Consider the following 57,671-nt stretch of genomic DNA (forward strand, 5'->3'; position numbering starts at 1 on the left):
CCCCTCACATGGGAAGATCCAGACAACATGTATAAACCTATCCCCCGTAAACCAGAAATTGAAGAAAAAAACGCATTAACTGTAGCGAAATCCCTTGAAATCATTCGGAATAATATGACAAAATCTTTGTACTAAACGAAAAGGAGGCTCGTTTTTGAATAGCCTCCTTTTATTTATTGTCGGTTTCTGTCGGTAAGTCGATATATTTTAATAATCGCTGATATATTTCGAAATGCGCCGATATATTTTCATTTCATAACAGCCTGGCCCAACTTTTATGAGAAAAGGTAGTGATATTATGTGGAAACGACAAATGATCCACACGAAACGTGGTACATTTGAACTCTTTACAAAAGGAGATGGCGAATCGCTTTGTATTACACATCACTATTCACAATTTAATGAAACTGGTGATTACTTTGCGGATGTTTTTACTGCTACGCATCGTGTATTTCTCATTAATTTACGAGACGCTGGTAACTCGTTAAAAGCCAATTCAGAAAAAGAATTAAGCATGATTGAAACAATCCACGACTTGGAAGCCATACGAGAAGCATTACAACTTCCAACATGGCATTTCGCTGGCCATTCAACAGGTGGTATGCTTGGACTTTTATATGCCATTACATATCCACATTCCTTACAATCATTAGTCGTAGCAGGAGCTGCAGCAAGTAACTATACCGAAACACCATTCTGCATTTATCACCCAGCACATCCACAGTTTCATTATATGCAAAGACTCATCGAAAACTTAAAAAGCCCTCACCTTACAAATGAAGAACGGAAAGAACTATCTACTAAGAGAACAAAATTATCATTGTATAAACCAGAAAACTACAACTCTTATTTTTGTAAACCAATCAATAAAACAATGTCCATTAGCCGGATGAATGCTTTCGCCAATGAATATCCTTCATTTGATTTAAGAGAGAATTTACCTTCCATCCAAACAAAGACACTTATTATATGCGGAAGATATGATGTACAGTGCCCAATTCAATATTCTATCGAGATACATGATGGGATACGTAATTCTATCTTCATTCCATTCGAAAACAGCAACCATTATCCTTTTTTAGAAGAAGCTGCTCAGTTTACTTCTACTACTCAAACATTTTATAAATCGTTATTACCATTATTATTAAGAAAAACTAAACACTGACAAAAAGCTCATAGCCTCTATACGACTATGAGCTTTTTTCAAATGAAATATTTCACACTAAAAACAACTAAAAAAACAAAAGAAATAACAACTAAACCCACATCAAGTAATACCGACTTTTTATCTCTATCTTTTAAACTTACCTTAGAGCTAGAAATGCTTTTAATTACCCAAAAGACCGCAAAAAAGAACCAACCGAAATGATCATTCGTAGAATCTTCATCATAAAACATTTGTATTGCACCAATAATCAATAAGATAAGTACGATATTAGTTCCAATCTTTAAAGTCTTATTTGATTTATTATCTTTTAATATATCCCCCAACATATAGCTCACTCCTCATGCTCTCCTCTGTTTTGTTTCTCTTTACATTTTAACATAAATTACCTATTCCTTCCTTTTCATTCGAATAACATACAAAAAACCTGCCAATTACTCGGCAGGTTCCCTACACATTAAAACGATAGCCAGCTCCCCATACTGTTTCAATATATTGCGGGTGAGCAGGATCTCTTTCAATTTTTTCACGTAGTTTTCTAATGTGAACAACAACAGTAGCTAAATCACCAGCTGAGTCTAGTCCCCAAATGCGTTCAAATAACTGTTCTTTATTTAATACTTGGTTTGGATGTGTTACAAAGAATGTTAATAAATCAAATTCCTTCGTTGTAAATGCCACTTCTTCATTGTTTATAAAAACTTTTCTCGCTCGTTGATCGATAGAAATTCCGTGAATATATAACGTATCACGTTGCTTACTTACATTTCCTAATAATCTTTCATAACGGGCAATATGCGCTTTTACTCTTGCGACTAATTCACTCGGACTAAACGGTTTCGTTATATAATCATCCGCTCCTAATCCGAGTCCGCGAATTTTATCTATATCTTCTTTTTTTGCTGAAACAAGTAGAATCGGAATATCTTTTACAGCACGTATTTGTTTACAAATTTCGAATCCGTTCATTTTCGGAAGCATAATATCTAAAATAATTAAATCATAGTCTTCTTGCAAGGCTGTTTGTAAACCTATTTCTCCTGAATGCTCTACATCAACTTGGAAATCATTAATTTCTAAATAATCTCGCTGTAATTCTGCAATACTTACTTCATCTTCTATTAGTAAAATTCTTTTCAATTTACTCACCACATTCCTCTACTTTTTCCAATGAGAAGAAAATGCTTGTGCCTTTACCAAGCTCGCTTTCCGCCCAAATTTTCCCGCCATGTTCTTCAACAATTTGCTTCGCTATTGCTAAACCAAGTCCACTTCCACCTGTGCTAGAATTCCGCGATTGTTCTGCACGATAAAAACGTTCAAAGATATAAGGTAGCGTATCAGATTCTATACCTGATCCATTGTCCATCACTTTCACAATAACTTTATTATTATCACTCGATACTATTACAGTAATTTTCTTCTCTTCTTTATCCATGTATTTCACACTATTATGAATTAAATTTGATATAACTCTATTGATTTTTTCGCAATCAGCCGTTACATATATTGGTGATGCATGTAATTGTAAGTTAACTTCTATACCTTCTTTACTTAAATCCATTTGCATCTCTTCGATTAACTCTTGCATAAACGTATTCAATTCAACCGTTTTAAACTGAAAGGGAACTCGATTCAAATCGAGCTTTGAGAATAAAAATAATTCATCAATAAGTGTATCCATATGTCTTGCTTTCGTATGGATAGTTGTTAAATACTTATCCATTTTTTCTGGCGTATTTGCTACCCCGTCCTTTATTCCTTCTACATATCCGATAATTGATGTAATCGGTGTTTTTAAGTCATGAGAGATGTTTGAAATAAGCTCTTTTCTATTTTCTTCATACTGTGTTTGCATCTCTATCGATTCTTTTAATCTCTTCCTCATTTCCTCAAATCCTTGATTTAATTGCCCTATTTCATCGTGTGATGTAACTGGTATTTGAAAATCTAAATTTCCTTCTTTAATTTTCTCCGTTGCGCCTTTCAATACAAAAATTGGTTTTATTACACTTCTTGAAACGAGGTAACTTAATAATCCAATGAGTAAAATGGCTAGTAGTAAGAGAGATACAAATAAGATTGGAAATAATTTTTGTGTAAGATCTACAAATGAACTTTGCTTTTTTAATACAAATATACTTCCCTCTTCTTCCTGAGGAAAATAAAAATCAAACTTTACATATCGATAAAATGTATCGCCTAGTTCCGTTGTACCACGACTATTAATATTTGCTGATTCAAATTTCGGAAGGGCTTCTTTTAAAGATACACTTTCAAATACGTTTGAAGCATATGAAAGTGTTTCTCCTTTTCTTACTACTATTTTCACACCCTCTTTTTCTATTGCTGAGACAAACGACTCATCTAACAATTGAGATTGATGCTGTTTAGCTGCTGACTTCAACTCAAGATAGGCATTCTCTTCTTCTGGTGTAAGCGGCTTTTGAATATAAGAACTTTTATAGAAATTTTTCACTGCTTCCAAGTCACCTGTTATCGAAAAAACGATTAAAAATCCCGCGACTAATATAAGCGTAATGGAAACGAGGATAACAGCAATATAAGAAAATAAAAACCTTGTTTTAATAGACATATCTTAAATCCTCACTTTATCAAACCTTATTATTTATAAGCATAAAAATATATGTTCAATTACTCAAGCGATTTTATAGTAATTTTAGCGTCAGTTTATAAAAATTTAATGTTCCTATTTTACAGTTGAAATTAGGAGGTTGAAATTCCATGTTCAAAAAAACATTCAGTATGATATGTTGCGTAATTTTTTTACAAGGATGCTCGCAAGAACAAGAAGTAAAAAAGGAGATGGCAAACATGGAGACTGCACTACTAGCAGCTACTGAAAAAAATGAAACGAATACTGTTATATCTTTACTAAAACAAGGCGCAAATATAAATGCGACGGATAGTCAAGGACGCACTCCGCTTATGATTGCTACATACAAAAATGATGTAAAAACCGCAAAGGCGCTTATCAAAGCCGGTGCTGACGTAAATATTCAAGATGACATGAAAAATAATCCCTTTCTATACGCCGGTGCGGAAGGTTACTTAGACATTTTAAAACTAACAATTGATGCTGGTGCAGATCCTACGATTACAAATCGTTACGGCGGAACAGCTCTTATCCCAGCTTCAGAACATGGCTATATTGACGTCATAAAAGAACTCCTCACTCGAACAAATATTGATGTAAATCATGTAAATAACCTGGGATGGACAGCTTTAATGGAAGCCATCGTACTAAGTAACGGAAACGAAACACAGCAACAAGTCATTCGCCTTCTTATTGAGCACGGTGCAGATGTAAATATTCCAGACAATGATGGTGTTACCCCGCTAGAGCATGCTCGCGCTCATCACTTTGAGGAGATAGAGAAGATTTTGTTAGAAGGCCGTAAGTAAAAAGCTAATTTTTGCCTTCCTCCCCCACCCTATGCTACATTTAAGCCGTTACATTAATATTAATAGGGTGGGAATAAACATGAACAAACCTAAAATTGGGATGATTGGACTTGGAAGTATTGCGCAAAAGGCCTATCTTCCAACACTTACAAAAGAAACTGATTGGAATTTTGTAGGGGCGTTTACACCTAACGCAGAGAAAAGAAAACAAGTTTGCCAGCAATACCGAATTCAAGACTTTCATTCTATTGAAATGTTAGCTTCGGAATGCGATGCAATCTTCGTTCATAGTTCAACTGCATCGCATTATGAAATCGTTTCTGAACTTCTAAAAAAAGGGATCGACGTTTATGTTGATAAACCGCTAGCAGCTACAGTGGAACAAACTGAGCAACTAGTCGAGTTAAGCGAGAAGTATAACCGAAAATTAATGGTCGGATTTAATCGCAGATTCGTTCCTATGTATGTCGCTGCCAAAGAACAGGCTAATGATATTTCATGGATTCGAATTGAAAAGCATCGTACAAATAAAGTCGGGCCATATACGTACGACTTCACTATGTTAGATGATTATTTACACATTGTAGATACCGCTCGCTGGTTAGCTAATGATGACCTTAACGCCGTTCACAATATGATGCAAATCAATGAAAAGAATGAACTTCTTTACGGACATCATACATATACAACTCCAAGTGGACTGTTACTTTCTACTGCAATGCATCGCCATGCCGGTACAAATTTAGAACAAATTGAACTTGTAACGCCAGGGAAAATCATTCGCGTAAAAAATATGAATACATTTGAAATTGAACAGGAAAACTCAGTTTCACAAAGTGGTTCCCCATCATGGGATACGACGTTAAAACAACGTGGTTTTGAAGATGCTGTTCATCATTTTATTGAGTGTGTACAAGGCGATACAAAGCCTGTTGTAGATGGATTAGAAGGATTAAAAACGCAGCAAATGCTACAATCTTTACTAGATGATGTAAACAAAAATTAAAACGGATACATTTTTCAGAATTTACTTTCATTCCCATTCCCTCTTTATTTCTCTCGTAAATTTCTATAGAATATGTTGATAGGAATTATAAATTTCATAATGAATCGTGGAAAGGATGGGATTAACACATGTGGAACGAGTTTAAAAAATTCGCTTTCAAAGGGAATGTCGTTGATTTAGCTGTCGGGGTTGTAATCGGTGCTGCATTCGGTAAAATCGTTAGTTCTTTAGTAAAAGATATCATCACACCATTACTTGGTATGGTATTAGGTGGCGTTGACTTTACAAGTTTACACTTTGGATACGGTAAATCTGCTGTTATGTATGGTAACTTCATCCAAACAATTTTTGACTTCTTAATTATCGCAGCTTCTATCTTTATGTTTGTTAAAGTTTTCAACAAACTAACATCTAAAAAAGAAGAAGAAAAAGAGGAAGAAATTCCAGAACCAACAAAAGAAGAAGAACTTCTTGGCGAAATTCGCGACTTACTAAAACAGCAAAACTCTTCTAAAGATAGAGCATAATTGAACGGATAAAAAGGCATGTCCCCTCGGGACATGCCTTTTCTATATGCTATAACGTTTCCGAATTCATATGAATAAATAAAATAATACCAGCAACCATAAGTACCATAATGCTACCTGCAAATAGTGTAATACCAATAAACATTAAACTTGTGCTCATATCTACTGATACACTTTCAATAAAAATAGAAATTACATACGTGATAAGGGCAATTCCTGCAAGAATACTTCCTGGAACAAATCGCTTTAAACCATTTTGTTTTAACGTCATATATGCAAAAATAGCAGTCATACAAAGCGTAATTATCCAAAGAACGATCATCTCTTTTCCCCCCTCACAAGCCTTTTCTTTCTATTATACATGACATTGCCCTATAATAGTTAAATTTGCACTTATGTGACATATAACAAGGAATAGCCCCATCTATAGCGAAGGCATTATAACATACACTTATACAATAAGGAGGCTTTCATTTGGAATATACTACTACATATAAATTAGAGCTATCCGAACGATTCGATTATGTTACGATTGACTTAGACAAACAGTTTTTTTACATCGAAGTTGTAAATTTACAAAGTAATATAACTGTACTAAAAATATCAATTAACTTGCAAAAAGACGAAACGATGGTAGAGGGAAATATAATTCATTATGATACTTTTCACGTAGATGCATTATTACAAGGATTGAAATATGTTGCTCGAACATGTATTGATCACAATTTAAAAAACCAAAAGGAACTGTTTGCATTTTTAGAAGAAAATTAGCTCCAACAAAAAAATGGTTATTTTTTCTTTTTATTGATATAATTGTTATATAGAAATATTCTTTATAAGGGAGTGTTCATAATGATTTGGATTTCACTAATCGTATTAGCTTATTTCATCATTCTCGTCCCAATACAGTACAACTACATTAAAATGCTCAAAGAAAAACAGAAAAAAATGAGTGTCTCACAAAACGAACTATATGACAACATGTCTTATGAAGAATCCCAAGTACATTACCATTATCAAAGTAACGTATTTACAATACCTGCTTCGCTTGTCGCAAGTATTATTTATAAAGTGAACCATGCAGCATAATATGTACGCTGTAAAATTATTGTTTGAGTCTGTTCATTCTAGTGAGCCTGATTCTACGAAAATTGATGAGTATTATGAAGAGAATCACGATACACTTTTTGAAGAAAGTATTATTCTTGTTAAAGCAAACAGTTTGGAAGAAGCTCATGCACTAGGCGAACAAATCGCTATACAGTCTGAGCATACGTACGATAATAAGTACGGCCAGCAAATAACATGGACGTTTCGAAAACTATTGCATGTGTTTGAATTAGACGATACCCCATTTGAAACTGGAAAAGAATTGTATGCAAGATTTTTACACGTTAAGAAAGACGAAATGGTAAATGCAGTCGTACAAAAATACTATCCTGAATACGAATAAAAGCTCACAGCAATCGCTGTGAGCTTTTTTATACTTACTTCGTTGAATCTCTAAATTGGATACGGTGAGGTAAGATAACAGTGTGATCTTCCACTTTTTCTTTGTTCATATACTTTGTTAATAGACGCATTGCTACTGCACCGATATCATACATCGGTTGAACAACTGTTGAAAGCTGCGGACGAACCATTAATGCAAGGCGTGTATTATCGAAACCAAGTACTTCTACGTCAGTTGGTACGTTTAATCCAGCGTCTTGTGCTGCATGGATTACACCTAGTGCCATTTCATCAGAAGATACGAAGATTGCTGTTGGCTTTTCATCATTGCTCCAAAGCTTTTCGAATGCTTCGATACCTGAGTCATATGTGTAATCTCCATCGATTACAAGATTTTCATCATATGAAATACCTGCTTCTTCTAAAGCTTTTTTATAACCTTGTAACTTCTTCGCGCTTCCCGCTTTATCAATGAAAGGACCAGAGACGAAACCGATACGTTTATGTCCTTGCTCGATAAAGTGCTTCATTGCATCATAAGCTGCTTGTGTATAATCAATATTTACTGATGGCGTTTCATTTTGCTCATCAAATGATGCTGCTAATACAATTGGTACTGGAGATTTTTTAAATTCTTCAATGTGAATGTCTGTAATATCTTCACCCATGAAAACAATTCCGTCCACTTGTTTTCCAAGCATCGTATTTAATAAATGGAACTCTTTCTCTTTGTTTTGGTCAGAGTTACTTAAAATGATGTTATATTTGTACATTGTTGCGATATCTTCAATTCCACGAGCTAGTTCTGCATAAAACGTATTTGAGATATCAGGAATAATAACACCTACTGTAGTTGTCTTCTTACTTGCTAGTCCACGTGCTACCGCATTTGGGCGGTATCCTAAACGATCAATTGCTTCTAATACTTTCTTTCTTGTTGTAGGCTTTACATTTGGGTTACCGTTCACAACGCGTGATACGGTAGCCATTGAAACGTTCGCTTCACGCGCTACATCATATATTGTTACGTTCATCTCATCGCACACTCCTTCTATTTTTGTTATCTATTTTTATGTATCGGTTACTTGAATGAAAAAAAGACATCAACTCTATTTGCAGATGCCACCAATCGTCCCGAGTTCTTCCTTTTACTAATGATACGATAAAAACGCAGGCTCATACAATATTTTCCCGCAAAAGTTTCGAAAAAATTCGCTTCTTTTCTCGTATTTTCGTATTTTTTATGAAAAAAGGGCATTTTTTGTAAAAAAATAGATGTTTCCTTAGTAGAAATCTTATTTTAAGCAGTACGATAGTAAATGAAATTTATATCGGCGATTTTTCGAATATATCGACTGTAACTCGAAATATATCAGCGATTTTCCAAATATATCGACCGCAACTCTAATTATATCAGCGATTTTTTAAATATATCAACTTACCAACAAAAATCGACAATGACAGTCGCTATACAATAGGAGAAAGCTGTTCCAAAATGCCTTTTTGGAACAGCTCATTAAAAGTTTTTATAATTTACTTCCAAATGATTTTAATTCATTCATAAAATCATTGAACTGCGGTATATTCATTTGTTGCGCTGCATCAGATAAAGCTACAGCTGGATCGGGATGTACTTCAGCCATAATTGCGTCTGCACCAATTGCCATCGCTGCTTTTGCAGTTGGTAAGAGAAGGTCACGTCGCCCTGTAGAATGCGTTACATCGACAACGACAGGTAAATGTGTTTCTTTCTTTAAAATCGGCACAGCGGAAATATCAAGCGTATTACGCGTCGCTCTTTCATACGTGCGAATACCTCGTTCACATAAAATAATGTTCCCATTTCCCTTTGCCATAATATATTCTGCCGCATTAATGAATTCTTCAATCGTTGCTGATAGACCACGTTTTAATAATACTGGTTTATTCACAGCACCAGCTGCCCTTAGCAAATCAAAGTTTTGCATATTGCGAGCGCCAATTTGAATAACATCAACGTAATCTAATGACATCTCAATATCATTCGGATTTAAAATTTCACTAATAACAGCCAAATCATATTCATCTGCTACCTGGCGCAAAATTTGTAATCCCTCTAATCCAAGACCTTGAAAATCATACGGTGAAGTACGTGGTTTAAACGCACCACCACGCATTAATTTCAGACCTTGCCCTTTCATTGCTTCAGCAACTTGACGTACTTGTTCATAACTTTCCACTGCACACGGTCCCATAATAAAATGCTGATTTCCGTCACCAATTTTTTCACCATTAATTTCAACAATCGTATCTTCTGTTTTTTTCTTACGAGAAACAAGTAATGCTTTACGATGATCGTCTTCTTGTAATTCTAAACCAGCTTGAAAAATTTGTTTGAAAATATGTTGTAAAGTCGAAGTTTCAAATGGACCATTATTATTCTCTGCAATTAAATCCAGCATATTTCTTTCACGTACAGGATCAAAACGTTTCACACCTTGTACTTCTTTTAAATTACCAACTTCTTGTACGAGACGACCTCTTTCGTTTAGTAACTCTAATATTTGTAAATTAAGTTGATCAATTTCAGAACGTAAACGACCTAATTGTTGTGATGCCATAAGAAAGCCACCTCTTTCAAATTCCTATATGTTACTTTTTTAAGATAATTTATTATAGCTGATACATATACGATTGTCACACGATATACAGCAAGGAATTACTATCAAAAAACATTATATATTTTCATTTAAAATAAAAAAAAGACAGTTTACATACTGTCTTTTTTTACAAGAAGGAAACAAACGGTTTATCACTGTTTTTCTCTTTTATAATAACGGCCTCAATTTTACTCTCGGACTTGATCTGTAATTGTACTTTCGCATCTTTAGGCAATTTGTCTAACATGCCTTGAGCAGCCAATTGGGTAAGAGCCATTAATTCTGTTTTACCGTTATATTTAATAACAATATTCATATTTAATGTATCCATTTGATCTTTCTTATAAGAAACTTTAGCGTTGACTGGAATAAAATCTCCATTAGAAAAACCTTTTATTTCCTTAGCAAAGTTATTTATTTTTGTATTATCTTCTCCATGTGCTTGTGTAAATTCATCAGAAGGATATGAATACGACTTTTCATCGATCGTACTCCAATTTCCAAGGTTCGTATCATTCTTTTGAACAGTAGCACTAGCAATATACGTACCATTTTTTAAAGAACTTGTACTTTCTTGCTTAAAGATAGCAAACGTAATTGGAGATTTGTTATATTTATCATTTTTGTTAATAGCTTCAATAAGTTGTTTAGCAACTTCAGTCCCTTTAGACATAGCCTCTTCATTCGATACACTTGAAGACATAGCTAAGCCAATCATAACACCAGATAAACTTAATTCATTTGAATTCTGTTTTCCGAAATAATCTTGTTCTATAATATTTGTCAAAACTGGCGCTTCTACTTTCGCAACTAGTTCATCAATTAGTTTCTCTGGAATATACTGGTTTAATTGCAGTACGTGACTCTCTGTATCAAATTGCTGCGTTGCAATATTTATTAAACCATTTTCATACTCTGCTAAATCTAATTTAGAATTTGTTTTTATATTAGCTGTATTAATAACCTTTTGTTCTTTTAAAGGAATAACAGTTCTATAATAATCTTTAGAAACAGCAGTTCTCGGAATCATACTTTTTTCTTTTGTATCTTTTTGTATAACTTCATCCTTCTTACTAATCGTATTACTATTGTTACTACAAGCTCCCAGTAATAAACTTACGACTGCGAAGGATAATGCCATTTTCTTCATTACTTAAAACCTACTTTCAACAATCTAGTTATTTAGTTTGAACTATTAATAGTGTACCACTAAATATATTTCAACAAAAACAAAAAAAAGAAGCAAGCACCTTTAGCTTGCTTCTTTTTACTTTATATTCTCTTCTAAAGCATCTTTTTTAATATTCCAATGAGATGTATTCCATACTACCATCCCATCTTTTATGTATAACACTTGCGGTGATTCATGTCTAATACTGTATTGTTCTGCAACACGATTTGACACATCTCTCGCATCTTGTACGTATAAGTAATACGCTGGTACTTCTCTTTCTTCGCTGCAATACGCTTGAAATTCTGTGTATGCACCGTGACTAATTGGGCATGTCGTACTGTGTTTAAAAAGAACATACGGCTCGTTCTTTTCTACTAAGACTTCAAGCTCTTCAATTGTTTCAAGTTTTGTCATATTCATCACGATTCACCTCTCATACGAAATCTAGAGCGTTTCTCTTTCTTTTCAGCTTTTTTCTCAATTCTTTCTAATTTACGCTCTTCTTTTTCAACCTTCTTCTCTTGTCTCGACGCACGGTAATGATTGTATACTTCAATCGCCGCACTGCTCCACTGTACAACTTGCGCTACTTTATCAGCGTTATTTTCAATTTCGTCCGTTACAGAGTCTGATACATTACGAAGCTTCGTATTTAAAGATTGGATTGTCGTTCCAATCCCATCTACACCCGCTACCACTTTATTTAATGACTGTGACTTCTGTTGAATATCATCAGCTAACGCATTCGTTTTATGTAATAATTGCTCTGTCTCTACGCTAATTCCTTGCATTTGTTTTTCTAAACCTTCTAACGTGCTTGCAACGTTTTCTAACGTCTTCTGAACCGATAACAACGTTCTACATACATACACTACTAATACTGCGAAAGCAACCGCGATAATAGCCGCACTTACATATAAAAGAACTTGCATTTCATCACTTCCTTTATCTTTTTCATACTTTCCCCTATTATACAATCATTTTCCGTTTCATTCTAATCCCTATCTCATCATTAGAATTTTCATACTTATTCGTTAACTGTAACATAAATCATTCAACAAATTCCACTAAGTAGGTTACAATAGGAGAGGATACATAATTAGTAGGGAGGCTTTACATATGAAAGATCCACGTATTGAAAAGTTAGCATACAATTTAATTAACTACTCTATCCGCTTACAAAAAGGTGAAAAAGTATTAATTGAAAACTTTGGCTTACAAAAAGAACTTGTAACTGCACTTGTAAAAGAAGCATATGCAGCTGGTGGTTTCCCATTCGTCTCTTTAAAAGATCATCAAGTAGATCGCTCTTTATTAATGGGTGCTACTGAAGAACATTTCGAACAAATCGCTGCATATGAAGCAAGCGTAATGAAAGACATGGACGCTTATATCGGCCTTCGCTCTGGCGATAATATTAATGAACAAGCTGACGTTCCAAGTGAGCGTATGAAAGTTCATGGCCAAACAGTTGGTAAAAAAGTTCATAGAGACATTCGCGTTCCAAAAACACGCTGGGTTGTTCTTCGCTACCCAAATGCTTCTATGGCACAGCTTGCTAAAATGAGTACAGAAGCTTTCGAAGACTTCTACTTTGAAGTATGTAACTTAGACTACGGTAAAATGGATAAGGCGATGGACAGCCTTGTTACATTAATGAATAAAACAGATAAAGTTCGTTTAACTGGTCCTGGAACTGACTTAACATTCTCTATTAAAGACATTCCAGCAATTAAATGCTCCGGTCATTTAAACATTCCAGACGGTGAAGTATACTCTGCACCAGTTCGTGATTCTGTTAACGGTACAGTTTCTTACAACACACCATCTCCTTACAACGGTTATACATTTGAAAATGTACAACTTAAGTTCGAGAACGGCCAAATCGTTGAAGCAACTGCAAACGATTCAGAACGCATTAACAAAATCTTCGATACAGACGAAGGCGCACGCTACGTTGGTGAGTTCGCAATCGGCGTAAACCCATACATCTTACATCCAATGGGAGACATCCTATTCGATGAAAAAATCGATGGCAGCTTCCACTTCACTCCTGGACAAGCTTACGACGATGCATGGAACGGTAACAACTCGAACATTCACTGGGATTTAGTATGCATCCAACGCCCTGAATACGGCGGCGGCGAAATTTACTTCGACGACGTACTCATCCGTAAAGACGGACGCTTCGTTGTAGCTGAATTAGAAGCTTTAAATCCAGAGAACTTAAAATAATGAAAAACGCCCGGAATTATGTTAACGGGTTCGGTTTTGAGGTACAAAATCAGAAAAAGCAATGCAAAAAACAACTGATTTAGCTTGAATTTTGTACCTAAACTAATACATTTAATAGCATAGAAAAAAGCATCAATTTCAGATGCTTTTTTCTGTTTTCAAGACAACATAACAAGATGTCTTTTTAATCCTCTATACGTTTGTTTTTATCAGGTCCTTGAGAATAACAGTCGTCATTTTGTTCAAAACCTTCTGGTTCCCAATTCTCCTCTGGGTAGCCATTCTTTTCAAAAATATCTCTTAAATACCGTATAGCTTCTGCCCATTTCACGAACTCTTTATATTCGAAAGGAGGTTGTCCTTCATCATTCCATACTGCCCAATTTTTATTAGGTAATTGGGTTGCAAACCATTCTGCATCGGGAGGGATAATGAATATGTGAAAGGAATTGTCCATTAACTCATTCCAAGTAGAATATCCAAGACTTTGGCTAAACTTTTCCAAATCGCTAAAAAATAGTTTTTTTATTATTTTTTTCATTGTGTTCATCTCAATCCCCCTTCTTTTTGAAAGAAATGATTTTCTTAAATAGATAATATCATTTAACTCATATTTTTTTCTACTTATACGAAGCCTCTGAGCAGGTGTAGCAACAATATCGGAATCTATTTTAGCATGATTTCCAAACATATGATATTGGCTATTGTCAATACGTTAATTACCAATAAACCTTATTAAATCAACAAAAACAAAAGGTTCAAATCATATACGATTTGAACCTAAAATTATTACCCTATTTAAGTTATTGTACTCCTAATCCGAACCCGTTAGAATTATATCCGAGCGTTTTTTTATTATCCTCACTCTATATCGAGCTACTGTTCTTACTTTTTGTTTGCTGAAAATGAAAATAATATAAAAGTGCCACTGCGATAGTACCTATTAATATTGGTACATATAAAGGCAGGTTCCATTTCATATTTATCCTAGTGCAGATAGCAAACACCAGCATAATTTCCAAGCAAAAAAAAGGTTTTATATATTTCATTTCTTCCCTACCATTTCTATTTTCACATGTGGATTTTCTTTCTCTATAAGCGCCAAGAATTCATCCATATTTTGCGGCATCGCAACCATATGTACTTTATATGCATTCGTCGTAATTTCAAGAGACTTTCCGACCTGACGTATAATTCTCACATCTTTTAATACAATATCATCATTTAAAATACCGTACTTTAATACGCCATTTTCTACTTTATGTTTTTTAATAAATACTTCCCAAACGAGTGGTACATTTACAATGAAGCATAAACCCATCCCAATCAACGCTGACATCCAATGCGCTTTATTAGTGAAAAGCATGACAATTGGATATATAAACATAAAAACTAACGTAAGGCAAACGAAAATGACCACTGACTTACTTCTTTGAATTGGAAAGTTCATACCTACACCCCCCTAATCCAAATTATACCACTATTTCCATTTTAGTTCATAGAAAAAGGCCATTTCTAAATGACCTTTTACACAATGTACCTATAAAATTTCTTATCTACCTGTAGCACCGGAAAGTTTTTCGGCAACTCGTCTATACTCACACTTTGAAAACCATTCTTTTCATAAAAACGATGTGCCGCTAAAAATTTTACTGTTGTTCCTAAGTAAATATCTTTCAATTTTTTATCCTCAGCCCATGAAATTGCTGTTTGAAGCAACATATGTGATGCGCCCCATTCTTTTCCGCGAAACTCTTTTTGTACGAACATTTTTCTTAGCGCTACTTGATGATTCTCAATATCTAATAAAGCTACTGTTCCAACTACTTTACCATCATAAATTGCTACCCAAAAGTTTCCGTGATCCTTTTGATAGAATGTTTCTATTTCAAGTAAATCAGGTTGCTCTTCTTTCGTAATTGAAACATTATACTCTTTTTGCTGAATATGAACGATAAGATCTACTACTTCCTCTTGAAACGTACTTTCATATGGAACAATACGAATCTTCTCGTTCATCGAATCTCTTTCCATTCTGAAGCTAGTAAACTATATACAGCGATATCATGAAAATGATCATATAGCCATTCTTCATCTCGTAAAATACCATCTAACTTAAATCCTAAACGTTCTGGAATTGCGCGGCTTTTCGCATTTCCAACACCGCACCGAATTTCAATTTTATTCAGCTTTAAATTTTCAAATGCATAGTGAAGTACAGCCTTTACGCTACGCGTCATAATACCTTTCCCGCCAGCATCTTCTGCAAGATAATACCCAAGACTCGTCGCTTTCTTCCCCCAGCTCACTGGATGAATGCCTACCATCCCAACGAGCTTTCCTTTGTAACGTATACCACTTTCAAAACCGTCTCCCTCTGCAAACTTCTTTAACCACATCGGAAAAATTTCATCATAAGCATCAGCAGATTTTGTCCCATCTACCCAAGGGAGCCATTTCCGTAAATGATTACGGTTTTGATCTAATAATTGATATAATTCCTCTTTATGATGTTTTTCTAGTAATTGTAGTTCGATTTCGTCATCTACTCGGAGTGTGAACATGTTTTTTAGTCCCCTTTTTAGTTTTCTTATTATTCTAACATTTACATTTCAAAACGCGTACCAATATATCAACGATTTTTGAAATATATCGAACACAACTCCATATATATCGACGTTTCAACATTAATGCACAACCACGACAACACAAAAAAGACGCACAGCCAAGCTATGCGTCTTTTCTATTATTTCTCTGCAACTTGAACTTCTTTTACGTAAGCCGCTTCGAATTTTTGGATGTCACCTGCGCCCATGAAAATTAGAACGCCGTTTTTATGTTTCTTTAATACATCCGTTGTTGTATCTGTAATTAATTCTGCACCGTCAATACGCTTTTGCAGATCTTCGATTGTTAATTCACCTTTGTTTTCACGTGCTGATCCGAAAATATCACATAAGTATACTTGGTCAGCTTTGCTTAGGCTTTCTGCGAACTCATCTAAGAACTTTTCTGTACGTGAGAATGTATGTGGCTGGAATACAGCGACAATTTCACGCTCTGGATGTTTTTGACGAGCAGCTTCAATCGTTGCATTAATCTCTGTCGGATGGTGTGCGTAGTCATCGATGATTACTTGCTCTCCCATCGGCTTTTCATTAAAGCGACGTTTTACGCCTTCAAAAGTTGTTAATTGATGTTTTACTGCTTCTACATCAACATTTTCATAATGGCAAAGCGCGATTACTGCTAACGCATTTAATACGCTGTGATTGCCGTATCCTGTAATTTTGAACGTATCATAGTACGTGTTACGAACGAATACATCAAATATCGTACCATCTGTTCTCTTTTGAATGTTGCGTGCTTGGAAATCATTATCTTCTCCAAATCCATAGAAAATAACAGGTACTTTCGCTTGAATTTTTTGAAGTTCTTCATCATCTCCACATGCAATAATGCCTTTTTTCACTTGCAATGCCATCTCTTGGAATGCACTGAATACATCATTGATGTCTGCAAAATAATCTGGATGATCAAAATCAATATTCGTCATAATTGCATAGTCTGGATTATAAGACAAGAAATGACGACGATACTCACAAGCTTCAAATACAAAATACTTACTATTTTCTACCCCATGCCCTGTTCCATCTCCAATAAGATAAGATGTTGGGTGTGCACCTTGCATTACATGGGCTAACAAACCTGTTGTTGATGTTTTTCCGTGTGCACCAGTTACAGCAACACTTGTGTATTGGCTCATCAGGTCACCTAAGAAATGATGGTAACGATGGACTGGGATGTTTAATTCTTTTGCTGCTACGATTTCTTCATGCGTATCAGGAAATGCATTTCCTGCAATAATCACTTGTCCTTCTTCTACATTATTCTTATCAAAAGGAAGGATCGAGATACTACGCTTTTCCAACGCTGTTTGTGTAAAGAAACGCTTTTCATAATCAGACCCTTGAACAGTATGCTTCATATCATGAAGAATTTGCGCTAATGAACTCATTCCTGTTCCTTTAATTCCTACAAAATGGTAAACTGTCATCTTAAAGAACCTCCAACATTTCGAACTAATACAACGGCCTATCTATAAGACAGTATATGAATCTTTTCTTATTTTGGTAATCATCATACATTTTTGATGTAGTGAAGTTATTCTTTCCATTCACTTATCAGGATAAACTCGTACGTACTTCTTTATATGTCCATAATAAGTCCATTATAGCAAAAAAGAAGCCGCTATACTATGATAACAGAAAAACTGATAGGGTCAATCACCTATCAGTTTTTCTCTCTTTTACATCTCTTCTCTTTTTTCTAATTGAACACGCTCTAAACGTGGGTTTGGACGATATTTACGACCAGCTTTTGCTTCTGGTTTCCCATTTAGTTCTACATTATCACCAGTAAAGCCAATATTCATTTTTAATAAGCTACTTCCTACCCCGTATATGTCAACAGGTACGTTTTGAGCTTCAAATTCACGAATACGCTTCTCATCAAATCCACCAGTTACAACGATGTCTACATGCTGGAATCCTTCTTCATCAAGTGCTTTACGAAGTGCGAATACAAGCGATGGGTTTACACCACGTGGATCGAATGTTCCAAGTACTTCTGGGTGGCGAATAAAGTATTGATCAATCATCGTGCGGGACGTATCTACACGTACACCTTTTAATGTTGATCCAAATTCACGCGCTACACGAAGTGCATCTGTAATAACATCATTATTGTAATCAATTAGTACAACTAATTCATCTTCTGGGAATTTCTTATGATATGCTTTTGCCGCTTCCACAACATCACCATTAAACATTTGAATTAATGCGTGAGGCATCGTCCCCATACCACTTTTGCCCCACCATTCATTCATCGCATGCGTCGCTTGTGCGCTCATACCTCCGATGTATGCTGCATAACCGTCACCAGCTTGTTGTGTATAATGATCATCACGGTCTCCCATGAAAATAACTGGTTTTTCTTTATCTACGCTACGCGCAGCTTGGACAACGTTATATACGTTTGTCGCAACCGATGTACGACGAGCTAAAATCCCATCAATGACACCTTCTAAAAATCCGAAATTTTCATAAGGACCATGAATTGTTAACACTGTTTCAAATGGACTAATTTTATCGCCATCTTTTAAAGAGTTAATTTCAAGTTCCTCAGGATTTTTAGCGAATGTTTGTAGCAATGCAATTACTTCATCCGTTCCGCAAAGAACTGCATTTTCCTTTTGGAAAAATTGCATCGTTACAACACTTTTCGGGCGAAATTCTTCGATGATTTCTCTAGTTTTTAAAAAGTAAACGGCAGAGAACCAACCTTCTCCAACACGTTCGTCAAATTTAAATGTTTTATTTGTTAGTCTATTTATTTCACCTTTTAATTTTAATTCAATTTCTTTCATGTCGCTTTACTCCCTACTTTACTATCCAACATTTTCTCTTAGTATACAGCAAAACCGTTTACTATACATTTGTTTCCTGCATAGCGGCAAATTCATCCTCAGAAATAAGGACATCTCTCGGTTTCGTTCCTCTACCTTCAGAAATAATTCCTTGCGATTCCATCTCTTCAATGAGACGTGCCGCGCGATTATAACCGATGCGGAATTTTCGCTGTACAGAAGATGTGGACGCTCCCCCTTGTTCTACAACAAATTGACATGCATCAAGGAACAATTCGTCTTCCGACTCAGCTTGTTCTGTTTTCGCTAATAAATCCTCTTGCTTAAATAAGTAATTCGGCTTCATTTGCTTTTTCACATGATCAACTGTTTTTTCAATCTCATCATCCGATACGTATACACCTTGTACACGAACTGGTTTAGATGTACCGTTCCCTAAGAATAACATATCACCACGGCCAAGTAATTTCTCCGCGCCCCCAATATCAATAATCGTACGCGAATCAACTTGAGATGATACAGTAAACGCAATACGCGTTGGAATGTTTGACTTAATTAAACCTGTAATAACATCTACAGATGGACGCTGCGTCGCTACTAATAAATGAATACCACAAGCACGTGCTTTTTGCGCAATACGACAAATCGCTTCCTCAACATCACCAGGTGCTACCATCATTAAATCGGCTAACTCGTCAATGACAATAACGATATAAGGTAATGTCTCTCCTGGAATTTCTCGCTCACTTACAATCGTATTGTAGCGAGTTAAATCACGAGCACCAGCATGCGCAAACAATTCATAACGGCGTTCCATTTCCTCAACTGCCCATTTTAATGCAGCTGTAGCTGCTTTTACATCCGTAATAACAGGTGCTACAAGATGCGGAACAGAATTATATGGTGCAAGCTCAACCATCTTCGGATCAATTAACATTAACTTCACTTCATGTGGTTTCGCTTTATATAAAATACTCGTTAAAATGGCGTTAATACACACACTTTTACCTGAACCCGTTGCACCCGCAATAAGTCCGTGCGGCATTTTTCGAATATCCGTTACAATTGGATCCCCTGAAATATCAAGTCCAAGCGCAACAGTAAGCGGTGATTCACTCTTTGTGAATACAGGACTTCTTAAAATTTCGCGAAGAAATACTGGCTTGCTTTCTTTATTTGGAACTTCAATTCCAATTGCACTCTTCCCTGGAATCGGCGCTTCAATACGAATATCTTTCGCAGCTAAACTTAACTTAATATCATCACTTAAGTTTGTAATTTTATTTACTTTCACACCTGGGTCTGGCTGTACTTCAAAACGAGTTACCGCTGGCCCTTGCGATACATTAATAACATGTGCGCCAACGTGAAAATTATTAAACGTTGTATCTAATAATTCTTTCTGCTCCTCTAACCATTCTGTATTATCTAACGCTGATTGCTGTGGAATCGACAACAGCGCTAATGGTGGAACAGTATATGTCGGTGGTGTATGCAATACATTTCGCATATCGTTCTCTCTTTGATTTACAACATATGCTTTCTCTTGTACTTCCGTACTTGAAATTGGCTTTTGTACTTGCTCTACCACTACTTGCTGCATTGGTTGCTCTTCCACTTGTGGTTCTGCTACTACTTGCTGCACTGGGCGTTCTTCCACTTGTGGTTCTGCTACTTGCTGCACTGGGCGCTCTTCCACTTGTGGTTCTACTACCACCTGCTGCACTGGGCGCTCTTCCACTTGTGGTTCTACTACCACCTGCTGCACTGGACGTTCTTCCACTTGTGGTTCTACTACCACCTGCTGCATTGGGTTTTCTTCCACTTGTGGTTCTGCTACTACTTGCTGCACTGGGCGTTCTTCCACTTGTGGTTCTGCTACTACTTGCTGCACTGGGCGTTCTTCCACTTGTGGTTCTGCTACCTCTTGTTGTACTGGCTTATTCTCTACTCGTACATTAGCAGGAGGCTGCATTGCATTTGCTCTAGCTGCATGTCTTTCCATTAATCGTGTTCTATCTTGTTTCAACATAACAACATTAAATGGTACATGGCGCTTTTTCTCACGTTTTGGTTCTTCTTTTTGTACAACTGGTTGCTCTTCTGCGATTGGTGTTTCTTCTACAACTCGTTGCTCTTCTACGACTGGCGCTTCTTCTACAACTCGTTGCTCTTCTGCGACCTGTGCTTCTTCTACAACTCGTCTATTTTCCTCTGTTTCTGCAATTAAAACATTCGCAAAGCTTTGAACATCTTTCTTCGTTTGTTCATCAGCCTCAGCAACATGTATGAATTCACTCTTTTGTTCAATTGCTTCATCTTCTTGCTGAATTTCCTCAAGTGCTACAAATGTCTCTACTACAGACGCTTTTGTTTCTGCAATCACTTCTGTTTCTTCTGCTTCCGCAATTACTTCCACTTCTTCTAACTCTTCTGCTTCCGCAATTACTTCAGCTTCTTCTGACTCTTCTGCTTCCGCAATTACTTCCACTTCTTCTGACTCTTCTGCTTCCGCAATTACTTCCACTTCTTCTGACTCTTCTGTTTCTGTAATTACTTCAGCTTTTTCTGACTCTTCTGCTTCCGCAATTACTTCCACTTCTTCTGACTCTTCCGTTTCTGCAATTACTTCCACTTCTTCTGACTCTTTCGCTTCCGCAATTACTTCCACTTCTTCTGACTCTTCTGTTTCTGCAATCACTTCTACTTCTTCTGCTTCCGCAATTACTTCCACTTCTTCTAACTCTTCTGCTTTCGCAATTACTTCAGCTTCTTCTGACTCTTCTGCTTCCGCAATTACTTCCACTTCTTCTGACTCTTCTGTTTCTGCAATTACTTCAGCTTCTTCTGACTCTTCTGCTTCCGCAATTACTTCCACTTCTTCTGACTCTTCCGTTTCTGCAATTACTTCCACTTCTTCTAGCTCTTTTGCTTCCGCAATTACTTCCACTTCTTCAGGTGCCTCTGTTTCCATAACTACTTCTTCAAGCTCTTCCGTTTCTGCAATTACTTCTACTTTTGACACTTCTTCTGGTATTTCCACAATGATTGTTTCTTCAAGTTTTTCTTCTGCTTTGACAATCACTGATTCTTCTGGAGCTTGCTTTTCTACTTCAATAGTAGGTTGTTTTATTTCTGTGTTACGTTTAATTTCTTCTGATAATATTGTATCCTCGTGCTCTACTTTAGAAGCTACTAATTCTTCTTGTAGATTGTTTTCGTTTAACACCACTACATCTTTTTCTAGCTTAGCACTTTCCATCTGCTCAGCTACTGTTTTATGAAGTAATTCATCCGCTGAAACTTCCTGCGGTGTACTCATTTCTTGAATCACTTCTTTTTCTTCTACTAAAGGCACTTGGCGTTCGATTTCATAACCGTTTTTCTCTAGCCATTGATCAACTACTGACTTTTCTTCCTTTTTATTCTCTTCATATTGTTGCTCTCCTTGCTGGTTAGCAGCTCTATGACTAGAAGAAGTTGGTGCTTGTCCTTCTGAGAAATCAGATAATTTATATCCTTTTTTCTCTAACCATGCATCAACGACTGATTTACCCTCTACAGATATTTCAAGGTCTTCTCTTTCCTTTACTTCCTCCTGCTTTTCTTCCTTTTTCTCTACTGAAGGACGATTATATCCATAAATTGGCGAAATCATTTCTGTTGGACGAAATGGTCTACGGTTACTCTCTTGCGAAGGTGCAGATACCTTTTTAACGACAGACTCCCGCACCGGTTCATATTGCACTTCCGGCTCTTCATATGTAGAAACTACCTTTTCCACATACGGTCGTCTGCTTCTTTCCACCTTTATTCCTCTTTGGGCAGTAGGTTCTTCATATGTTACTCCTTGAACAGGTTGTTCTTCGAAGCGATTTACTTCGCTTTCATCCTCTTCATCGAACCCATTATCCGGTACTAAAGGAAAACGGCATTTACCTGCATTCCTACTTGCCATTTGTGCTTCTCTTGCTTCAGTGTAGTGGTTTACACGAGGAATTTTCGGCTGACTTTCAATTTGCTTTGGTACTTCTTTATTCATCGCTGTTTGTTCTTCCTCTTTGTTAAACAGCTTTTTCATCCAATCTAACATGCTTACCACTCTTTCTACTAAATAGTAACATCCTTTATTGTATCAGCATTCGGCAAAAAGTGCAGGTAAAATTAAGCATGTCATATTTATCCACAATATTCTAATTTACGAGTGTTTCATATGGAAAAACGCAGCCTTTCATGTAAGACTGCGCTTAAGCTTTACTCTTCCGATATGCATCTATACTATCCGTTACACTTTGCAATAAAGAATTTACATACTGCGGGTCAGATAATTTTTTATCTTCTTCATGGTTTGACATAAACCCAAGTTCTAATAACACACCAGGAACCTTTGCCCAATTAAATCCAGAAAGATCATCCCGAAATTTAATTCCATTTACTTTTACTTGCTGGTTCTCCCTCATTTTATTTATAATCATTTGAGAGATTTGAAGACTTTCCGCATAAATCTCTTTCGTATACGGACTTCCTTCTGCCGGCGTCAATACAGCAAATCCACTTTCGTTTGGATTTTCAGAACCATCTGCATGAAGACGTAAAAATAAATTCGCCTTATGATTATTTGCGAATGTCGCCCGTTCTTTATTACTTATATCAACGTCTTGTGATGTTCTCGTCATTAATACTTGTATCCCTTTTGCTTCAAGCTTTTCTTTTAATAAAAAAGCCATTTCTAATACAAGTACAGCCTCTCTCTTTTTCGTCACAACACCTGTTGTACCGTCTGTCACTTTATATTTTTGCGTTGTTGCCCCTGGTCCAATTGGCTCTAAATTTAAATTCGCTTTTTGTTGATGCCCTGGATCAATAACGACGAGAAACTTCTCTTGTTTTTCATTACTCCCTACTTTTTGTTCATTATTTTGCACTGGTTGCTCAGTTGGCTGTACTGGCGTAGTTTCTTCTTTCTTTTCCTCAGATGATACTTCCTCTTGCTTATGTTCTACTTGCTCATTCGTTTGAATTGCTTGCAATTCTTCGTTTATTTCTTGTTCTTGCTGTTTTTCTACCGGTGCGTCTTCTTTGGTATCTTTGTTTTTCTCTTGTATAGAAGATGTAGTTTCTTTTTTCGGCTGCTCTTGTGAACAACCGGCCATATATATTCCAATGAATGCAATCATGCTCATTATTTTTATATACTTCATACTTCTCTCCCATCACTTTGCACCGGATTCAAAGTTTTTCTTATAATTGCCCTATAATCTCATCCATATTTCCAATATAAACTGGCTGCCATTTTTCTGTACCACGTTCTGCAGTATAAACCGGATAAGCGTCATCATCTATATTTACGAAAACTGGATCGCCCATATCCGTTTCATATCCAATTGTAATCCATCCTTCTTGCCACTTTCCGTTTTCTTCACTTATTAATGAATTTTTATGTTTATCGTATCGGTAACCGATTTGTCCTTTTTCTAATTCACTTTCACTAAACACATATATTTCATAAGTACCTAGCTCAATATCTTGCTGTTTTGAAGTTTCAATTCGTTTTAGAAGTTCTGCGATTTTTATTTGTTGTTTCATACGTCTATCCCCTTCTATTTTTCTAAATTTTAACTAGTTTGTTTATAAAATACAATATAGATTTTAAGAAAAAAGGTGACATCCTTATAATATGAATGATTTTTTGAATATATCTGTCACAACTCTACATATATCAACGATTTTTCAAATATATCTATCGTAACTCTACATATATCAACGATTTTTTAAATATATCTATCACAATTCTCAATATATCAACGATTTTTCAAATATATCTATCGTAACTCTACATATATCAACGATTTTTTAAATATATCTATCACAATTCTCAATATATCAACGATTTTTCAAATATATCTATCGTAACTCTACATATATCAACGATTCGACACGGAATATCGACTTACCAACAAAAAATGACAAAACAAAAAGAGAGGCTGCCCAAAAGGACAACCTCTCTTTTCTTATATCAATTAAAATTTAAACTCTTGTCCAACTTCAAAGCTATCTTCTAATACAAGAATACCTTTTTCTTGTGGAGCATCTGGAAGCTCTAATTCACGTGCAGAGCAGATCATTCCAGAAGAAGGAACACCGCGAAGTTCTGCTGGTTTAATTAACATACCACTTGGCATTACAGCACCAATTTTTGCAACGACAACTTTTTGTCCTGCATCAACGTTTGGTGCGCCACATACGATTTGTAATGTTTCTGTACCGATTTCTACTTTACAGATGTTTAGCTTGTCAGCATTTGGATGCTTTTCTTTTTCAGCTACATAGCCTACAACAAATTTCGGAGAAAGATCTGCTTCTACTGTTTCTTCAAAGCCATTCTTCGCTAAAATTTCGTTGATTTTCTCTACAAGCTCTTTCGTTAATGTAAGGTTGCCTGTTTCTTTTACTTCTAAGTAAGAAGATGCATTAAAGATGTTGAATCCTGCTGTTACATTGCTTTCACGATCATATACGCGTGCAACATCTCCTTTGCGATCAAAAGTACGGTTCTCTAAAGTAATATCTTGTAAGGCAACAATTAAAGTGTCACCAATTCCTTCAAGGTTGTAAAAAACGTTCACTTCGTTCATCCTTTCTCTTTTCCATCTGTCTTCTTCCGATTTTTCGCTAAAATAAAGATTGGTTCAAATTCTCCATCTTCATATACGAATGAAAGTGATGTAATCGGAACATGCCCTTCGGCAAAAAATTTCATTGTCATTTGTGCAATAATATCATAACCGATTTCGTTGACGATATCAGCAATAATTAATACATCTTGGTGAGGAACAGCAACAACCATGTCACCAGAAATCTTTTCACGCATCGATTGTAGTAACGATTCGTTTAAAATACGAGTCGCGTCATACCCATCATTTGTGTTTAAAAAGTAGAATGTATTACCCGCTACTGTGTCTTGTTTAAATTCATAACCTAATGAGCGTGCGTTGAATAATGCCATTTCACGCACTTGCTGTTCTGTAAGTTCTAATTTTTGTAATAGACGCTCATCAATTAGTCGATACGTTTTATTCGAATCTAGCGCGTAGTAAATACGTGTTTCCGCCGTATGATCCGTCATAATAAACGGATTTCCTTCTTCTGCTTGTTTCGGGAAAGAAGTAGAGCGAATAACAGGTAAAATTTTCGCTCCGCTATTTTCTTCTTTATGCATCGCAATTAGCGCTTCTTGTACGTAATAAGCAACTTCTTCAATTGCCTTTTCCTTGTTCACTTCCCATTTTGCCACAACTCCTGGAAGCGATACGTTAATACCTTTTTTGGAGTCTTTTTGTTCAATACGTAAAACTTCTTTCTCACTATCATACTGAAAGTCCCATTCTGGGCGAGATAATTTCTTTATTAACTCATCTTTCATCTTTTTACTTGTCATCTTCATCTCTTTTTTCCTCCCTTCCAAAAAAATAACCTCCCCCGCGAAGGTAGAGGTTGTTTTACAATTCAATTGGCAAATTGCCTTATTTTAAACCTTCAATGAACTCTTCGATTTGTTCTTGTGTTTTACGATCTTTGTTTACATAGCGACCAGTTTCTTCACCTTTATTGTACGCTACAAAGCTCGGAATGCCAAATACGTCTAATTTTACACATAGATCCATAAACTCATCACGATCTACATAGTAAAATGAGAAATCACTATATTTCTCTTCTACTTCTGGCATAAATGGATCTACAAAGCGGCAGTCTGGGCACCATTCTGCTGAGAACATAAAGACTACATTCTCTTCATTTTTTAACTGTTGGAATTGCTCCATGCTTTCTAATGACTTCATCTATATTTCCTCCTCTAACGGGTGCATTTTTCATGTTATAATCTTTCTTTTATACTACCATACATCGCGCACGGTGCAAGGTTTATGCTTGCTTTTTGTCATACTTATATTGCCCAACTAACAACTTAACAACGTGTACAAATAATTCCGTGCGGTCGACATAATCATCTGTAAAAATACCGATAGCACCTTCGTGACTACGAATATCTTTTCGCTGCACAAACTCTTCCATCACTTCGCTTAATTCCTTACCATCTTCAAGAGGTGCTAAAAAATCGTCTGGTAACGTAATACGCGCTCCTCCGGCCACAAATACTTTCCCATCCATTGTTGCTAGCGCGCCCCAGTTACACATAAATAAACCGTGCTCCGTTTTCATTACGCCGCCTTCTAGCCCAATACCAATTGGAGCTTCTCCTTCCTCTAGCGCTCGCTTCGCTCTATTAATCGCTCCTTGCATCGTCTCTTCATCTGAGAAAGGCTGAGCTGATACTCCTGACGGAACAGAAAGAGATGTAATTTCAGCATCTTTCCAAACCTTCTCCACAGCGCCAACCTTCGTTTTATTCTTTGATCCTACTACTACTTTCATTTCGTTCACCTCTATAAAAATTCATCATTCTATTCTAATATCCCTATCAGATACGAATTAAGCATCAACCACTACCACATATCACCAAGTCATCTATTCAGCCTAAAAAAGAAGGTTTTTTCTAGCAACATTACCGTCTTCAAAAACACAAACAGCCTTCCTCTCACTTCCTACTTGGGGTCTTCATACATCATTCGAACACCAATTAAGCACTGACCATTCCCACTCATGGATGGGTCATCTATTCAATCTAAAAAAAGAAGGTTTTTTCTAACAACATTACCGTCTTCAAAAACAAAAACAGCCTTCCTCTCACTTCCTACTTGGAGTCTTCATACATCATTCGAACACCAATTAAGCACTGACCGCTCCCACTCATCGCTGGGTCATCTATTTAATCTAAAAAAGAAAGTTTTTTCTAACAACATTACCGTCTTCAAAAACAAAAACAGCCTTCCTCTCTTTTCCTATCCAGGGTCTTAATACACCATTCGAGCACCAATCAGGCACTAACCGCTCCCACTCATCGCTGGGTCATCTATTCAAGCAAAAAAAAGAAAGGCCTCTTCAGCCCTTCTTCCTCTCTACGCGTTATTCTTAATTGTCTCTAACGTCGTTTTATCTGTTGTTCTCACAAGCTTCGTAATTAATTCTTTCGCCGCTGCATAATCATCAACATGTAAAATTGAAGCATGTGTATGAACGTAGCGCGCACAAACACCAATTACTGCTGATGGGATACCAGAGTTACTTGTATGTACACGGCCCGCATCTGTACCACCTTGTGAAATAAAGTATTGGTACGGAATGTTGTTTGTTTCTGCTGTATCTAAAATGAATTCGCGTATTCCTCTATGTGTTACCATCGTGCGATCGTAAATACGAAGAAGAGCACCTTTTCCTAATTGACCGAACTGTGTTTTGTCACCAGATGCATCGTTTGCTGGACTTGCATCAAGCGCATAGAAAATGTCTGGTTGAATCATATTTGCAGCGGTTTGCGCTCCGCGAAGACCTACTTCTTCTTGTACAGTAGCACCAGAATATAATGTATTTGGTAATGTTTCGTCTTTTAATTCTTTTAACAATTCGATTGCAAGACCACATCCGTAACGGTTGTCCCAAGCTTTCGCCATAATTTTCTTCTCATTTGCCATCGGTGTAAACGGGCAGATCGGCACGATTTGTTGTCCTGGTTTTACACCAATTTCAATCGCATCTTCATAACTATCTGCACCTATATCAATTAACATATTTTTTATATCCATCGGTTTTGCACGTTGCGCGTCACTTAATAAATGAGGAGGAATAGAACCAACAACCCCAATAACAGGACCATTCTTCGTCATAACTTGTACACGCTGTGCTAATAAAACTTGGCTCCACCAGCCGCCTAACGTTTGAAAACGAAGCATTCCGTTTTTCGTAATTTGCGTAACCATGAAACCTACTTCATCCATATGACCTGCTACAAGAACACGTGGGCCAGTTTCGTCCCCTTTTTTCAGACCAAATACGCTACCTAAACCGTCTTGTACAATTTCATCCGCATATTTGCTTAATTCTTGTTTCATAAAACGGCGTACATCATGTTCAAAACCTGATGCACCTTGTAATTCTGTTAACGTACGAAATAATTGTAATGTCTCTTTATTCACGAAGTCCCCTTCTTTCAAACCTTAGTAGAATACCTCTTTTATTGTAACGAAATTTTCGAAATGTTTCTAGTTTCTTCTTTTTTAGCTGTATTTGCTTTATAATTATTATCGGTACACTATTTTTATTTTATAGAATTGAGGTGAATATATGAGCTGGAAAGGTTTAGTAGCAGGTCTTGGCGTTGGGTTCGCAGCTGGTTATCTCGTTGCAAACAAAGTACAAGAACAATCCCATATTTCTTCAGAAAAAGCATTGAAAATGGTGAAACAAGCATTAAGTCATAAAGGTGAAATTACTGGCTCTTGGGTACATATGGTTCCAGAGACATTTGAAAAATATGATGTCGCATATGAAGTTTATCGCGGCGGTCTTACAACGATGTTAAATGATATACAAGAACGATTTGAATTTTTAGTTGATGCTAAAACAGGTACTGTTTTAGAGGTTATAGCAGCATAAAACGGAGGGTTCCCATTAGGTGAACCTCTTATTTTTTTGAAATTGCGGGTATTGATTAAAAGTATATCAGCGATTTTTTAAATATATCAACTTACCGACAAAACCCGACAATAAAAAAGAAGCTGCTCCAATAAATATGATGGAACAACCTCCTATTTTTATGCTTCTATACTCGTTTTCCGTTCTATTTTTTCTACGATATGACCTTCCTCATTCCACTTCACAGCTCGATAATATGCGTCATGGTAAAACGTAAACCATGCCTCTTTTTCAGCACCATACTTCATCCACTTTTGCTTATTTTCAATCGAGGTCATCGGATAATCATCGTATGCCATTACCCATAATACATTTTGATGCGCGTGCGTCGGCAAGAGATCTGCTAAATGTAGCATCGTTTCCCCTTGACTCTCCAAAATGATGACTGCATGTCCATCACTATGCCCACCCGTATGTGCCATCTTGATTTCATCTGTAATTTCTATTTCTTGCTGGAACGTAACAACTTGATCTACAATTGGCTCCCAATTTTCCTTCCAATATGTATTACGTGATCTAATGTTTGGATTCCTCATTTCATTCCATTCTGTTTCACTTACGTAAACTTTCGCATTTGGAAATGCCGGTACAAGGTGATCATCTTCCCATTTTGTTAGACCAGATGCATGATCAAAATGAAGATGTGTCATCAAGACGTAGTCGATATCTTCAGGCTTTAATCCTAATTTTTCTAATGATTCATAAACCGATGATTCTTCTGTTACACCTTGATTGCGTTTCATCTTCTCATTCAACTTACCGTTTCCTATCCCGGAATCAATGAGCATATTTCCATCTTTTGTTTGCAAAAGTAACGGATCTGTTCGTAAATAAATATGATTTGTATCATTATGTTTATATTTACGTGACCAAAGTACTTTCGGCACGACTCCAAACATTGCTCCTCCATCTAAATGTGTATTCCCGCCTTTTAACCACGTTACTTTTATATCTCCAATTTGTAACTGTTCCATTACACATCCCCCTTTTTAATTAATCTTAACATAAAATTCTGATTATTTTAGGTGTAAAAAAACCTACGCATTACTGCATAGGCTCTGTACGATATTTTGCTTCAACTCGGTAAATACGATGACCTTTACTAGAGAATTTCTCTTCGTATTCAGTCATGATGTTACCTTCAAAGTCGCTGTTATGAAGATCTAAGCTTAAGTACGTTAGTAACATACCATACTCAGCCATACTCATAAGAGAATATTCAAATAAACCTTGGTTATCTGTTTTGAAATGAATTTCTCCACCTTCTACTAACACTTCTTCGTAATTACGTAAAAATGTTTTATACGTTAAACGACGCTTCGTATGACGTTTCTTTGGCCATGGATCTGAGAAGTTTAAATAAACGCGATCAATTTCACCTTTCGCAAAGAAAACTGTTAAATCTTCAGCATCTTTATTAATTAACTTTAAGTTTGGTAATTCTTCTTCAATTAATTTATCAAGTGCATCTACAACAACACTTGTGAATTTTTCAATTCCAATATAATTAATATGTGGATTCGCTTTCGCCATATCATACATGAAGCGGCCACGACCTGTACCTACTTCAATGTGAATTGGTTGTTCGTTTCCAAATACTTCTTTCCAGCTACCAGCGCGCTCCTCTGGGTTTCCGATTACGATATGTGAATATTCATTAATTCGATCCATTGCATACGGTTTATGTCTTAAACGCATAGATGTTTCCCTCTCTTTACATAGCTATTTTAAAGGAATAATTCCTTCTTTCTTTTTTAATCAATCTACCAAACAAAAAACCAAGTACGTACGAGCACTCGGTCCGTTTCTTTCAAGTATAAGATGTACCATTTTGATAAAAACTACATACAGCATTAAACATTCCATGACGAAACAGCTTTTTCTCTTACATTTGAAGAGAAAAACAATCGAAAGGATGATCCGTTCATGCCAATTAATCAACAACATCAATTAGAAGTGCTGAAAGATATTTTAGTCAACCACCAAAGTGATTGCTGCGGGACAGTTTCAGAATGCGAGCAATTAGAGCGCCTCATTCAATCGTTACTCGCAAACGATAATATAAGTAGTGACGCTAAAACAATGCTAAACGATGTATATTCTTATAGTCAATCGGGTAAATCTTCCTCTAATTTGGACAACCATATTTCCAATAATCAAGAACAACTTACTCAGTGGATTGCTGGAATGGACAATTTTTCTTAAGTATCATTCTGAAGCAAGTAGTTGCTGTAAATATTGATGCCAATATTCAGCTTCTGCTTGCTGTTTTTTTGTTGTATGCCATTGAATAGACAAAATCGTTTGTGCTATCACATACCATCTCATACGCCTAAGCAGCGATTCATCCATTTCAATATCATAGTAACCGAGCCACTCACTCCATTCCTGGCGCGGAATGTACCAATATAATAACATACCGAGGTCTAGAGCTGGGTCAGCAATTACAGCTCCATCCCAATCAATTAAAAACAATTCATCTTCATCCGACAATAGCCAGTTGTTATGATTTACATCACAATGGCATACAACGAATTCATTGTATTCAATAGCTTTTAATGAATCCATTAAATATTGAAGGCCTTGCTGAATTGTTTCATCATCCCTTATATCTCCTCTTAAAACGAGTTGCAGTTGTTGTAATAACTCTTGTGCGTGAAGCGGCTGCTTCCCAAGTCTTTGAATCATCTGTACAAGCGCTTTAGAGGAGTGTATTTTCTTCAACAGTTTCGCAACACGTTCTAGTTTCATATCCTCTGGCTCTAGCTTCTGTCCCGGAAGCCATTTTTGAGCAGAAATTACATCACCATTCGTTACCCTTCTTGTCCAAAGTAATTTTGGAACAATTCCTTCTGCTGACAATACCGCTAAAAAGGGCGATGTATTCCGCTTTAAAAATAACTTCTGTTGTCCGTTTTGCGCAATATATGCATCGCCCGTTACTCCACCAGCCGGTACAAGACTCCACTCTTTTCCTAATAATTGTTCCAACCATTCCATATTCATTACCCGTTAACAAATCCTTATCTTTTATAGTTATGAAAAGAAAAACCGCAACATTTCTACACATGTTGTGGATTCATATATTTTACTGTAAATGAAAAGAAAAATTAGCCTAAGCCAAAAATCCTCTATTTTATTTTACAAAACCTGTCATAGAATGACAACTTATCAAAATCGTCACCTTTGTCAATTCTACATTTATTACATTCTCATCGTCAAGTAGCGATTTGTCACATTATCGTCAATATATACGTGCTAATTGGAGCGAGCTTAAGTTCCTTTCCTCTAAATGAAGAAATTGGCTCTATTTTCGCTTCGTTTTCGTTTACTAACACATGCCACGTTGCTTCTTTCGGAAGTTGCACAGTTTTAGCTTCTAAACCGCTATTAAATAAGATGATAATCTCTTTCCATGGCCCAAACGTTTCTGCATGCTCTAGGTGATATGCAAGTACTTCTGTAGATGTTTGTAAAAAAGTCATATGTTTTTTTATAAGGTCTGCGCTTTGTAATCGGAATGCCCCATGCTCTTTACGAATCGCAATTAAACCTTTTATATAGTTAACGGTCTCTATCTCTTTCTCTTTTTGATCCCAATCTAATTGATTGATCTCATCATTTGCATTATAACTATTTTCATTTCCTTTCTTCGTACGATAAAACTCTTGCCCTGCGTGTAAGAAAGGGATGCCTTGTGAAAGAATAACCATTGCGCTCGCTAACAGGTGACGTTTTTTCAAAATCGTTTCTGATTCTTCATTACTGCGCACTAGTTTATCCCACATCGTCATATTATCATGACATTCTACATAGTTAATGCTTTGCGCTGGCTCTAGAAACAGCCCTGTTTCTTTCATACTTAAAAGACTTCCTGCTGCAATATACTGCAAATGATTACAGTCTACATGCCCACCAAATGCAAAACCACGCTTATTTATATGAAATGTACTCCCTTTTATCCCATCACGAAATTGATCATTAAACTGCGCGATATGTGGCATTTTCTTCGCATTATTTAACGTTGCTTTTTCTTTGGCAGGAAGCGGTGTTTGTAAATCCCATCCTTCTCCTAATAACAAAGCATCTCGTTTTATGTTTCGCACTTCTTTTTCTATCATATTCATTGTATCAACATCTAAAATTCCCATTAAGTCGAATCGGAATCCATCGACATTGTATTCAGTAAGCCAATATAAAATAGACTCTACAATGAATTTCCTCATCATTTTCCGTTCAGACGCTATATCATTTCCGACTCCCGTCCCATTAGAAGGCATACCATCTTCACCATGACGAAAATAGTATCCTGGAACAAGCTTTTCAAATGATGATAGCTCTCTTTCATAAACATGATTATAGACAACATCTATAATCACCCTAATACCTTGTTCATGAAATGTTTCAATTAGTTGTTTGCACTCAACTATCCTGTTATACGGATCAGAGGGGTTTGTAGCATAATATCCTGTTGGTGCATTGTAATATAATGGATTATATCCCCAATTATAGGCGGACGAAGGATTCGCCTCATCTACACCACCGAAACAATATAAAGGTAATAGTTCAACATGTGTAACACCTAAATCTTTTATATGGGACAACCCTGTTAATGTCCCATTCCGTCCTGTTGTTCCCTCTTCCATCAATCCTTTATATGTTCCCTTTTGAATTACTCCACTATTTGGATGTATAGTCGCATCACGAATATGCAGTTCATACAATATGGCATCTGTCATTGATTGTAATGTTGGTAATCCCTCTCGTCTTGTTACATTCGTTTTTTCTAAATTGATAACAACACCATGTTTTCCATTTACCGTCACCGACTTTGCATAAGGATCCACAGCTTCGTTCCATATTAAATTAATACAAACAAGAAATGTATAGCGTGCTCCGTCTAAATCACCTTGTAATGTTTGAATCCAAACTCCGTTTTCTCCCCTGTACATTTCATGATCGGTATATTCTTTATCGCTCTTATAAATTCTTACTTTCGCAAGCCTTGCAGTTGGGGCCCATACTTTAAATGTCGTTTCTTCTTTTTGATAAACAGCACCTAAATCTGTACCTTCGTAATAATACTTTTCATCGAAACTTTTTGTTCGAATAACAGCACCTATTTGTAAATCAGTTTCTTCATTCCGTTCATCTCGTACTGTATAATACTTCCCCACATCTAGCGGCTCTTCTATAAAGCACTCATACTTCGTTGCATCTGGAAGCGCAATCGTATGAGCAATCGGTAAATCTTTCACATTACTTCCTTCTTGCAAACGAAATGTCCGACTTGTTCCATACGCATGTGGAAGCAAAATTGTAATTTTATTCATTTCATCTAAATAGGCATCAAATGGACGTTTTACTTTCAACATAAAAAAATCACCATCATTCTCAAAGTTAAAATAAAGTGAAACTTTAATGAGCGAGAAAATTTCTCCATCCTCACTTATTATTAGCCTTCACCAATTAGGCGAGATAAAATGAGCTGCAAATGATAAGGCTTTTCTTATCAACAAGACTCTATACAGTAACTCCATTCTTCTCTATAGTATATTCACCTGCATAAAAAACGTTTTCAACATTCTATTTTTGTAATTTTATTTCAGCAATCGATTTATACTTCGGAGTTTCTTTCACGTGGGATTCGTATAAAGTAATTGTATCTGCTTGAAATGATATTTCAGGCACTTCTTTTATACTTTCTAAACGAAACTTTTCTTCTCCTATCCATTTACGAGCAACGGTAATATGCGGGTGATATGGGCGTGTTTCTAGAGAAAATCCATTTTCTTCACAAATGGCATGTATTTGCTTTTGCAACTGAAACAAATCGTGATTCTCACTTACCTTCGCCCAAAAAATACGAGGCTGATCTTCCCTACCAAACGTTGAAAAACCTTGTAATGTGAACGATAGTTCTTTTGTTTCTGCAATTGTTTGTAATCCATTCTTTATTCCCTCTAATTGTTCCCCCGTTGCACTCCCTAAAAATGAAAGGGTAATATGATAGTCTTCTTTATGTACCCATGAACGAAATTGTAATTCCTCTTGCATATCCTCTTTATAGTTAGACAGCATTTCTTTTATATGATTCGGTAACGTAATTGCGACAAAATAATGCAGTTCCATGTACATCTTCTCCTTCTTTTCTATTGTTGCTTTTCTTTCTTATCTCATTCAGGTAAAAAGAAGCCGCTCTCCAAAATAGAGAGCGGACATTATTTATATATCCATTACTTCGCTAATTCATGAATTGCTTGCGCGTAAATTGCTGTTGCTTTCAATAAGTCTTCAATTTCGATATACTCATCTTTTTGATGCGCAAGTTCTTCTTTTCCAGGGAATAGCGGGCCAAATGCCACACCAGCTTTTAATGAACGAGCATAAGTACCGCCGCCGATTGCTAATAGTTCTGCTTTTTCACCTGTTTGTTCTTCATACACACGTTGTAACGTACGGATTAATACGTGATCTTTATCGACGTGATGTGGGCGAGAATTAGAATAGTCAGCCACTTCAAAACCATGCGTACCAACATATTCTTTCAACTTCACAATTGTTTCTTCAAAGTTAGTTGTAACTGGGTAACGTACGTTTAGCCCTAAGTTACCACCGTTTTCTTTCGTATAAGAAATGCGACCGACATTCACTGTTAACGGACCGCTAATTTCATCTTTGTAAGCAATAGTAGCTTTTTCACCAAAAATATCACCAGTAAATGTTTCTGTTGCAAATGTCGCAAATGCAGTTGCTTTTCCATCAAGTGAAACTGTAGTTAAGAAGTTTGCTAATAATAAACCTGCATTTTCTCCTTTTTCAGGAGTAGATCCGTGCGCTGAAATTCCTTCTATTTGCAACGTCACTGTATTTCCTTCTATAGTCGATTTCCCTATTTTTTTAGCAGTTTGTAAATACTCTTCATATGCTACTGTAAGTGCATTTACATCTTCTCCTGTGATAACTGCTTCTGCAAAATCAGGAACCATATTTAAACGGCGCCCTGAATCAAATGAAACAAGTTCATATGTACCTTTTTTCTCTTCACTACCATTTTGCACAACTTGTATATCAGAAATTCCTTTTTCTGCATTAATAATTGGAAAGTCTGCATCCGGTGCAAAACCAATTGTTGGCATTTCTTCATTTTTAAAGTAGTGATCTACACATTTCCAATTGCTTTCCTCATCTGTTCCTATAATCATACGAACACGTTTTGAAAGAGGTAAGCCTAATTCTTTCACAATTTTCATTGCATAATATGCTGCCATCGTTGGGCCTTTATCGTCAATTGCACCACGTGCAAAAATCTTTCCATCGCGAATATTCGCACTATATGCGGGAGTCGTCCAGCCATCTCCTTCTGGTACAACGTCAACGTGACAAAGAATACCTACTAATTCTTCTCCTTGTCCCATTTCAAGATGACCTGCATATCCTTCTAAATTTTTAGAAGCAAAACCTTCAGCTTCTCCTTTATGTAACATGAAAGATAGAGCTTTTTCTACACCTTCACCGAATGGTGCGCCCTCTTTCGCAGATTCTTCTTCCCATACACTTTTAATTTGTAAAAATTGTTGTGTATCACGAATTAAATCATCTTTTCGTTTTGCAACTTCTTCTGTCCAATTAATCGCTGACATCACGCATCCATCCTTCACTATATTGTTTCTTTCATCATAACAAACAGAAATCTCTTATGCCATACACGAAAACTAAATACCGAACAATTGTAATATTTCAGATATTTCTTATTAGTTTTTCTTTTGTTTTTCCAAAAAAATTTGCAGGAATTTGGCGTTTTACGTAGAATTTTATGTGTTAGTTGACTGACCATATATACAATGTCAACTACCAATATTTTTCTATATGAATATTTGTTAAATTTCTGTAAAATTTAAGTAGATTAAAGCATGAATTTTATCATGTAGAGTACAATGGTAGTAACGACCTTCTTTCCTGAATGGGGTCAAAAAAACTAGTAGAGGAGTGGTTTTCTCTTGAAACCTACAACTACTCGTATGCTAACACGCATTAAATCAATTTATATGTACATCAATGAAAACGGAACGGTAACGACGAAAGACCTTGTAGATGAGTTCGGGATCACACCGCGAACGATACAACGTGATCTAAATGTGTTGCAGTTTAATGAACTCGTGTATAGCCCTTGCCGCGGTAAGTGGACAACAACAGGAAAGAAAGTGAGAATGACCTCATAACGAAAAATAATTGTATGGTAAATAAATACATACCCCTTTCTAATAATTAGAAAGGGGTCTTTTCTGCGCCTATAAAGGTACTACTTTTCAGTATCTACTTGATATGTTTTTAACATTTCTACTTCTTCATCTGTTAGCTCTCGGTATTGTCCAAGTTCTAGTTCTTCATCTAATACTAACGGACCCATCTCTGTTCTCTTTAGGTAGACTACTTTTTTTCCTACCGCTTCAAACATACGCTTCACTTGATGGAATTTCCCTTCCGTAATCACAAGCTCAATTTCAGAAATATCATCGCTTTTCAATATTGTAAGTGCACCTGGCTTTGTTTCATAGCCATCGTCTAAAATAACACCTTTAGCAAATTCTTTTACATCCTCTTCTGTTACTACTCCTGCAACGTGTGCATAATATTTTTTCGGCACATGCTTTTTCGGAGATAATAATTGATGTGATAACTTCCCATCATTTGTTATCAATAAGAAGCCTTCCGTATCGATATCAAGTCGTCCAACTGGGAACGGATCAAAGATTGCATCTTCTAATTCTAATAAATCTATTACTGTTTCATGATTATCATCTTCCGTCGCTGAAATAACACCTTGTGGTTTATGCATCATTAAGTAAACAAATTCTTTGTATTCCACAACTTCACCGTGAATCATAACTTCTTGCTCTTCTACATTTACATGAACTTTCGCATCTTTTACTGGCGTTCCATCAATTTTCACAACGCCATCTTTCAATAATTTCTTTACTTCTTTTCTACTTCCATATCCCATATTTGCTAATAATTTATCTAATCTCACGTTTTTCACCTTCTTTATTTATCATAGAAAAGGGGACGTAATTACGCCCCTCTTGATTTCAACTTTATTTTAAATCTACTACCAAGTTTACGTTGAATTTTATCTAATGCTTCTCCACCAAATACTCTTTCAAGTACTCCTGTGCGAATTGCTAACAATCCGTAAACAAGACCGCCAATACCTGCACAAATCGCAACTGTTATAAGAGCACCAATACGGCCATCAGGCGAAATCATGAAGGATAGAATCCATTGTGATAGTTTTACAGCAACGACCATTATAAGTGTCAGTACTGCAATTTGGAATGTTCTTTTATATACAACACCGAATGAATAGTGTGCGTATTTTTTAATTTGTTGATTTGTGTACCAAACAGAAGCTAAGAAACCAACTGCTGTCGCTAGAATTGCTCCTACTGTACCGAAATAACGAATAAAGATTACGTTACATACAAATTTCAAAATGACGCCCATTATAAGCGCAATAATCGCATGCTTCTGCTGGTTAATACCTTGCAGGATTGCTGCTGTTACTGTAAATAAAGCGAATAACAACGCAACTGGTGCATACCACATTAATACTTGTCCACCTAGTGGATCTGAATCGTAAAACGCAGTATAAATTGGATATGCAAGTGAAGAAATACCGACAACTGCTGGCAATGTTAAAAACATATTTGCCTGGAATGTTTGTGTAATTTGTAATTTCAAATAGCGGTATTGTTTTTCAGTAAATGATTTTGTGATTGCTGGTACAAGCGTTAAACTAAACGCTGTTGCAAGTGATACAGGAATCATAATTAACTTATGCGTCCACATTGTGAAAATACCGAGAGCTCGCTCTGCGATATCACCTTGACCAATCGCCTGCATAATTGAGTTAAATGTCAATGTATCAATTTGTTGATATAAAGGAATTGTTAACCCAATTACAACGTAAGGAATCGCATATGCAAATAACTCTTTAAACAATTGAACGGTGCTTACTGTTGATTCTGGTACAGTTTGTTCAATTAAATATTGATCCAAATATTTTTTACGTTTTAGCCAGTACCAAATTAACACACCGAGTGCTCCAACCGCTGAAACGAACGCAGCAAATGTCGCTACTCCAACTGCTGTTGCAACTGTACCGCCAAGTACTTTAATAACGATAAAACTACCTGCTAATAAAAAGACGATACGAATAATTTGTTCAATAATTTGTGAAACGGTAGTTGGTCCCATAGACTGGTGACCTTGGAAATAACCACGAATTAAACTCGCTGCTGGTACAACAATAAGCGCGAAGCTTACAAGACGAATGATCGTCGTAACTTCTCCTACATTATTGTGTATACTTTGTTTACCAAGCATCGCTTCTGCAAACAATGGCGCCGTCATGTACAGTACTAGGAACGAAAGAACTCCTGTTACTATCATCATAACCATTCCCGAGCGGAACATTCTCCGGCTCGTTTTATAATCGCCAAGCGCATTATATTTGGAAACAAATTTTGAAACAGCAAGTGGCACACCTGCCGTTGCGATACTTAAAAAGATCGTATATGGAATGTATCCATATGTATAGAGCGTTCCGCCTTCTGTTCCTACTAATGCATGAAACGGAAAGACGTAAATCATGCCTAAGAACTTTACTAAAAATGTCCCTAGCGTAACAATAAGCGTTCCGCGCAGAAATTTCGAATCGGACATACAAAAATCCTCCTACATCTACATAAAGTGAAACTATAATTAGTTGGAGACTTCTCTCCTACTCCTTATTAGTTGAACCATTCGAGCATTTACAGGCTAACAGACTCCCTATTTACTTCTCCTAAATCTTGAGGTTTTAGTCTTATCGCCTACAAATGGCAGGATAGTGCTGAACTCTAACTTTTGTATTGTACCACAATTCTCTCATTAAGCAGTACTTCACTCTATTTTTCTTTTAAGGGAAAACATGCTATTCTTTTAGGCAGGAAATGTAGAAAATGAGGTCGATATATTATGCATTATGATGTTATTGTCATCGGCGGCGGTCCTTCTGGGCTAATGGCTGCAATTGGTGCTGCAGAAGAAGGCGCAAATGTCTTACTTCTTGATAAAGGAAATAAACTTGGGCGTAAACTTGCAATTTCTGGTGGCGGACGCTGTAACGTAACGAACCGTCTACCACTTGATGAAATTGTTAAACATATACCAGGAAACGGTCGCTTCTTATACAGCGCTTTTTCTATTTTTAATAATGAAGATATTATTACATTCTTCGAAAATCTCGGTGTTAAATTGAAAGAAGAAGACCACGGTCGCATGTTCCCTGTGTCAAACAAAGCACAATCTGTTGTAGACGCACTTTTAACACGATTAAAAGACTTAGGTGTAAAAATTCGTACAAATACGCCTGTTGAAACGATTGAATATGAAAATGGTCAAACAAAAGCAGTTATACTGCAAACAGGCGAAGTGTTAGAAACAAATCACGTCGTTATCGCTGTTGGCGGAAAATCAGTTCCTCAAACTGGATCTACTGGAGACGGATATGCTTGGGCTGAAAAAGCGGGTCATACAATCACAGAATTATTCCCAACAGAAGTACCTATCCTTTCAAACGAGCCGTTTATACGTGACCGCTCATTACAAGGTCTTGCTTTACGTGATATAAACTTAAGTGTATTAAATCCGAAAGGAAAAGCTATCATTTCTCACAAAATGGACATGCTCTTCACTCATTTCGGCCTATCTGGACCTGCTGCTCTTCGCTGTAGCCAATTCGTCGTGAAAGCACTGAAAAAGTTTAAAACGAATACAATACAAATGAGTATTGATGCATTGCCAGAGGAAAATAGTGAACAACTATTTCAGCGCATGCTGAAACAAATGAAAGAAGATCCGAAAAAAGGAATTAAAAACGTTTTAAAAGGTTATGTTCCTGAACGTTACTTCCTATTCTTATTAGAAAAAAATGAAATTGACGGCAGCGAACAAGCTGGACAAGTTTCTCACGAAAAGATTCGTGCACTTGTGAAAGACTTTAAAGAGTTTACTGTGAATGTAAATGGTACGCAGTCAATTGAAAAAGCATTCGTTACTGGCGGAGGTGTATCCGTGAAAGAAATTAATCCGAAAGAAATGTCTTCTAAATTTACGAACGGCTTATATTTCTGCGGAGAAGTTCTTGATATTCATGGTTATACTGGTGGCTATAATATTACATCAGCCCTTGTTACTGGTAGAATTGCTGGAACGACTGCTGGAGAAAACGCGAAAATGCAATATTAAAAAAAGAAACAGGGATTCCTGTTTCTTTTTTAATATTGCCATGAAATCATTATCGGCGATTTCTCAAATATATCGACTTACCGACAAGAAGCGACAAACATCTGCTCCATGTAACTTTCCATTGCTTTTTTGTTGCTTTATATACCTTAGTACCTTTATATTTTATATTGTTGAATATTTAAAAAGGGTAAGGGGAAAACAAATGAGAAAAAAAGTCATGATGTCTTTAATGTTAATGACGTTTCTTTCTGCGGTAGAAGGAACGATTGTTAGTACAGCAATCCCTCGTATAACGAGTGATTTGTCAGGCGTCGAACTTGTTAGTTGGGTATATGCAATTTATATGCTTGCAACAGCTGTTTCGACTCCAATATACGGAAAGCTCGCTGATTTATTTGGCCGTAAAAAAGTTTTACTGATCGGAGCTACAATCTTTTTAGTCGGTTCTGCACTTTGCGGAGTCGTTACATCGATGGAACAATTAATCTTCTTCCGCGCGCTTCAAGGTATCGGTGCTGGTGCTGTTATGCCAATCACAATGACGATTATTGGAGACTTATATAGCGAAGCGAAAGACCGCGCGAAAGCACAAGGTTGGATGAGTGCCGTTTGGGGTGTATCCGGTGTTATCGGACCGTTAGTAGGTGGATTTTTAGTTGATTCCCTTTCTTGGCGTTATATTTTCTTCCTAAACGTTCCATTCGGAATTATCGCTTGCTTAATGATTGCAATTTACTACAAAGAATCTATTAAACCTGCTAAGCATCATATCGATTATCTTGGTGCAACAGTCTTCTCATTAAGTACAATCGCTCTACTATATGCATTATTAACAGGTAGCAGTAAGCAAAACTGGGGAGACATGATAATTATCGGCCTATTAATCTTTGCCGCTATTTCATTTATTATTTTCTTATTCATCGAGAAGAAATCTCCGGAACCATTAATTCCGCTAGCACTTTTCTCTAACCGTACATTATCTACGATAAATATATTAACTCTTATTGCTGGCGCAATGATTATTAGTATTACAATGTACCTTCCAATTTGGAGCCAAGGTGTATTAGGGAAAAACGCTACAGAAGCTGGACTTATTTTAATGCCAATTCCTGTTATGTGGACATTTGGCGCTATTTTCTCTGGTAACTTAGTAGGCAAATTAAAAACGAAACAAATCATTTTACTTGGAGCTAGCATTTTATCAGTCGCTACGTTCTTATTATTTACACTATCAACAAATTCACCATCGTTCCTTATTTATGTAGCAGTCGGATTATTCGGCTTAGGAATGGGGCTTGTGACACCGATTTACATGGTAACAATTCAAGCAGCCGTACCAGCTCATACACGCGGAACAGCTGTTGGTTTAAACACATTTATTAATACATTTAGTCAAACGTTAGGTGCTGCAATATTCGGTACAATCTTCAATACGATGATTCACGCACGTGGTATTAAAAATCTTGATCTTGTATCTGGTGGACATGGCGGTACTACAGCAAACGTAGTAACCGAATCGCAATCTGCATTAGCATCAAGCGTACACGTCATTTATATGAGCACTTTCGTATTAGCAGTATTTACATTAATTATCGCTTGGCTCTTATTAAAACCAGCTACACAAACAAGTGAGCAACAATAAAAAGGATGACCATTTTGGTCATCCTTTTTATTCTTCATTCTCCACAATATGTTTCAGCATGGATAATTTATTATCCCAAAAACGTTCATAATACGAGAGCCATTGTTGTAATTCTTCTAATGGTTCTGGATGCAAACGATATATCTTCTCTCTTCCGCTTTTTCTTCCACTTACTAAATTCGCTTCCGAAAGAATATGAAGGTGCTTTACAACCGCAGTACGACTCATCGGAAAATGATCCGTTATTTTGGAAATCGGTAACTCTTTGTCACTTAATAACCGTATTACTTCTCGGCGGGTTGGATCAGCAATTGCTTGAAATACATCATATTTCGCTGCTGACGAGGACACTTAGCCTTCGACAACCTTTTTCAGTTTTTCATTTACAATCGCTACCCAACCACCGCTCATTCTATCGCGAATAATAGAGCTCTTCGCATTTGCTTTCGGAAGAATTTCATCAGGATGTTTCCAGCCGCCGTGAATTAACGTAAATTCTGTTTTGTTATCTCCTAAGTCTTTCAAATCAAATGAAACAACCCAGCCATCTGTATCCCATGAGAAAGATAAATGGTTTGGTTCATCAATTTCTAATACTTTACATGGTGATGGCCCAAATGGTGATTGCACATGAAATTCATGTCCTACCTCTAATACAAAATCATTTGGCATAAACCATGACGCAATCCCTTCTGCAGTTGATACTACACTCCATACCTTTTGAATAGACGCGTTAAAAACGATTGTTTGTTTAATATCATTTAATGTATTTTGTTGTTCCATTTTCATTCTCCTTTACTCGGCGTTACAACATAACACCTTTTGGCTATACTTTGATAATATAACACCTTTTAGTTTCATGTCAACGCTAATTCTTTTACTGTTGAGAAATTCTCAACATTTTTTCAACAGGACAAACACCCTCTTAGCATTTCCTCATAATATACTCACAAAGGCAATACAAAATAAAAACTTCTCTCAACATGAAACTCCATCATTCATATTGAAAGAAGCGCCTTACTTATATCATGCGTACTTCGTCTCTCCTCCTTCCCTCAGGGACAATACGCGAGATATGACAAATCAGAAGGAATATGCCCACCATTTGAGTAGGTAGTTATTTCTCTTCTCCCCAACATTTCCTTAGGAGCGAAATGACTACCGACTCACTTTTTTCAAACAAAATAAAAAGGGGATGAAAGCTATGTTCTATTGTATTAACTGCTCTGATATTCACCATGAAAAACATCCAAATGATAAAGTATTCAAAAACGGTTTTTATATTGATCCATTTTTAGGTGATCGTTATCACCTTGGTATGTGTAAAGATGCCCAAAACCATGAAACAGGGGAGCCTCTTTTAACGACAAAGAAATTAGGCACAACCCAATCTATTATGAACGTATTACCGACACATGTTGTCCCAACATAAAACATAAAAAAGAGCTGGGTGAGCCAGCTCTTTTTTATGCTTTATAAACGATCATTGCTGAAAAACAATAAATTTGGTTTTCATCGTCGTTAATAGAAACACCAACTTGATACTTAATATCTACAAAGTTGCTATCATCAATCTTTTTCAAAAACACATTCACAGCGTCTTCTAAGTCTTTTTCGTGACTTTCATCAAATACTTTCACACGAATCATGTTAACACCGTCCTAGATCGCAGCCCTCGGCCGCTTGATTATTGCCACGGTGCGTATCTATGATGCGATAAAACTTTCCATTCTCATATATATATCCGTCTTCTAACACATATTCTTTATCTTCAGTATAGACATAAAACTTACCTATCATAAATTTACTCGTATATAATTCCAAATAATTTTGTCTAAATTTAGCTACAACTTTATTTGTAATATCAATTTTTATTGTGCGCCCCACCTTCTCTCCCTCCTTTGCAAAGAACGGATTTAGGTATATTGTATTAGCGCTTTTACATTTTATGCTTAAAAATAAGTGGATATGCCTTCTTTCTTCACCTGTACTATTTTTCTAAAAAAATCACGATAAATAAGGTCCAAAAAAAAACATAAAAAAGCACTTTATCTTATTGACTCGAATATAAATATTATGTTATTATATAAAATTTTACATTTTTACATACGTATGCTATCATTAAAAGTGGTTACCACATATGGAGGTGGATGATTTGTTTCAAATTGGTGATAAAATCGTTTATCCAATGCACGGTGCAGGAATCATCGAAGCAATTGAAGAGAAAGAAATATTAGGTACTTCACGTCAATATTGTGTGATACGCATCATTAGTAAAGATATGCAAGTAATGCTTCCGATGGATCAATTAAAAAAATCAGGTATTCGTTATATCGTTGATCGAGGTACGTTAGATGATATACTTCTTGAATTTCAAAACGGGGAGTCAGACCCATCACTCTCATGGAAACAAAGATATACAATGAATATGGAAAAAATGAAAAACGGCAATTTACAAGATAGCGCAGAAGTTGTTCGGGATTTACTTCGCCGCAATAAAGAGCGAACTTTAAATGCGAGTGAAAAACAAATGCTAGATAACGCCCGAAAAATGATGATCAGTGAAGTTGCACTCGTACAAAATGTTTCTGAACATCAAGCAACAGAATTTCTTCAAGATACAATTAATCACTAAATTTAAAATAGCTGGCCGCTATTTTTTTTTATTACCCACGCCCAGCTTGAAACGATGGATATAACGTCATTCCACCATCTGCAAATAGCGTAATGCCCGTTACATAACTCGCCTCTGAAGAAGCGAGCCAAGTTGCTACTGCTGCAATTTCTTCAGGGTTTCCAATATAGCCCATCGGTATCATACTTTCTACGTCAGCACGTTTTTTAGGATCAGCAAACTTTTCTGCATTAATCGGCGTATTAATTGCACCTGGTCCAATATTATTTACTCGAATACCTTTTGGCGCATATTCTAGCGCTAACGTTTCTGTCATCAGTTTAATACCACCCTTACTCGCTGCATAGTGCACAAATAGTGGCCACGGAATTTTCTCATGAACACTAGACATATTAATGACAGAACCTTTAATATCATGTTCTACAAAATATTTAATCGCTTCACGACTTCCTAAAAAAGCACCTGTTAAATTTGTATTAATTACCCTATTCCAATCTTCAAGCGGCATTTCATGCGACGGTACCGCGTTTTCTATCCCTGCATTATTAATCATAACGTCAAGCGTACCAAACTCTTTCACAGCAGATTGAATGAGATTCACAACATCTGATTCGACGGTTACATCACCTTTTACAGCAATCGCTTCGCCGCCTACCTTTTTAATTTCTTCTAACACATCATTCGCTTCTGATTCTCGTGAGCGATAATTAATAACCACTTTCGCTTTTTCCTTAGCAAACCTCACTCCCATCGCTCTTCCAAGACCAGTTGCTGATCCTGTAATAACGACAACTTTCCCTGCTAAATCACTATACATTTCCATACCTCCTTTAACTTTTGGCTATACCTAACATAATTCCGGCTGCGATAATAAAAACGATACCGACAACGATACCCATTAATTGACGTTTCGTTTTCTTTTCCCCTAATATAAGGATCCCACCAAGCGTGGAAATAATAATTCCCATTTGCGATAGCGAGAAACTTGTTGCGACTCCAACACGCGGCTGCGAAATGAATAAAAACATATTTCCAGCTGCCCAAATTAATCCTGGAATAATATTTCGGATTGCATATTTATTAAATGGATGATGTTTAAAGGTAAGCAAAATCCCACCTAACACCATACCAACTGCTTGTGGCAACAAAGCTGACCAACCATCTACGTTAAATAGTCTAATCACTACTACGTAAACTAAATAGCCGACTGTTGAAATTAATAAAATTACGATACCTCTTTTAAAGTTTGCTGCTTGCTCTGCATTCTTTTCTTCTTCACTTTGAAGCGATGTTAAAATAACACCGATAATAATACAAACGAGCGCTAAAATCCCAAGGACGACCGATATTGTCGTGGACCATTCATGAAATACGATAACGCCAAATAAAGTCGTCGCGACTAATTGAAGTCCTGTTGAAATTGGCATCGTCCTCGAAACACCCATTAAATCAATACTTTTCAATTGATTTGCCTGACCAAGCGCCCAAAATAAACCTGACACAACTCCAACTCCGATAACGGTAGGTGTTAATACTGGCTTCATAAAAGTATAAACAACAATTGAGAAAATAAGTGCTCCAAACGTTGTTCCGAGCGTTTGACTATACGGTCCCCCGCCCAGTTTTACGTTAAATAGCACAATACTTCCCCAAAATATAGCTGGTAAAATCGCTAAAAATATATCCATCACTCATTACCTTTCTTTACTAAATGCATAGGTTATCACTCTAAGTCATTAGAGTGAGCTTTTATTTTTTCTTTTTCCCGTTGACAAACTTTTTCTGCAATAGCGTCAGAAACATTCTTTTCTCGCTCCACTTTCTTTATCTTTACGTGATCTAAATGGTCTTCCAAAGTAAGCGTAACTTTATCGTTCGGGGGATTATGCGCTCCTTGAAATGTAAGAAATTGTAGCTTCACTTCATACCTAGGAACAAATTCATCTTTCTTGCCGAGACGCTTTATATTTATAACTGAAGCACATTCATATTGATCTTCTGTCACTTGTCTAATAACTGAATAGTACCTATTTGATAATGCACTCTCTAAAAGCTGTTCTCTTGATTCTTTCGCGAAAGAATCACTTGGAGAAGAGAAAAAAGACGCACATAGCATTGTCATAACTACACATATTTTTTTCATAATTCCCTCCTTGTTCTATAGATTAGTGTTCTCAAAACTGCCATAAAAAAACGACTTTCCCTATATAGGAAAGTCGTTTTAATGAATCCAATATTAACCACCGCTCACTGGTGGGATTAGTGCAACAACATCACCAGATTGGACCCTGTCATCTTCATTTGCATATTCTTCATTAATCGCAACCATAATTGGCTCTGAAACTGGTACATTATATTCGTTCGCAACAACATCTTTTAACTGTGCAACCGTAATATTTTCTTTCTCTATTTGTAATTCACTTGTCCCTGCTTCTTCTTGCAAGTGCGCAAATAACAATACTCGAATCATACTTATAGCTCCTTCCCAGGCTCTCCCGCCGGATATGGTGTTTTTTCTAATTGATCACCAATCCATGAGTCACCATCTTCCCAAAACTCCTTTTTCCAAATCGGAACAATTTGTTTTATGCGTTCCATAATATATTCGTTCGCTTCATAAGCCGCTTTACGGTGTGGTGTTGAAACAGCAACAACAACCGCTATATCAGAAATTTGCAACGTACCGATGCGATGTGTAATCGCAACGTGTGTACCTGGCCATTTCTCTTTCACTTCTAATCCGATTTTCTCTAGCATCTTTTCTGCCATCGTTTTATAAGCGACATATTCTAAGTATAATGTACGACGCCCTTTCGTAAACTCTCTAACCGTTCCAATAAATGTTGTAACAGCACCGCATTCACGTCGAATTACTTTCTTCGTTACCTCTTCAATCGAGATTTCTGTATCAATTACTTCATAATATGTATTTGTCATTTCGCACTCCTAACCGTTTGTAAAAACCAGTCTATGTACAACTCTTCTTCTGTTATATGAAATACTTTATATTCTTCTCGTATATTTACTGGGACATCATACCACGTAATAACCGCCACTATATTTTCTACTTTATGTAAAAGCTCAGCATCTTCCGCAGAACGAAGTAACACTACTTTCGGGTAGTTCTCTTTTTTATAGCCCTCTATTAAAATTGTATCCACTTTAAAAAACTCATATAAGCGAATAATTTCTTGCAAGGACCATTTCTTTCTTAGTGAAGAAAGTGAAAGTAATCCAGCACCTTCTACACTACTTACGACAGCACCAGCTTTACGGTGTCTTTCGCTATCTTTTTGCGCTACTTCTGGAAAACCTCCGTGCCCGTGATGTTTAATTGTAGCAACTTTCATTTCGCTTTCGGCTAATGCATGCACAATTTTCTCTACAAGTGTCGTTTTTCCGCTATTTTGATACCCTACTATTTGTAAGATTGAAGGGGCTTCGCCCATGGCCACTCACATCCCTCAGAGTGCTCTAACAATAATACGGATACTTTCATTCCGGTCTCAAATCCTCTCGTTCCTCCGGGTAACACGATAAAAGCATTCGCATCTGCAAGTGAAGATACCGCACTCGATTTATCTAAACCAACCGGCATCGCTTGTAACGCCCCATCCACAATTGTTACGTTCGCTCTTACGAAACGAGTAAATGGATTTGGCTTCGGAAAATCTTTTTGTAAAATAGCATCCGCTCTATATACGTGAGGTTCCTTCGCATACAAATACGTTTTTATAATTGGATGCACAAATAATTCAAAGCCTACATAACAAGCAGACGGATTTCCTGATAAACCAAAGAGTAACTTTCCATCAACTTCAGCTACTGTCGTTACACTTCCGGGCCTCATGGCTATCTTATTAAAGAGTACATTTGCCTGTAATCTTTCATAAATAGCTGGTAAGTAGTCATAATCTCCTACTGATACACCGCCTGTTGTAATTAAAATGTCGACCTCATCCATCGCTGATTGAACAGCTGTAAAACATGCATCTAACTCATCCGCGAGTTGACCATAATAACGAACTTTCCCGCCAGCTTTCATAATTTGAGCTGCGATCATATACGAGTTACTATTTCTAATTTTCCCCGGTTCTAACGGCTCATGTACTTCTAATAATTCACTTCCTGTCGTTACAATACCGACAACAGGCTGTTTTACAACTTTCACCGTGCTATATCCAAACGTTGCTAGTAAGGCCGCAACACCTGGATTAATTGCAACACCTTTCTTAACGAGAACTTGATTTTGTTTTATATCTTCTCCTTTAAACGACACATTGTCACCGTTATTAAAAGGGCGTTTTAACTTCATATATGTTTTCCCGTTCTTCTCAAACCCTTCTGTCAGCTCTAGCATTACGACTGCATTGCAATCTTCTGGAATAGCTGCTCCTGTCATAATGCGAATTGCTTCAAAAGCTCCTACTTCCTCTAAAAAAACGGAACCCGCCCCGATTTCTCCTATTACTTCAAATTCAACTGGATTCTCTTGAGTTGCTTCTTTCGTATCTTCTGCTCGAATGGCGAAACCATCGTAAGGGGAACGATCAAAATGAGGAACGTCATGATCTGAGACAACATCTTCCCCGAGAATTCTCCCGTAACTTTCCGTAATAGAAATTTCTTCTACTTCACCATGCTTCGCATATTTCATTACCCGTTCTACTGCCTCAGCAACTTGAATTGGAATTCGTTTTTCTACCATCGTTTCTCACCTCATATTTGCAATTTTTTTTATCTCGATTAAACTTTATATATTCAATAGAAATTACTTCAAGGAGGAATTCCATGTCTTCATTTACACATTTCAATGACCAAGGACGCGCAAAAATGGTTGATATAAGCGACAAAAAAGCAACCGTTCGAACAGCAATTGCGTGCTCTAGCATTGTCGTTACGAAAGAAATTTACGATAAAATCTCTCACAATGAAATTGGGAAAGGTGACGTATTAGCAGTTGCGCAAATCGCAGGCATTATGGCTGCGAAACGTACTTCTGATATTATCCCAATGTGCCACCCTTTATTATTAAAAGGTGTTGACGTTTCTTTCGATTGGAAACAATCAGAAGAACAATATCGTTTACTCATTGAAGTAAAAGTTAAAACAGAAGGTAGCACCGGTGTTGAAATGGAAGCTTTAACAGCTGCTTCCGCTACCGCTCTTACTGTGTATGATATGTGTAAAGCTGTCGATAAAGGTATGATTATCGGTGAAACGTACTTACTTGAAAAAACAGGTGGAAAAAGTGGAGATTATACGAGAAATTCATAATCCTCTCTCCGTTGAGCCTAAAGGGTTTCCTTTAGGTTCAACCTATATATCTTGCATATAAACTTTTCGCTACATTCATATCATTCGTCCCATGAATGAACGCCCTGCCATCTGTAAATAAAACAAAACGATATTCTTCTACCGGAAATGATAATAAATAAGGTGTCGCCTTTATCTCTACGCTTCTTTGTAAGCGTTTTTTAATTTCTTCTAAATTAAAATTCTTCCGCACACCCGGGCGAATTTGTACTGTATTCCGCCCACATAACACTTCTGTTTTCGTTTGTCCTTCAAATGTTAAACTCGGATATGTACGTAACCTTCCGCAAGATAAACAAGTATCTTTTTTCTGCCTATTCACTTTAAATGCCATCTGTTGATTATTCCAAAGATCAAACGATAACATCGTTTCACGAAGCGCACCAAAGTCTTCTACTAATATTTTCAGTGCTTCCGTAATTTGATGCGCAACTACTAATTGTACTGCCGGTTGTATAATACCAGCTGTGTCACATGTTGCACCGCTCGCTGGATGCTCCATTAAACAGCGAAAACACGGTGTTTTCCCTGGTAAAATTGTATACGTTACTCCGTAGCTTCCGACACACCCACCATATATCCACGGAATATTATACTTTTGTGAAATATCATTAATAAGAAGACGCGTTTCAAAATTATCTGTCGCATCTAATATTAAATCTACATCATTCACTAATTCTTCCATTTCTTGCACCGTTACATCCGTCACAACCGGATTTATTTCCACCTCAGAATTAATCGCTTTTAAATGTTCTGCAGCCGCTATCGCCTTCGGTTTATACTGCTTTGCATCTTCTTCTGTATATAGTTGTTGTCTTTGTAAATTACTCCATTCTACATAATCACGGTCAGCAATCGTTACTTTTCCAACACCTGCTCTAACAATCGCTTCTGCATTTGCCGCACCGAGAGCACCAGCACCAATAATAAGCACATGCTTCTCTCTTATTTTTCTCTGTCCTTCTTCTCCAACACCAGAAAATAATATTTGTCTTGAATATCGCTCCTGCATGCGATAGCCCCCTTTCTTATCCTCCTATATAAGACATTTCGATTTTCGGACGATTTTTTGCACTTTCTTCTGTTCGTTCATCCGAATACCTATCTTTTCTATTCATCCATACATCTTGTATAACACTTAATAACTCCTCATCCGAAAGATTTCCTCTAAGAAGTTCTCTTACATCCAAACCCTCTGTCGCAAATAAGCACGTATAAAACTTTCCATCTGCCGAAATTCTCGCCCTCGTACAAGAGACACAAAATGACTCAGAAACAGATGTAATAAAACCAACTTCAACATTTGTTCCAACGTACCGATATCGCTTCGCAACTTCACCAAAGTAATGCGCTTCAGCTGGCTCAAGTGGATCCATCTTATGAATCATCTCAATCAATTCTCGTTTTGTAACGACTTGATCAAAATTCCACCCATTTGTACTACCAACATCCATAAACTCAATAAACCGAAGCTTGATTCCTTGCTCTTTAAAATACGCAGCCATCGGAAGTACTTGATGATCGTTCATCCCTTTTTTCACAACCATATTTACCTTTACTTCCAGCCCCGCCTCTTTAGCTGCTATAATTCCCTTAATTACCGGTTTCGTATTAATATTTCGACCATTAATATTCTTAAATATGTCGTCATCTATTGCATCTAAACTAACATTCACTCTATGTAATCCAGCTTCTTTTAATGCCTTCGCTTGTTTCGTTAAATGTACGGCATTTGTCGTTAACCCTATATCTATTAGCCCATCAATTTTCACAAGACGTGCAATAAGTTTTGTTAAATCTTTACGAAGTAGTGGCTCACCGCCAGTAATTCTAATTTTTCGTACACCAATGTTAACAAATAATTTTGCCAAACGCTCAATTTCATCAAAAGTTAGTAAAAACTCATCTTTCAAAAAAGCATAATCTGACCCAAATATTTCCGCTGGCATACAATATGTACATCTAAAATTGCAACGATCAATGACAGATATACGTAAATCTTGAAGTGGGCGTCCAAAAAAATCTTTAACCATCTCCTGCATCGCCACCCTCCCTTTCTGCCAAATTTCTTTCTTTTCATTCTATTATAATATATTTTTGAACTGCGATGTTTTTGCTCAAGAGAATAATGTGAAACTTTAAATAATTAGAGGGGATCCACTCCCCTGGTTAACGAGGTTTACTTACAAATACAAAGATAAAAAAACCTTGAAACATAAAAGTTTCAAGGTTTTCTGCTTATTAACTTAATCTAATAATAGTTAGGGTAGCCCCTGGCGTTGCTGTAGATAATGTAGCTACTGCAACTACTCCAAATAACTGTAAGCTAACAGCGGCTCCAGCAGGCAAGTTAGCGATTATTGTTGCACTAAATGAACCAGTAGCCACTGTCGGGGCATTTATCGTTCCCGCAAGCGGACTGCCATTTACAGTTATACGAGAACTTACAAGTAAACCTGCCGTTAAATTAATTGTATAGGCTATATAATAGTTTCCTGCATTCGCAACTGTAAATACAGTATTTCCACCACTAACGGTTATTCCTGGGCCAATATTTTGATTGTTCGGTAACGGTACGTTCGTACCCCCTAATAAAACGGAAATAGCGGTTCCTGATGTATTATTCGCAAACGCATACGTTGCAGTTGTACTAACTCCAGTCGCCCCGGTCGCTCCAGTGGCTCCAGCTCCGGTTGGACCTGTATCTCCAGTTGGACCTTGTGAACCGGTTGCTCCTGTAGCCCCCGTTGGACCTTGGATTCCTTGCGGGCCTTGAATTCCTTGGGGACCTTGAATCCCTTGTGGACCTGTCGCTCCGGTTGCTCCTGTAGCTCCCGTTGGACCTTGAATTCCTTGCGGGCCTTGAATTCCTTGTGGGCCTTGAATTCCTTGGGGACCTGTCGCTCCGGTTGCTCCTGTAACTCCCGTTGGACCTTGAATTCCTTGCGGGCCTTGAATTCCTTGGGGACCTTGAATCCCTTGTGGACCTGTCGCTCCAGTTGCTCCTGTAGCTCCCGTTGGACCTTGAATTCCTTGCGGGCCTTGAATTCCTTGTGGGCCTTGTGGGCCGGTCGGACCTATCTCTCCTTGCGGACCTTGGATTCCCTGTGGGCCTTGTGCCCCGGTTGCCCCTGTCGCTCCTTGGATTCCTTGAGGACCTTGTGGACCTTGAATTCCTTGGGAGCCGGTTGGACCTATGTCGCCTTGTGGGCCTTGAATTCCTTGGGGACCTTGTGCTCCGGTTGCCCCCGTTACTCCTTGGATTCCTTGGGGACCTTGAATACCCTGTGGACCGGTTGGACCTATCTCTCCTTGAACACCTTGGATTCCTTGCGGGCCCTGTAAACCCGTCACTCCGGTTGCTCCCGTTGCTCCTGTTGCTCCTGTCACTCCAGTTGAGCCTGTCGCCCCGGTATCTCCTGTTACTCCTGTCGCACCTGTTGCTCCTGTCGGGCCAGGTGGTCCACCTGATGGACCTGTCACTCCTGCCGGACCTGATGGCCCCGTTGGGCCGGTCGGTCCTGCTGGTCCTCCTGACGGGCCAGTCACCCCTGTTGGACCGGTTACTCCTGTTGGACCGGTAGTTCCTTCTCCCGTCGCTCCGGTTGCCCCCGTATCTCCTGTTGCTCCCGTCGGACCTTGCACTCCTTGAATTCCTTGTGGTCCTTGCACTCCTTGTGCACCTGTTGCTCCTTGAATCCCTTGTATTCCCTGCACTCCTTGTGCGCCCATCGGACCTGTTGGACCAATCGCCCCTTGTATTCCTTGCACTCCTTGGGGCCCCTCTGGACCGGTTGCTCCTATTTCCCCTTGTATCCCTTGAATTCCAGTTGCTCCTTGTGCTCCAGTTGCTCCCGTTATCCCTTGCACACCTTGTATTCCCTGTATTCCTTGTGGACCTTGTGGGCCGGTTGCTCCTTGCACTCCTTGAATGCCTTGTATTCCCTGAGGACCCTCTGGACCCGTTGCTCCAACTGGCCCTTGAACACCTTGTATTCCTTGCGGGCCCTGCAGTCCCTCTGGGCCTTCTGGGCCGGTTGGACCTATCTCTCCTTGTATCCCTTGGATTCCAGTTGGACCTTGTGACCCAGTCGGACCTATGTCACCTTGCGGACCTTGGATTCCCTGTGGGCCTTGTGCTCCTGTTCCCCCTGTCGCTCCTTGGATTCCTTGAGAACCTTGTGGGCCTTGAATTCCTTGTGGGCCAGTTGGACCTATGTCGCCTTGTGGGCCTTGAATCCCTTGCGGACCTTGATCTCCGGTGGCCCCCGTTACTCCTTGAATTCCTTGGGGACCTTGAACACCTTGTGGCCCTGTTGGACCTATCTCTCCCTGCACACCTTGGATTCCTTGCGGACCCTGTAAACCCGTCACTCCGGTTGCTCCCGTTTCTCCTGTCGCTCCTGTCACTCCAGTTGAGCCTGTCGCCCCAGTATCTCCTGTTACTCCTGTCGCCCCGGTTGCTCCTGTCGGGCCAGGTGGTCCACCAGATGGACCAGTTACTCCCGCCGGACCTGATGGCCCCGTTGGGCCGGTCGGTCCTGCTGGTCCTCCAGACGGGCCTGTTACCCCTGTTGGACCAGTTACTCCTGTTGGGCCTGTAGTGCCTTCCCCTGTCGCCCCAGTTGCTCCCATATCTCCTGTTGCCCCCGTCGGACCTTGGATTCCTTGAATTCCTTGTGGACCTTGCACTCCTTGTGCACCCGTCGCTCCTTGAATTCCTTGTACTCCTTGCACTCCTTGTGGCCCCATCGGACCGGTTGGACCAATCGCCCCTTGAGCACCTTGCACTCCTTGTGGCCCCTCTGGACCCGTTGCTCCTATTTCCCCTTGTATCCCTTGAATTCCAGTTGCTCCTTGTACTCCTGTTGCTCCCGTTATCCCTTGCACACCTTGTATTCCCTGAATTCCTTGTGGGCCTTGTGGGCCTGTTGCTCCTACCGGTCCTTGAATGCCTTGTATCCCCTGTGGACCCTCTGGACCCGTCGCTCCAACTGGCCCTGGCACACCTTGTATTCCTTGCGGGCCCTGCAGTCCCTCTGGGCCTTCTGGACCTGTTGGTCCTATATCACCCATCGGACCTTGTATCCCTTGAACTCCCTGTGGCCCTGTTTCTCCTGATGACCCTGGTACTCCTTGTATACCTTGTGGACCTTGATCTCCTGTGGCCCCTGTTACCCCTTGTGGCCCTATAACCCCCTGTATACCTTGTGGACCTTGATCTCCTGTTGCTCCCGTTGCCCCTTGAATACCTTGAACTCCTTGTATTCCTTGTTCACCAGTTACTCCCGTCGGACCAGGAATACCTTGAATACCCTGCGAACCTTCTGGACCTGTTGGCCCAATTGGTCCTTGAATCCCTTGGATTCCTTGCAAGCCCTGTGCTCCCGTACTTCCAGTCGGACCTGTACTTCCCGTTGCTCCTGTTACCCCTGTACTTCCTGTAGCCCCAGTATTCCCCGTTGCTCCAGTCGCACCTGTACTTCCACTCGGTCCACCACCTGGACCTGTCGCACCAGTCGGCCCCGTCGGACCAGGAGGTCCTCCAGATGGTCCAGTTATTCCAGTTGGACCTGTTATTCCAGTCGGGCCTGTTATCCCCTGACCAGTTGCTCCAGTCGCTCCGGTTGCACCTGTATTTCCACTCGGTCCTGGTGTTCCTTGTATCCCTTGTGCTCCTTGTATTCCTTGTGGACCAGTTGCACCCGGTAACCCTTGGACGCCTTGAATTCCTTGAGATCCCTCAGGTCCCGTCGCTCCAATTGGCCCCTGTAATCCCTGTATCCCTTGTATACCTTGTGCCCCAGTCGCTCCCGTTGGACCAATCGGACCTTGTAGCCCTTGCACACCCCCCGGTCCTGTCGCTCCAGTTTCTCCTTGTGGTCCTCTCAATCCTTGTGGCCCCTGCTGTCCTTCTGGTCCAGTTGCACCTATTGGACCAACTGATCCTTGTATCCCTTGCACACCTTGAGGTCCTGTCGAGCCCATCTCCCCCATCGGACCTTGTAATCCTCTTGGTCCTTGAGGTCCTGTTGGGCCTTGTGGACCGGTTGGACCAGTAATCCCTATACCTGTAAATCCAGTTGGAACAGGGGGGAAAGTAGGCCCAATAAGTTCTGGTGGAATTCTAAAATTAGAGCTTAACGAA

General features: G+C 37.8%; 63 protein-coding genes (2 of these 63 only partly in view). 17 read left to right on the top strand and 46 right to left on the bottom strand.

Annotated features, from left to right (window positions below; genetic code table 11):
- Together acuC and V7S45_RS23100 are read left to right on the top strand one after the other, a co-directional pair.
- A protein-coding gene (acuC, locus tag V7S45_RS23095) for an acetoin utilization protein AcuC (RefSeq protein ID WP_000092826.1) crosses the window boundary here: on the top strand, positions 1–135 show its final stretch. Its footprint begins 1,032 nt before the window's first position; only the last 135 of its 1,167 coding nucleotides appear in the window; its start codon lies off the left edge, out of view; the stop codon is at positions 133–135.
- A gap of 142 nt (positions 136–277) precedes the next feature.
- The gene (locus V7S45_RS23100) at positions 278–1,165 is read left to right on the top strand and encodes an alpha/beta hydrolase (RefSeq protein WP_025689087.1); all 888 of its coding nucleotides are present in this window, start codon (positions 278–280) and stop codon (positions 1,163–1,165) included.
- Positions 1,166–1,203: 38 nt separating this feature from the next.
- Here V7S45_RS23100 and V7S45_RS23105 read toward each other — a convergent pair whose 3' ends face one another.
- The 3 genes from V7S45_RS23105 to V7S45_RS23115 all read right to left on the bottom strand — a co-directional run bounded on the left by V7S45_RS23105 (position 1,204) and on the right by V7S45_RS23115 (position 3,761).
- On the bottom strand, positions 1,204–1,494 hold the full coding sequence (locus tag V7S45_RS23105; protein ID WP_061457768.1) for a hypothetical protein: 291 nt from the start codon (positions 1,492–1,494) through the stop codon (positions 1,204–1,206).
- Positions 1,495–1,615: 121 nt separating this feature from the next.
- Positions 1,616–2,305 carry a response regulator transcription factor gene (locus V7S45_RS23110; protein ID WP_001986686.1) on the bottom strand — a complete coding sequence of 230 codons (690 nt, stop codon included), beginning with the start codon at positions 2,303–2,305 and terminating at the stop codon, positions 1,616–1,618.
- 1 nt (position 2,306) lies between these two features.
- Positions 2,307–3,761 carry a HAMP domain-containing sensor histidine kinase gene (locus V7S45_RS23115; protein WP_342761505.1) on the bottom strand — a complete coding sequence of 485 codons (1,455 nt, stop codon included), beginning with the start codon at positions 3,759–3,761 and terminating at the stop codon, positions 2,307–2,309.
- Between the two features lie 149 nt (positions 3,762–3,910).
- Between V7S45_RS23115 and V7S45_RS23120 the strand changes: the two genes are divergently transcribed.
- The 3 genes from V7S45_RS23120 (at position 3,911) to mscL (ending at position 6,124) form a co-directional block, all read left to right on the top strand.
- On the top strand, positions 3,911–4,591 hold the full coding sequence (locus V7S45_RS23120) for an ankyrin repeat domain-containing protein (protein ID WP_000474105.1): 681 nt from the start codon (positions 3,911–3,913) through the stop codon (positions 4,589–4,591).
- 79 nt (positions 4,592–4,670) lie between these two features.
- The gene (locus tag V7S45_RS23125) at positions 4,671–5,597 is read left to right on the top strand and encodes a Gfo/Idh/MocA family oxidoreductase (RefSeq protein ID WP_342761506.1); all 927 of its coding nucleotides are present in this window, start codon (positions 4,671–4,673) and stop codon (positions 5,595–5,597) included.
- 128 nt (positions 5,598–5,725) lie between these two features.
- A complete protein-coding gene (gene mscL / locus V7S45_RS23130; RefSeq protein ID WP_000267011.1) occupies positions 5,726–6,124 on the top strand; it encodes a large conductance mechanosensitive channel protein MscL in 399 nt (132 codons plus the stop codon).
- Between the two features lie 49 nt (positions 6,125–6,173).
- Here the strand turns inward: mscL and V7S45_RS23135 are convergent, their stop codons facing one another.
- Positions 6,174–6,446, bottom strand: coding sequence for a DUF3917 domain-containing protein (locus V7S45_RS23135; protein WP_000636589.1), 273 nt, complete (start codon positions 6,444–6,446; stop codon positions 6,174–6,176).
- A gap of 152 nt (positions 6,447–6,598) precedes the next feature.
- Between V7S45_RS23135 and V7S45_RS23140 the strand changes: the two genes are divergently transcribed.
- The 3 genes from V7S45_RS23140 to V7S45_RS23150 all read left to right on the top strand — a co-directional run bounded on the left by V7S45_RS23140 (position 6,599) and on the right by V7S45_RS23150 (position 7,577).
- Positions 6,599–6,895, top strand: a complete 297-nt coding sequence (locus V7S45_RS23140; RefSeq protein WP_000456864.1) for a hypothetical protein — start codon at positions 6,599–6,601, stop codon at positions 6,893–6,895.
- Positions 6,896–6,976: 81 nt separating this feature from the next.
- Positions 6,977–7,213 (top strand): DUF3949 domain-containing protein, encoded by a 237-nt coding sequence (locus V7S45_RS23145; protein WP_000637903.1) that lies wholly within the window; start codon positions 6,977–6,979, stop codon positions 7,211–7,213.
- A gap of 1 nt (position 7,214) precedes the next feature.
- Positions 7,215–7,577, top strand: coding sequence for a DUF4288 domain-containing protein (locus V7S45_RS23150; RefSeq protein ID WP_002164415.1), 363 nt, complete (start codon positions 7,215–7,217; stop codon positions 7,575–7,577).
- Positions 7,578–7,611: 34 nt separating this feature from the next.
- Here the strand turns inward: V7S45_RS23150 and ccpA are convergent, their stop codons facing one another.
- From ccpA to V7S45_RS23175, 5 genes are all read right to left on the bottom strand, one after another.
- Positions 7,612–8,610, bottom strand: coding sequence for a catabolite control protein A (gene ccpA, locus V7S45_RS23155; protein ID WP_001103297.1), 999 nt, complete (start codon positions 8,608–8,610; stop codon positions 7,612–7,614).
- A 492-nt stretch (positions 8,611–9,102) separates the two neighbouring features.
- Positions 9,103–10,176 (bottom strand): bifunctional 3-deoxy-7-phosphoheptulonate synthase/chorismate mutase, encoded by a 1,074-nt coding sequence (locus V7S45_RS23160; RefSeq protein WP_000168209.1) that lies wholly within the window; start codon positions 10,174–10,176, stop codon positions 9,103–9,105.
- A 166-nt stretch (positions 10,177–10,342) separates the two neighbouring features.
- Entirely contained in the window at positions 10,343–11,365 is a 1,023-nt protein-coding gene (locus tag V7S45_RS23165) for a CamS family sex pheromone protein (RefSeq protein ID WP_000738025.1), read from the bottom strand.
- A gap of 117 nt (positions 11,366–11,482) precedes the next feature.
- A complete protein-coding gene (gene ytxJ, locus V7S45_RS23170) occupies positions 11,483–11,809 on the bottom strand; it encodes a bacillithiol system redox-active protein YtxJ (protein WP_001057469.1) in 327 nt (108 codons plus the stop codon).
- On the bottom strand, positions 11,809–12,321 hold the full coding sequence (locus V7S45_RS23175) for a DUF948 domain-containing protein (protein WP_001197720.1): 513 nt from the start codon (positions 12,319–12,321) through the stop codon (positions 11,809–11,811). The genes ytxJ and V7S45_RS23175 overlap by 1 nt, the downstream gene beginning before the upstream one ends.
- Positions 12,322–12,508: 187 nt before the next feature.
- On the opposite strand from V7S45_RS23175, the gene V7S45_RS23180 reads away from it, so the two are divergent.
- Positions 12,509–13,624, top strand: coding sequence for an aminopeptidase (locus tag V7S45_RS23180; protein ID WP_000654727.1), 1,116 nt, complete (start codon positions 12,509–12,511; stop codon positions 13,622–13,624).
- 184 nt (positions 13,625–13,808) lie between these two features.
- Here the strand turns inward: V7S45_RS23180 and V7S45_RS23185 are convergent, their stop codons facing one another.
- From V7S45_RS23185 to V7S45_RS23255, 15 genes are all read right to left on the bottom strand, one after another.
- On the bottom strand, positions 13,809–14,315 hold the full coding sequence (locus V7S45_RS23185; RefSeq protein WP_232732720.1) for a hypothetical protein: 507 nt from the start codon (positions 14,313–14,315) through the stop codon (positions 13,809–13,811).
- Positions 14,316–14,490: 175 nt separating this feature from the next.
- Positions 14,491–14,673 (bottom strand): hypothetical protein, encoded by a 183-nt coding sequence (locus V7S45_RS23190; RefSeq protein ID WP_088344510.1) that lies wholly within the window; start codon positions 14,671–14,673, stop codon positions 14,491–14,493.
- Positions 14,670–15,074, bottom strand: a complete 405-nt coding sequence (locus tag V7S45_RS23195) for a PH domain-containing protein (RefSeq protein ID WP_001010643.1) — start codon at positions 15,072–15,074, stop codon at positions 14,670–14,672. The genes V7S45_RS23190 and V7S45_RS23195 overlap by 4 nt, the downstream gene beginning before the upstream one ends.
- Before the next feature lie 77 nt (positions 15,075–15,151).
- Positions 15,152–15,643 (bottom strand): GNAT family N-acetyltransferase, encoded by a 492-nt coding sequence (locus V7S45_RS23200; RefSeq protein WP_001003163.1) that lies wholly within the window; start codon positions 15,641–15,643, stop codon positions 15,152–15,154.
- Entirely contained in the window at positions 15,640–16,188 is a 549-nt protein-coding gene (locus V7S45_RS23205; RefSeq protein ID WP_000494681.1) for a GNAT family protein, read from the bottom strand. The genes V7S45_RS23200 and V7S45_RS23205 overlap by 4 nt, the downstream gene beginning before the upstream one ends.
- Positions 16,189–16,370: 182 nt before the next feature.
- Entirely contained in the window at positions 16,371–17,681 is a 1,311-nt protein-coding gene (gene murC, locus V7S45_RS23210) for a UDP-N-acetylmuramate--L-alanine ligase (RefSeq protein ID WP_000219468.1), read from the bottom strand.
- A 252-nt stretch (positions 17,682–17,933) separates the two neighbouring features.
- Positions 17,934–19,052, bottom strand: coding sequence for a nicotinate phosphoribosyltransferase (locus tag V7S45_RS23215; RefSeq protein ID WP_000658370.1), 1,119 nt, complete (start codon positions 19,050–19,052; stop codon positions 17,934–17,936).
- Between the two features lie 61 nt (positions 19,053–19,113).
- Positions 19,114–23,145 carry a DNA translocase FtsK gene (locus V7S45_RS23220; RefSeq protein WP_342761507.1) on the bottom strand — a complete coding sequence of 1,344 codons (4,032 nt, stop codon included), beginning with the start codon at positions 23,143–23,145 and terminating at the stop codon, positions 19,114–19,116.
- Positions 23,146–23,299: 154 nt separating this feature from the next.
- Complete coding sequence (locus V7S45_RS23225; protein ID WP_025689970.1) at positions 23,300–24,253, bottom strand: N-acetylmuramoyl-L-alanine amidase; 954 nt, start codon at positions 24,251–24,253, stop codon at positions 23,300–23,302.
- 40 nt (positions 24,254–24,293) lie between these two features.
- Positions 24,294–24,638 carry a hypothetical protein gene (locus tag V7S45_RS23230; protein WP_000813166.1) on the bottom strand — a complete coding sequence of 115 codons (345 nt, stop codon included), beginning with the start codon at positions 24,636–24,638 and terminating at the stop codon, positions 24,294–24,296.
- A 434-nt stretch (positions 24,639–25,072) separates the two neighbouring features.
- Complete coding sequence (gene ytpR, locus V7S45_RS23235; protein WP_001006770.1) at positions 25,073–25,687, bottom strand: YtpR family tRNA-binding protein; 615 nt, start codon at positions 25,685–25,687, stop codon at positions 25,073–25,075.
- Entirely contained in the window at positions 25,684–26,496 is an 813-nt protein-coding gene (locus V7S45_RS23240; protein ID WP_000784588.1) for a DUF1444 domain-containing protein, read from the bottom strand. The genes ytpR and V7S45_RS23240 overlap by 4 nt, the downstream gene beginning before the upstream one ends.
- A gap of 79 nt (positions 26,497–26,575) precedes the next feature.
- Positions 26,576–26,890: a thioredoxin family protein gene (locus V7S45_RS23245; protein ID WP_088344504.1), complete on the bottom strand. Its 315-nt coding sequence runs from the start codon at positions 26,888–26,890 to the stop codon at positions 26,576–26,578.
- An 82-nt stretch (positions 26,891–26,972) separates the two neighbouring features.
- On the bottom strand, positions 26,973–27,482 hold the full coding sequence (locus V7S45_RS23250) for a DUF84 family protein (protein ID WP_000869940.1): 510 nt from the start codon (positions 27,480–27,482) through the stop codon (positions 26,973–26,975).
- A 584-nt stretch (positions 27,483–28,066) separates the two neighbouring features.
- Positions 28,067–29,140, bottom strand: a complete 1,074-nt coding sequence (locus V7S45_RS23255; protein ID WP_001031514.1) for a M42 family metallopeptidase — start codon at positions 29,138–29,140, stop codon at positions 28,067–28,069.
- Between the two features lie 148 nt (positions 29,141–29,288).
- Here V7S45_RS23255 and V7S45_RS23260 point away from each other — a divergent pair, with 148 nt between their 5' ends.
- Entirely contained in the window at positions 29,289–29,600 is a 312-nt protein-coding gene (locus tag V7S45_RS23260; RefSeq protein ID WP_000118543.1) for a PepSY domain-containing protein, read from the top strand.
- 158 nt (positions 29,601–29,758) lie between these two features.
- Here the strand turns inward: V7S45_RS23260 and V7S45_RS23265 are convergent, their stop codons facing one another.
- Both V7S45_RS23265 and trmB read right to left on the bottom strand, forming a co-directional pair.
- On the bottom strand, positions 29,759–30,613 hold the full coding sequence (locus V7S45_RS23265; RefSeq protein ID WP_000436849.1) for an MBL fold metallo-hydrolase: 855 nt from the start codon (positions 30,611–30,613) through the stop codon (positions 29,759–29,761).
- A 70-nt stretch (positions 30,614–30,683) separates the two neighbouring features.
- Positions 30,684–31,337, bottom strand: coding sequence for a tRNA (guanosine(46)-N7)-methyltransferase TrmB (gene trmB / locus V7S45_RS23270; protein ID WP_001239385.1), 654 nt, complete (start codon positions 31,335–31,337; stop codon positions 30,684–30,686).
- 228 nt (positions 31,338–31,565) lie between these two features.
- Between trmB and V7S45_RS23275 the strand changes: the two genes are divergently transcribed.
- Positions 31,566–31,844 (top strand): YtzH-like family protein, encoded by a 279-nt coding sequence (locus V7S45_RS23275; RefSeq protein ID WP_001122235.1) that lies wholly within the window; start codon positions 31,566–31,568, stop codon positions 31,842–31,844.
- A 3-nt stretch (positions 31,845–31,847) separates the two neighbouring features.
- Here the strand turns inward: V7S45_RS23275 and V7S45_RS23280 are convergent, their stop codons facing one another.
- From V7S45_RS23280 to pepV, 4 genes are all read right to left on the bottom strand, one after another.
- A complete protein-coding gene (locus V7S45_RS23280) occupies positions 31,848–32,645 on the bottom strand; it encodes a phosphotransferase family protein (RefSeq protein ID WP_001986674.1) in 798 nt (265 codons plus the stop codon).
- A 227-nt stretch (positions 32,646–32,872) separates the two neighbouring features.
- The gene (gene pulA / locus V7S45_RS23285; protein ID WP_025689958.1) at positions 32,873–35,014 is read right to left on the bottom strand and encodes a type I pullulanase; all 2,142 of its coding nucleotides are present in this window, start codon (positions 35,012–35,014) and stop codon (positions 32,873–32,875) included.
- 211 nt (positions 35,015–35,225) lie between these two features.
- A complete protein-coding gene (gene thpR, locus V7S45_RS23290; protein ID WP_048656116.1) occupies positions 35,226–35,771 on the bottom strand; it encodes an RNA 2',3'-cyclic phosphodiesterase in 546 nt (181 codons plus the stop codon).
- 104 nt (positions 35,772–35,875) lie between these two features.
- Positions 35,876–37,282 (bottom strand): dipeptidase PepV, encoded by a 1,407-nt coding sequence (pepV, locus tag V7S45_RS23295; protein WP_017656274.1) that lies wholly within the window; start codon positions 37,280–37,282, stop codon positions 35,876–35,878.
- 357 nt (positions 37,283–37,639) lie between these two features.
- Here pepV and V7S45_RS23300 point away from each other — a divergent pair, with 357 nt between their 5' ends.
- Complete coding sequence (locus V7S45_RS23300) at positions 37,640–37,861, top strand: DeoR family transcriptional regulator (protein WP_000805512.1); 222 nt, start codon at positions 37,640–37,642, stop codon at positions 37,859–37,861.
- Between the two features lie 80 nt (positions 37,862–37,941).
- On the opposite strand, the gene V7S45_RS23305 is transcribed toward V7S45_RS23300, so the two are convergent.
- Positions 37,942–38,670, bottom strand: a complete 729-nt coding sequence (locus V7S45_RS23305) for a pseudouridine synthase (RefSeq protein WP_001234947.1) — start codon at positions 38,668–38,670, stop codon at positions 37,942–37,944.
- A 41-nt stretch (positions 38,671–38,711) separates the two neighbouring features.
- The gene (locus V7S45_RS23310) at positions 38,712–40,364 is read right to left on the bottom strand and encodes a polysaccharide biosynthesis protein (protein ID WP_001284028.1); all 1,653 of its coding nucleotides are present in this window, start codon (positions 40,362–40,364) and stop codon (positions 38,712–38,714) included.
- Positions 40,365–40,658: 294 nt separating this feature from the next.
- Here V7S45_RS23310 and V7S45_RS23315 point away from each other — a divergent pair, with 294 nt between their 5' ends.
- Positions 40,659–41,930, top strand: a complete 1,272-nt coding sequence (locus V7S45_RS23315; protein WP_000558859.1) for an NAD(P)/FAD-dependent oxidoreductase — start codon at positions 40,659–40,661, stop codon at positions 41,928–41,930.
- Between the two features lie 202 nt (positions 41,931–42,132).
- The gene (locus V7S45_RS23320; RefSeq protein ID WP_342761508.1) at positions 42,133–43,572 is read left to right on the top strand and encodes an MDR family MFS transporter; all 1,440 of its coding nucleotides are present in this window, start codon (positions 42,133–42,135) and stop codon (positions 43,570–43,572) included.
- A 27-nt stretch (positions 43,573–43,599) separates the two neighbouring features.
- Here V7S45_RS23320 and V7S45_RS23325 read toward each other — a convergent pair whose 3' ends face one another.
- Both V7S45_RS23325 and V7S45_RS23330 read right to left on the bottom strand, forming a co-directional pair.
- Positions 43,600–43,923 carry a metalloregulator ArsR/SmtB family transcription factor gene (locus tag V7S45_RS23325; RefSeq protein ID WP_000098837.1) on the bottom strand — a complete coding sequence of 108 codons (324 nt, stop codon included), beginning with the start codon at positions 43,921–43,923 and terminating at the stop codon, positions 43,600–43,602.
- Positions 43,924–44,355 carry an SRPBCC domain-containing protein gene (locus V7S45_RS23330; protein WP_000437765.1) on the bottom strand — a complete coding sequence of 144 codons (432 nt, stop codon included), beginning with the start codon at positions 44,353–44,355 and terminating at the stop codon, positions 43,924–43,926.
- 421 nt (positions 44,356–44,776) lie between these two features.
- Here V7S45_RS23330 and V7S45_RS23335 point away from each other — a divergent pair, with 421 nt between their 5' ends.
- On the top strand, positions 44,777–45,004 hold the full coding sequence (locus V7S45_RS23335) for a DUF3973 domain-containing protein (RefSeq protein ID WP_000498989.1): 228 nt from the start codon (positions 44,777–44,779) through the stop codon (positions 45,002–45,004).
- Between the two features lie 34 nt (positions 45,005–45,038).
- Here V7S45_RS23335 and V7S45_RS23340 read toward each other — a convergent pair whose 3' ends face one another.
- Both V7S45_RS23340 and V7S45_RS23345 read right to left on the bottom strand, forming a co-directional pair.
- Positions 45,039–45,221 (bottom strand): sporulation protein Cse60, encoded by a 183-nt coding sequence (locus tag V7S45_RS23340; protein ID WP_000621751.1) that lies wholly within the window; start codon positions 45,219–45,221, stop codon positions 45,039–45,041.
- A gap of 1 nt (position 45,222) precedes the next feature.
- On the bottom strand, positions 45,223–45,459 hold the full coding sequence (locus tag V7S45_RS23345) for a DUF2553 family protein (protein WP_000533806.1): 237 nt from the start codon (positions 45,457–45,459) through the stop codon (positions 45,223–45,225).
- Positions 45,460–45,712: 253 nt separating this feature from the next.
- Here V7S45_RS23345 and V7S45_RS23350 point away from each other — a divergent pair, with 253 nt between their 5' ends.
- Positions 45,713–46,207, top strand: coding sequence for a CarD family transcriptional regulator (locus V7S45_RS23350; protein WP_000451443.1), 495 nt, complete (start codon positions 45,713–45,715; stop codon positions 46,205–46,207).
- A 31-nt stretch (positions 46,208–46,238) separates the two neighbouring features.
- On the opposite strand, the gene V7S45_RS23355 is transcribed toward V7S45_RS23350, so the two are convergent.
- The 7 genes from V7S45_RS23355 to moeA form a co-directional block, all read right to left on the bottom strand.
- Positions 46,239–47,024, bottom strand: a complete 786-nt coding sequence (locus tag V7S45_RS23355; RefSeq protein WP_000286674.1) for a glucose 1-dehydrogenase — start codon at positions 47,022–47,024, stop codon at positions 46,239–46,241.
- A gap of 13 nt (positions 47,025–47,037) precedes the next feature.
- The gene (glcU, locus tag V7S45_RS23360; protein WP_342761509.1) at positions 47,038–47,895 is read right to left on the bottom strand and encodes a glucose uptake protein GlcU; all 858 of its coding nucleotides are present in this window, start codon (positions 47,893–47,895) and stop codon (positions 47,038–47,040) included.
- A 35-nt stretch (positions 47,896–47,930) separates the two neighbouring features.
- Positions 47,931–48,350 carry a DUF3888 domain-containing protein gene (locus V7S45_RS23365; protein WP_000717685.1) on the bottom strand — a complete coding sequence of 140 codons (420 nt, stop codon included), beginning with the start codon at positions 48,348–48,350 and terminating at the stop codon, positions 47,931–47,933.
- A gap of 93 nt (positions 48,351–48,443) precedes the next feature.
- Positions 48,444–48,677, bottom strand: coding sequence for a molybdopterin converting factor subunit 1 (moaD, locus tag V7S45_RS23370; protein ID WP_000621778.1), 234 nt, complete (start codon positions 48,675–48,677; stop codon positions 48,444–48,446).
- 2 nt (positions 48,678–48,679) lie between these two features.
- Positions 48,680–49,144 (bottom strand): molybdopterin synthase catalytic subunit MoaE, encoded by a 465-nt coding sequence (gene moaE, locus V7S45_RS23375; protein WP_000185942.1) that lies wholly within the window; start codon positions 49,142–49,144, stop codon positions 48,680–48,682.
- Positions 49,141–49,656, bottom strand: a complete 516-nt coding sequence (mobB, locus tag V7S45_RS23380; protein ID WP_000503325.1) for a molybdopterin-guanine dinucleotide biosynthesis protein B — start codon at positions 49,654–49,656, stop codon at positions 49,141–49,143. Before mobB ends, moaE begins: the two co-directional genes overlap by 4 nt.
- The gene (moeA, locus tag V7S45_RS23385) at positions 49,626–50,915 is read right to left on the bottom strand and encodes a molybdopterin molybdotransferase MoeA (RefSeq protein WP_000229690.1); all 1,290 of its coding nucleotides are present in this window, start codon (positions 50,913–50,915) and stop codon (positions 49,626–49,628) included. The genes mobB and moeA overlap by 31 nt, the downstream gene beginning before the upstream one ends.
- An 83-nt stretch (positions 50,916–50,998) precedes the next feature.
- Between moeA and moaC the strand changes: the two genes are divergently transcribed.
- On the top strand, positions 50,999–51,484 hold the full coding sequence (moaC, locus tag V7S45_RS23390; protein ID WP_000094146.1) for a cyclic pyranopterin monophosphate synthase MoaC: 486 nt from the start codon (positions 50,999–51,001) through the stop codon (positions 51,482–51,484).
- Between the two features lie 37 nt (positions 51,485–51,521).
- On the opposite strand, the gene V7S45_RS23395 is transcribed toward moaC, so the two are convergent.
- The 3 genes from V7S45_RS23395 to V7S45_RS23405 all read right to left on the bottom strand — a co-directional run.
- Positions 51,522–52,535: a molybdopterin-synthase adenylyltransferase MoeB gene (locus tag V7S45_RS23395; protein WP_001158098.1), complete on the bottom strand. Its 1,014-nt coding sequence runs from the start codon at positions 52,533–52,535 to the stop codon at positions 51,522–51,524.
- A 16-nt stretch (positions 52,536–52,551) separates the two neighbouring features.
- A complete protein-coding gene (gene moaA, locus V7S45_RS23400; protein ID WP_025689933.1) occupies positions 52,552–53,565 on the bottom strand; it encodes a GTP 3',8-cyclase MoaA in 1,014 nt (337 codons plus the stop codon).
- A 199-nt stretch (positions 53,566–53,764) separates the two neighbouring features.
- Positions 53,765–57,671, bottom strand: the 3' portion of a protein-coding gene (locus tag V7S45_RS23405) for a BclA-related collagen-like exosporium protein (protein ID WP_342761510.1). The gene runs 32 nt beyond the window's last position; 3,907 of the gene's 3,939 nt are visible here — the last part of the coding sequence; its start codon lies beyond the right edge, outside the window; the stop codon is at positions 53,765–53,767.

The sequence above is a fragment of the Bacillus sp. BR3(2024) genome (assembly GCF_039134555.1).
GTDB classification, from domain to species: domain Bacteria; phylum Bacillota; class Bacilli; order Bacillales; family Bacillaceae_G; genus Bacillus_A; species Bacillus_A cereus.

Excerpts from the sequence above, each read along its gene's own strand:
- V7S45_RS23365 (WP_000717685.1), bottom strand. The coding sequence starts at position 48,350 with ATGAAAAAAATATGTGTAGTTATGACAATGCTATGTGCGTCTTTTTTC.
- V7S45_RS23100 (WP_025689087.1), top strand. The coding sequence starts at position 278 with ATGAGAAAAGGTAGTGATATTATGTGGAAACGACAAATGATCCACACG.
- V7S45_RS23150 (WP_002164415.1), top strand. The coding sequence starts at position 7,215 with ATGTACGCTGTAAAATTATTGTTTGAGTCTGTTCATTCTAGTGAGCCT.
- moaA (WP_025689933.1), bottom strand. The coding sequence starts at position 53,565 with ATGCAGGAGATGGTTAAAGATTTTTTTGGACGCCCACTTCAAGATTTA.
- V7S45_RS23180 (WP_000654727.1), top strand. The coding sequence starts at position 12,509 with ATGAAAGATCCACGTATTGAAAAGTTAGCATACAATTTAATTAACTAC.
- V7S45_RS23115 (WP_342761505.1), bottom strand. The coding sequence starts at position 3,761 with ATGTCTATTAAAACAAGGTTTTTATTTTCTTATATTGCTGTTATCCTC.
- V7S45_RS23225 (WP_025689970.1), bottom strand. The coding sequence starts at position 24,253 with ATGAAGTATATAAAAATAATGAGCATGATTGCATTCATTGGAATATAT.
- thpR (WP_048656116.1), bottom strand. The coding sequence starts at position 35,771 with ATGGAACTGCATTATTTTGTCGCAATTACGTTACCGAATCATATAAAA.
- moaD (WP_000621778.1), bottom strand. The coding sequence starts at position 48,677 with ATGATTCGAGTATTGTTATTTGCGCACTTGCAAGAAGAAGCAGGGACA.
- V7S45_RS23265 (WP_000436849.1), bottom strand. The coding sequence starts at position 30,613 with ATGGAACAGTTACAAATTGGAGATATAAAAGTAACGTGGTTAAAAGGC.
- ytxJ (WP_001057469.1), bottom strand. The coding sequence starts at position 11,809 with ATGAATATGACAAAACTTGAAACAATTGAAGAGCTTGAAGTCTTAGTA.
- V7S45_RS23205 (WP_000494681.1), bottom strand. The coding sequence starts at position 16,188 with ATGTTCACACTCCGAGTAGATGACGAAATCGAACTACAATTACTAGAA.
- V7S45_RS23260 (WP_000118543.1), top strand. The coding sequence starts at position 29,289 with ATGAGCTGGAAAGGTTTAGTAGCAGGTCTTGGCGTTGGGTTCGCAGCT.
- V7S45_RS23120 (WP_000474105.1), top strand. The coding sequence starts at position 3,911 with ATGTTCAAAAAAACATTCAGTATGATATGTTGCGTAATTTTTTTACAA.
- mscL (WP_000267011.1), top strand. The coding sequence starts at position 5,726 with ATGTGGAACGAGTTTAAAAAATTCGCTTTCAAAGGGAATGTCGTTGAT.
- pulA (WP_025689958.1), bottom strand. The coding sequence starts at position 35,014 with ATGTTGAAAGTAAAACGTCCATTTGATGCCTATTTAGATGAAATGAAT.
- V7S45_RS23275 (WP_001122235.1), top strand. The coding sequence starts at position 31,566 with ATGCCAATTAATCAACAACATCAATTAGAAGTGCTGAAAGATATTTTA.
- V7S45_RS23185 (WP_232732720.1), bottom strand. The coding sequence starts at position 14,315 with ATGTTTGGAAATCATGCTAAAATAGATTCCGATATTGTTGCTACACCT.
- V7S45_RS23215 (WP_000658370.1), bottom strand. The coding sequence starts at position 19,052 with ATGAAAGAAATTGAATTAAAATTAAAAGGTGAAATAAATAGACTAACA.
- moeA (WP_000229690.1), bottom strand. The coding sequence starts at position 50,915 with ATGGTAGAAAAACGAATTCCAATTCAAGTTGCTGAGGCAGTAGAACGG.
- trmB (WP_001239385.1), bottom strand. The coding sequence starts at position 31,337 with ATGCGTTTAAGACATAAACCGTATGCAATGGATCGAATTAATGAATAT.
- V7S45_RS23250 (WP_000869940.1), bottom strand. The coding sequence starts at position 27,482 with ATGAAAGTAGTAGTAGGATCAAAGAATAAAACGAAGGTTGGCGCTGTG.
- V7S45_RS23195 (WP_001010643.1), bottom strand. The coding sequence starts at position 15,074 with ATGAACTTTCCAATTCAAAGAAGTAAGTCAGTGGTCATTTTCGTTTGC.
- ccpA (WP_001103297.1), bottom strand. The coding sequence starts at position 8,610 with ATGAACGTAACAATATATGATGTAGCGCGTGAAGCGAACGTTTCAATG.
- V7S45_RS23320 (WP_342761508.1), top strand. The coding sequence starts at position 42,133 with ATGAGAAAAAAAGTCATGATGTCTTTAATGTTAATGACGTTTCTTTCT.
- V7S45_RS23175 (WP_001197720.1), bottom strand. The coding sequence starts at position 12,321 with ATGCAAGTTCTTTTATATGTAAGTGCGGCTATTATCGCGGTTGCTTTC.
- V7S45_RS23105 (WP_061457768.1), bottom strand. The coding sequence starts at position 1,494 with ATGTTGGGGGATATATTAAAAGATAATAAATCAAATAAGACTTTAAAG.
- mobB (WP_000503325.1), bottom strand. The coding sequence starts at position 49,656 with ATGGGCGAAGCCCCTTCAATCTTACAAATAGTAGGGTATCAAAATAGC.
- V7S45_RS23355 (WP_000286674.1), bottom strand. The coding sequence starts at position 47,024 with ATGTATAGTGATTTAGCAGGGAAAGTTGTCGTTATTACAGGATCAGCA.
- V7S45_RS23330 (WP_000437765.1), bottom strand. The coding sequence starts at position 44,355 with ATGGAACAACAAAATACATTAAATGATATTAAACAAACAATCGTTTTT.
- V7S45_RS23340 (WP_000621751.1), bottom strand. The coding sequence starts at position 45,221 with ATGATTCGTGTGAAAGTATTTGATGAAAGTCACGAAAAAGACTTAGAA.
- V7S45_RS23125 (WP_342761506.1), top strand. The coding sequence starts at position 4,671 with ATGAACAAACCTAAAATTGGGATGATTGGACTTGGAAGTATTGCGCAA.
- V7S45_RS23280 (WP_001986674.1), bottom strand. The coding sequence starts at position 32,645 with ATGAATATGGAATGGTTGGAACAATTATTAGGAAAAGAGTGGAGTCTT.
- V7S45_RS23190 (WP_088344510.1), bottom strand. The coding sequence starts at position 14,673 with ATGAAATATATAAAACCTTTTTTTTGCTTGGAAATTATGCTGGTGTTT.
- V7S45_RS23135 (WP_000636589.1), bottom strand. The coding sequence starts at position 6,446 with ATGATCGTTCTTTGGATAATTACGCTTTGTATGACTGCTATTTTTGCA.
- murC (WP_000219468.1), bottom strand. The coding sequence starts at position 17,681 with ATGACAGTTTACCATTTTGTAGGAATTAAAGGAACAGGAATGAGTTCA.
- V7S45_RS23200 (WP_001003163.1), bottom strand. The coding sequence starts at position 15,643 with ATGAACGAGAAGATTCGTATTGTTCCATATGAAAGTACGTTTCAAGAG.
- pepV (WP_017656274.1), bottom strand. The coding sequence starts at position 37,282 with ATGTCAGCGATTAATTGGACAGAAGAAGTTGCAAAACGAAAAGATGAT.
- glcU (WP_342761509.1), bottom strand. The coding sequence starts at position 47,895 with ATGGATATATTTTTAGCGATTTTACCAGCTATATTTTGGGGAAGTATT.
- V7S45_RS23145 (WP_000637903.1), top strand. The coding sequence starts at position 6,977 with ATGATTTGGATTTCACTAATCGTATTAGCTTATTTCATCATTCTCGTC.
- ytpR (WP_001006770.1), bottom strand. The coding sequence starts at position 25,687 with ATGAACGAAGTGAACGTTTTTTACAACCTTGAAGGAATTGGTGACACT.
- moaC (WP_000094146.1), top strand. The coding sequence starts at position 50,999 with ATGTCTTCATTTACACATTTCAATGACCAAGGACGCGCAAAAATGGTT.
- V7S45_RS23395 (WP_001158098.1), bottom strand. The coding sequence starts at position 52,535 with ATGCAGGAGCGATATTCAAGACAAATATTATTTTCTGGTGTTGGAGAA.
- V7S45_RS23160 (WP_000168209.1), bottom strand. The coding sequence starts at position 10,176 with ATGGCATCACAACAATTAGGTCGTTTACGTTCTGAAATTGATCAACTT.
- V7S45_RS23220 (WP_342761507.1), bottom strand. The coding sequence starts at position 23,145 with ATGTTAGATTGGATGAAAAAGCTGTTTAACAAAGAGGAAGAACAAACA.
- V7S45_RS23240 (WP_000784588.1), bottom strand. The coding sequence starts at position 26,496 with ATGAAGATGACAAGTAAAAAGATGAAAGATGAGTTAATAAAGAAATTA.
- V7S45_RS23350 (WP_000451443.1), top strand. The coding sequence starts at position 45,713 with ATGGAGGTGGATGATTTGTTTCAAATTGGTGATAAAATCGTTTATCCA.
- moaE (WP_000185942.1), bottom strand. The coding sequence starts at position 49,144 with ATGACAAATACATATTATGAAGTAATTGATACAGAAATCTCGATTGAA.
- V7S45_RS23230 (WP_000813166.1), bottom strand. The coding sequence starts at position 24,638 with ATGAAACAACAAATAAAAATCGCAGAACTTCTAAAACGAATTGAAACT.
- V7S45_RS23245 (WP_088344504.1), bottom strand. The coding sequence starts at position 26,890 with ATGAAGTCATTAGAAAGCATGGAGCAATTCCAACAGTTAAAAAATGAA.
- V7S45_RS23315 (WP_000558859.1), top strand. The coding sequence starts at position 40,659 with ATGCATTATGATGTTATTGTCATCGGCGGCGGTCCTTCTGGGCTAATG.
- V7S45_RS23335 (WP_000498989.1), top strand. The coding sequence starts at position 44,777 with ATGTTCTATTGTATTAACTGCTCTGATATTCACCATGAAAAACATCCA.
- V7S45_RS23165 (WP_000738025.1), bottom strand. The coding sequence starts at position 11,365 with ATGAAGAAAATGGCATTATCCTTCGCAGTCGTAAGTTTATTACTGGGA.
- V7S45_RS23310 (WP_001284028.1), bottom strand. The coding sequence starts at position 40,364 with ATGTCCGATTCGAAATTTCTGCGCGGAACGCTTATTGTTACGCTAGGG.